At 38.6% G+C, this 57,671-nt stretch carries 43 protein-coding genes and 1 pseudogene (1 of these 44 running past the window's edge); 25 read left to right on the forward strand and 19 right to left on the reverse strand.

Annotated elements, in window-relative coordinates; all coding sequences use genetic code 11:
- Positions 1–202: 202 nt before the first annotated feature.
- Positions 203–349, forward strand: a complete 147-nt coding sequence (locus tag ACT29I_RS10825; protein ID WP_444793415.1) for a hypothetical protein — start codon at positions 203–205, stop codon at positions 347–349.
- Positions 350–584: 235 nt separating this feature from the next.
- On the opposite strand, the gene ACT29I_RS10830 is transcribed toward ACT29I_RS10825, so the two are convergent.
- The 4 genes and pseudogenes from ACT29I_RS10830 to ACT29I_RS10845 all read right to left on the reverse strand — a co-directional run bounded on the left by ACT29I_RS10830 (position 585) and on the right by ACT29I_RS10845 (position 3,987).
- On the reverse strand, positions 585–1,976 hold the full coding sequence (locus ACT29I_RS10830) for a T9SS type A sorting domain-containing protein (protein WP_444793416.1): 1,392 nt from the start codon (positions 1,974–1,976) through the stop codon (positions 585–587).
- Positions 1,977–2,149: 173 nt separating this feature from the next.
- The gene (locus tag ACT29I_RS10835; RefSeq protein WP_444793417.1) at positions 2,150–2,407 is read right to left on the reverse strand and encodes a putative peptidoglycan-binding domain-containing protein; all 258 of its coding nucleotides are present in this window, start codon (positions 2,405–2,407) and stop codon (positions 2,150–2,152) included.
- A 121-nt stretch (positions 2,408–2,528) separates the two neighbouring features.
- A pseudogene (locus ACT29I_RS10840) lies at positions 2,529–3,149 on the reverse strand (IS91 family transposase); the annotation flags it as partial.
- Positions 3,136–3,987 (reverse strand): tyrosine-type recombinase/integrase, encoded by an 852-nt coding sequence (locus tag ACT29I_RS10845; protein ID WP_444793418.1) that lies wholly within the window; start codon positions 3,985–3,987, stop codon positions 3,136–3,138. The pseudogene ACT29I_RS10840 and the gene ACT29I_RS10845, both read right to left, overlap by 14 nt.
- Before the next feature lie 300 nt (positions 3,988–4,287).
- On the opposite strand from ACT29I_RS10845, the gene ACT29I_RS10850 reads away from it, so the two are divergent.
- The 10 genes from ACT29I_RS10850 to ACT29I_RS10895 all read left to right on the forward strand — a co-directional run bounded on the left by ACT29I_RS10850 (position 4,288) and on the right by ACT29I_RS10895 (position 19,371).
- Positions 4,288–5,079, forward strand: coding sequence for a hypothetical protein (locus ACT29I_RS10850; RefSeq protein WP_444793419.1), 792 nt, complete (start codon positions 4,288–4,290; stop codon positions 5,077–5,079).
- A gap of 219 nt (positions 5,080–5,298) precedes the next feature.
- Complete coding sequence (locus ACT29I_RS10855; protein ID WP_444793420.1) at positions 5,299–7,239, forward strand: alpha-L-fucosidase; 1,941 nt, start codon at positions 5,299–5,301, stop codon at positions 7,237–7,239.
- Positions 7,240–7,708: 469 nt separating this feature from the next.
- Positions 7,709–9,208 carry a DUF3500 domain-containing protein gene (locus ACT29I_RS10860; protein ID WP_444793421.1) on the forward strand — a complete coding sequence of 500 codons (1,500 nt, stop codon included), beginning with the start codon at positions 7,709–7,711 and terminating at the stop codon, positions 9,206–9,208.
- An 842-nt stretch (positions 9,209–10,050) separates the two neighbouring features.
- On the forward strand, positions 10,051–11,400 hold the full coding sequence (locus ACT29I_RS10865; protein WP_444793422.1) for a transglycosylase SLT domain-containing protein: 1,350 nt from the start codon (positions 10,051–10,053) through the stop codon (positions 11,398–11,400).
- A 602-nt stretch (positions 11,401–12,002) separates the two neighbouring features.
- On the forward strand, positions 12,003–12,908 hold the full coding sequence (locus ACT29I_RS10870) for a sugar phosphate isomerase/epimerase family protein (protein WP_444793423.1): 906 nt from the start codon (positions 12,003–12,005) through the stop codon (positions 12,906–12,908).
- Between the two features lie 98 nt (positions 12,909–13,006).
- Positions 13,007–15,322, forward strand: a complete 2,316-nt coding sequence (locus tag ACT29I_RS10875; protein WP_444793424.1) for a chondroitinase-B domain-containing protein — start codon at positions 13,007–13,009, stop codon at positions 15,320–15,322.
- A 497-nt stretch (positions 15,323–15,819) separates the two neighbouring features.
- Positions 15,820–16,680 (forward strand): hypothetical protein, encoded by an 861-nt coding sequence (locus tag ACT29I_RS10880; protein ID WP_430935632.1) that lies wholly within the window; start codon positions 15,820–15,822, stop codon positions 16,678–16,680.
- A gap of 221 nt (positions 16,681–16,901) precedes the next feature.
- Positions 16,902–17,774 (forward strand): hypothetical protein, encoded by an 873-nt coding sequence (locus ACT29I_RS10885; protein ID WP_444793425.1) that lies wholly within the window; start codon positions 16,902–16,904, stop codon positions 17,772–17,774.
- A 246-nt stretch (positions 17,775–18,020) separates the two neighbouring features.
- The gene (locus ACT29I_RS10890; RefSeq protein ID WP_444793426.1) at positions 18,021–18,299 is read left to right on the forward strand and encodes a hypothetical protein; all 279 of its coding nucleotides are present in this window, start codon (positions 18,021–18,023) and stop codon (positions 18,297–18,299) included.
- 67 nt (positions 18,300–18,366) lie between these two features.
- Positions 18,367–19,371, forward strand: coding sequence for a sugar kinase (locus ACT29I_RS10895; RefSeq protein ID WP_444793427.1), 1,005 nt, complete (start codon positions 18,367–18,369; stop codon positions 19,369–19,371).
- Positions 19,372–19,406: 35 nt separating this feature from the next.
- On the opposite strand, the gene ACT29I_RS10900 is transcribed toward ACT29I_RS10895, so the two are convergent.
- The 3 genes from ACT29I_RS10900 to ACT29I_RS10910 all read right to left on the reverse strand — a co-directional run bounded on the left by ACT29I_RS10900 (position 19,407) and on the right by ACT29I_RS10910 (position 24,568).
- The gene (locus ACT29I_RS10900) at positions 19,407–22,019 is read right to left on the reverse strand and encodes a DUF5916 domain-containing protein (RefSeq protein ID WP_444793428.1); all 2,613 of its coding nucleotides are present in this window, start codon (positions 22,017–22,019) and stop codon (positions 19,407–19,409) included.
- Between the two features lie 298 nt (positions 22,020–22,317).
- Positions 22,318–22,893 (reverse strand): outer membrane beta-barrel protein, encoded by a 576-nt coding sequence (locus ACT29I_RS10905; protein ID WP_430935622.1) that lies wholly within the window; start codon positions 22,891–22,893, stop codon positions 22,318–22,320.
- 94 nt (positions 22,894–22,987) lie between these two features.
- The gene (locus ACT29I_RS10910; RefSeq protein ID WP_430935620.1) at positions 22,988–24,568 is read right to left on the reverse strand and encodes an ArnT family glycosyltransferase; all 1,581 of its coding nucleotides are present in this window, start codon (positions 24,566–24,568) and stop codon (positions 22,988–22,990) included.
- Positions 24,569–24,866: 298 nt separating this feature from the next.
- On the opposite strand from ACT29I_RS10910, the gene panB reads away from it, so the two are divergent.
- Together panB and ACT29I_RS10920 are read left to right on the forward strand one after the other, a co-directional pair.
- On the forward strand, positions 24,867–25,685 hold the full coding sequence (panB, locus tag ACT29I_RS10915; RefSeq protein WP_430935618.1) for a 3-methyl-2-oxobutanoate hydroxymethyltransferase: 819 nt from the start codon (positions 24,867–24,869) through the stop codon (positions 25,683–25,685).
- Between the two features lie 76 nt (positions 25,686–25,761).
- Positions 25,762–26,439 (forward strand): RluA family pseudouridine synthase, encoded by a 678-nt coding sequence (locus tag ACT29I_RS10920; RefSeq protein WP_430935616.1) that lies wholly within the window; start codon positions 25,762–25,764, stop codon positions 26,437–26,439.
- 89 nt (positions 26,440–26,528) lie between these two features.
- Here ACT29I_RS10920 and ACT29I_RS10925 read toward each other — a convergent pair whose 3' ends face one another.
- Positions 26,529–27,011, reverse strand: coding sequence for a cytidine deaminase (locus tag ACT29I_RS10925; protein WP_430935614.1), 483 nt, complete (start codon positions 27,009–27,011; stop codon positions 26,529–26,531).
- Positions 27,012–27,195: 184 nt separating this feature from the next.
- Here ACT29I_RS10925 and ACT29I_RS10930 point away from each other — a divergent pair, with 184 nt between their 5' ends.
- Positions 27,196–28,143 carry a glucosaminidase domain-containing protein gene (locus ACT29I_RS10930; protein ID WP_430935612.1) on the forward strand — a complete coding sequence of 316 codons (948 nt, stop codon included), beginning with the start codon at positions 27,196–27,198 and terminating at the stop codon, positions 28,141–28,143.
- Between the two features lie 355 nt (positions 28,144–28,498).
- On the opposite strand, the gene ACT29I_RS10935 is transcribed toward ACT29I_RS10930, so the two are convergent.
- From ACT29I_RS10935 to ACT29I_RS10960, 6 genes are all read right to left on the reverse strand, one after another.
- The gene (locus ACT29I_RS10935) at positions 28,499–29,473 is read right to left on the reverse strand and encodes a T9SS type A sorting domain-containing protein (protein WP_430935610.1); all 975 of its coding nucleotides are present in this window, start codon (positions 29,471–29,473) and stop codon (positions 28,499–28,501) included.
- 11 nt (positions 29,474–29,484) lie between these two features.
- Positions 29,485–30,069 (reverse strand): phage tail protein, encoded by a 585-nt coding sequence (locus ACT29I_RS10940; protein ID WP_430935608.1) that lies wholly within the window; start codon positions 30,067–30,069, stop codon positions 29,485–29,487.
- 50 nt (positions 30,070–30,119) lie between these two features.
- On the reverse strand, positions 30,120–30,704 hold the full coding sequence (locus ACT29I_RS10945) for a phage tail protein (RefSeq protein WP_430935606.1): 585 nt from the start codon (positions 30,702–30,704) through the stop codon (positions 30,120–30,122).
- Between the two features lie 212 nt (positions 30,705–30,916).
- Complete coding sequence (fmt, locus tag ACT29I_RS10950) at positions 30,917–31,894, reverse strand: methionyl-tRNA formyltransferase (protein WP_430935604.1); 978 nt, start codon at positions 31,892–31,894, stop codon at positions 30,917–30,919.
- A gap of 128 nt (positions 31,895–32,022) precedes the next feature.
- The gene (locus ACT29I_RS10955) at positions 32,023–32,211 is read right to left on the reverse strand and encodes a DUF5522 domain-containing protein (protein ID WP_430935602.1); all 189 of its coding nucleotides are present in this window, start codon (positions 32,209–32,211) and stop codon (positions 32,023–32,025) included.
- 65 nt (positions 32,212–32,276) lie between these two features.
- A complete protein-coding gene (locus tag ACT29I_RS10960; RefSeq protein ID WP_430935600.1) occupies positions 32,277–33,263 on the reverse strand; it encodes a dihydroorotate dehydrogenase-like protein in 987 nt (328 codons plus the stop codon).
- Positions 33,264–33,370: 107 nt separating this feature from the next.
- Here ACT29I_RS10960 and ACT29I_RS10965 point away from each other — a divergent pair, with 107 nt between their 5' ends.
- Positions 33,371–34,441, forward strand: coding sequence for an anhydro-N-acetylmuramic acid kinase (locus ACT29I_RS10965; protein WP_444793429.1), 1,071 nt, complete (start codon positions 33,371–33,373; stop codon positions 34,439–34,441).
- Between the two features lie 133 nt (positions 34,442–34,574).
- On the opposite strand, the gene ACT29I_RS10970 is transcribed toward ACT29I_RS10965, so the two are convergent.
- From ACT29I_RS10970 to ACT29I_RS10980, 3 genes are all read right to left on the reverse strand, one after another.
- Positions 34,575–35,813: a bifunctional 3,4-dihydroxy-2-butanone-4-phosphate synthase/GTP cyclohydrolase II gene (locus tag ACT29I_RS10970; RefSeq protein WP_430935596.1), complete on the reverse strand. Its 1,239-nt coding sequence runs from the start codon at positions 35,811–35,813 to the stop codon at positions 34,575–34,577.
- A 130-nt stretch (positions 35,814–35,943) separates the two neighbouring features.
- Positions 35,944–37,467, reverse strand: a complete 1,524-nt coding sequence (locus ACT29I_RS10975; protein WP_430935594.1) for an LptF/LptG family permease — start codon at positions 37,465–37,467, stop codon at positions 35,944–35,946.
- 121 nt (positions 37,468–37,588) lie between these two features.
- On the reverse strand, positions 37,589–37,978 hold the full coding sequence (locus tag ACT29I_RS10980) for an START-like domain-containing protein (protein WP_430935592.1): 390 nt from the start codon (positions 37,976–37,978) through the stop codon (positions 37,589–37,591).
- Positions 37,979–38,431: 453 nt separating this feature from the next.
- Here ACT29I_RS10980 and ACT29I_RS10985 point away from each other — a divergent pair, with 453 nt between their 5' ends.
- The gene (locus ACT29I_RS10985) at positions 38,432–39,226 is read left to right on the forward strand and encodes a phosphatase PAP2 family protein (protein ID WP_444793430.1); all 795 of its coding nucleotides are present in this window, start codon (positions 38,432–38,434) and stop codon (positions 39,224–39,226) included.
- A 356-nt stretch (positions 39,227–39,582) separates the two neighbouring features.
- Positions 39,583–40,743, forward strand: coding sequence for an alkaline phosphatase (locus tag ACT29I_RS10990; RefSeq protein WP_444793431.1), 1,161 nt, complete (start codon positions 39,583–39,585; stop codon positions 40,741–40,743).
- A gap of 122 nt (positions 40,744–40,865) precedes the next feature.
- On the opposite strand, the gene ACT29I_RS10995 is transcribed toward ACT29I_RS10990, so the two are convergent.
- Positions 40,866–41,231, reverse strand: coding sequence for a DUF6249 domain-containing protein (locus ACT29I_RS10995; RefSeq protein ID WP_430935586.1), 366 nt, complete (start codon positions 41,229–41,231; stop codon positions 40,866–40,868).
- A gap of 113 nt (positions 41,232–41,344) precedes the next feature.
- Between ACT29I_RS10995 and recQ the strand changes: the two genes are divergently transcribed.
- Positions 41,345–43,462: a DNA helicase RecQ gene (gene recQ / locus ACT29I_RS11000; RefSeq protein ID WP_444793432.1), complete on the forward strand. Its 2,118-nt coding sequence runs from the start codon at positions 41,345–41,347 to the stop codon at positions 43,460–43,462.
- Positions 43,463–43,485: 23 nt separating this feature from the next.
- Positions 43,486–44,550: a hypothetical protein gene (locus ACT29I_RS11005; RefSeq protein WP_444793433.1), complete on the forward strand. Its 1,065-nt coding sequence runs from the start codon at positions 43,486–43,488 to the stop codon at positions 44,548–44,550.
- Positions 44,551–44,553: 3 nt separating this feature from the next.
- Here ACT29I_RS11005 and ACT29I_RS11010 read toward each other — a convergent pair whose 3' ends face one another.
- Positions 44,554–46,068, reverse strand: a complete 1,515-nt coding sequence (locus ACT29I_RS11010; protein ID WP_444793434.1) for a tetratricopeptide repeat protein — start codon at positions 46,066–46,068, stop codon at positions 44,554–44,556.
- A gap of 266 nt (positions 46,069–46,334) precedes the next feature.
- Between ACT29I_RS11010 and ACT29I_RS11015 the strand changes: the two genes are divergently transcribed.
- From ACT29I_RS11015 to ACT29I_RS11040, 6 genes are all read left to right on the forward strand, one after another.
- Complete coding sequence (locus ACT29I_RS11015; RefSeq protein WP_444793435.1) at positions 46,335–47,483, forward strand: helix-turn-helix domain-containing protein; 1,149 nt, start codon at positions 46,335–46,337, stop codon at positions 47,481–47,483.
- A gap of 936 nt (positions 47,484–48,419) precedes the next feature.
- Positions 48,420–50,321 carry a 4Fe-4S binding protein gene (locus ACT29I_RS11020; protein ID WP_444793436.1) on the forward strand — a complete coding sequence of 634 codons (1,902 nt, stop codon included), beginning with the start codon at positions 48,420–48,422 and terminating at the stop codon, positions 50,319–50,321.
- A 367-nt stretch (positions 50,322–50,688) separates the two neighbouring features.
- Positions 50,689–51,897 carry a T9SS type A sorting domain-containing protein gene (locus tag ACT29I_RS11025; RefSeq protein ID WP_444793437.1) on the forward strand — a complete coding sequence of 403 codons (1,209 nt, stop codon included), beginning with the start codon at positions 50,689–50,691 and terminating at the stop codon, positions 51,895–51,897.
- Between the two features lie 252 nt (positions 51,898–52,149).
- Complete coding sequence (locus tag ACT29I_RS11030) at positions 52,150–55,260, forward strand: SusC/RagA family TonB-linked outer membrane protein (RefSeq protein ID WP_444793438.1); 3,111 nt, start codon at positions 52,150–52,152, stop codon at positions 55,258–55,260.
- Between the two features lie 37 nt (positions 55,261–55,297).
- Positions 55,298–56,770, forward strand: coding sequence for a RagB/SusD family nutrient uptake outer membrane protein (locus ACT29I_RS11035; RefSeq protein ID WP_444793439.1), 1,473 nt, complete (start codon positions 55,298–55,300; stop codon positions 56,768–56,770).
- Positions 56,757–57,671 carry the 5' portion of a hypothetical protein gene (locus tag ACT29I_RS11040; protein ID WP_430936088.1) on the forward strand. Its footprint extends 576 nt past the window's final position, so 915 of the gene's 1,491 nt are visible here — the first part of the coding sequence; it begins with the start codon at positions 56,757–56,759; its stop codon lies off the right edge, out of view. Before ACT29I_RS11035 ends, ACT29I_RS11040 begins: the two co-directional genes overlap by 14 nt.

The following is a 57,671-nucleotide window of genomic DNA, read 5'->3' on the forward strand; positions in this document are numbered from 1 at the left end:
TAAACTTCCTCATTGGGGAAGTCCGTCTGTGTATGTGTTTTTGTACCAATAGGTTCCCTTAAGTTAACGGCTATGGATTACTTTCGGGAGCATCGTTATGGTGAGTTGAGTTGAAGCAGCGGAGTGTCTTGTTTTGAAACAATTTCAATGTGTAATAGATTTTCTAATGCATATTGCGGGTTCAAATTTAAAAATAAAGGAAATGAGACCAGTAGAAGGAAAAATTAATGGAGACATACTTTTAGATACAGGTCGTGCTTTACCTGTAAAAGTGGTTCTTGAGTCATATTATATGAAGTTTGACTGGATACTAACTTGGGGAACTACATTGCACAATTACCTTAAATAATGTAATACGCATAGCGGTTTAGGTATTTTTCCTAACCGCTATTTGTGTTTAAATAACTCTCTACTAAAAGGTAACAGACTTTCGCACCATACGGTGCGCTACATAAAACCAAAGACACTATACATTTGTATCAGAGTTTTTCACTCAGTAAAATATAAATAATTAAAATAGTGTATTAAATGCTATATAGCGAAAATATGTCTTTTTCATCGTGTTAGATTTATAATATTATGGTCTATTTTTTGAATACTTTTCCTACTGAAATATTAGATTTAAAATCCGAAATTTCAACAATATAAAAACCACTTTGTAGGCTAGAAAGATTAATTTCTAAGTTTGATTTTCTATTTATAATTTCTTCGTAAACGATTGTTCTTTGGATATTATATACTTTTATTCTAATTGAATTATTATCCTTCATACGAATATGTAATATATCATTAACTGGATTTGGATAACATTCTAAGATTTGATTTGAATTTTTTGTTAAAATATTAGTTGTATTGCCAACATATTTAATTAGGTGACCATCAATATTCTCAAACCAAGAAATACCTGCTTCGCTTGGCAATACAAGGTCTTCATCGCCATCATTATCTAAATCCCCAAATGACATACGCTCATGTTCTCCTTCCCATTCTGTAGAAATCACTTCTTTTTGAGGCCATACAGATGCCTGATAATTATATAGAACGTCCACTTTACTTTTACCTTTCTCTTGTCTAACAATATCTACATATCCATTTTTATCAACATCAAATAACAAGATATCTCCACCAATATCCACTCCATCTCTATCTAAAACGAATATTGATCCTGAACCATATGATGGGCCTTGGTAGTACCATAAACCACCTGTTGCATCCGAACTAAAACCAAGTACATCCATTGAGTTATCGCCATGATAATCTGCAATCTCAATATCTTCCCATATGCTATGATGATTAATAGTATAAGAGGCTAAATATGAAATTAAGTCAAAAGAACCAGCGCCATCATTGGAAAGAATTCTTGCTCCATCATTATATACACCTGAGCCACCAACTGCAATATCCGTGTCGCCATCATTATCTATATCTTTTGCATCTATAACTCCACCGTAATCAGTAGATAGGATCACTTCAGAAAAGTCAATATTTGAATTATTAAAATACATTCTAGTTCCCGTATTATTATCTCCAACACCTATAATATCAATAAACCCATCATTATTAAAGTCGGCGACTTTTGACATTGTGAAATCATATTCCTCTAATAATATTATTTTATTAAAAGCATTATTATGGTTCTGTTGATATATTACAAGACTACCATCGTTCCATCCATTTTCACAAATAATATAATCTAAGTCCCCGTCAGCGTCATAATCAACCATATTAAAATATTCAATTCTATAAGAAATATCACTATTAATTATCAAATGCTTGCTGTTGAACATTTTTCCTTCATCATTTTCTAACCAATATATACCTGATTCTTCAGGTGTGAAAGATGTCAATGCAGCAACTATATCTAAATCACCATCATTGTCATAATCGTATGTATAACTGCATACATAATGATCTTGTCCTAGAAGATTATAACCAGTAAAAATTAGAATTAAAGAACAAAAGTAAATCTTTTTCATAACCAAGGGTATTAAGTTAAAAAAATGAACTATTTTTTTATTGTTGCGCTAAGTTAAAACACTTGTGCTCAAAAGTCAATAGTTAACATATAAGTAATGAGGTACATAGATGCCAAAAAAAAAGTATGTATAGAAACTGAATAGCGAAACTAACACTCAATTTTTAAGATACTTTATAAAGTGAACTTAATCGCATATACCCTCTTCAACCACCCCTTCGTAAACTTATGATTTTGCCATCTTTGAGCAATAGTATGGTAATAATCCATTCGAGCTGATTTAATCGGGTTGAATAGCAATTCTGGAGGACAAGAGTTGATGGCCTTTATTGTGTTTTTTCCAATGATTCCATCCAATTTTAGGTCACAATCAAAAAAGCGATTCAATGCTTTCTGAATACCACAACGTAAGCATTCGCGCTCGCACGTCAATGAGGTTTAATTAATTTTGTTAATGTGAGACTTTACAACAATGCGTAGAATCCATGAACAATTCTCGTTATTCTAAGATTTTTTCCAATTGTGCGGTAAAAGATCAGCTATACCGCCCAGCTTTCCTCAAGCCCTGTTTTAAGCTATCCAGGAATGCGGCCTTAAAAGAAGCGCTGAGTTTCTGTACGCAATACAGGTAATCTACATACTTGCCCATGTGCTTCCATTGGCCTTGTAACGAATATCCGACAGCGGGAACAATGCAATGTATGTGGGGGTGCAATGATAAATTCTGTCCCCAGGTATGCAGTACCGCCACAGCTCCCGTTTCGCACCCAAAGTTTGTGTAGCCAAAAGTACGCAAGGTTTTCCATACCGAGCGGAACAATAGTTTATAATACAGCCTATCGTTCCACAAACAAATATCGTTTAGGCAATGCGGGGCCGTAAACACAATATGGTAGTGTTTCACGGGCAAAGTTTCACCCAGGAGCTTATCTATCCACAAGGCTTGTTTTGTGGATTGGCACTTTGGACAATGCCTGTCGCCACAGCTATTGTAACGATAGTGCACAACACCACATGTGCCACAGGCATATTCATTCCATCCCAGTTGGGCGGTACGGCACGAAACAATGTTGTTTAGTGCCTTTGCTTGCATGGGAGAGATTGCCTGCTGGCCCATTAACCGCTTGCCAAACTTGCGTACCACATCGGCCAGCTCATACTTAACGTCTTCCATAGAGCGTATCTAGTGGGCTGTGTGCATTTGTGCGTTCAAACTGGGCAGTGTGCAGATAAATCATGGTGATAGTGATTTCGGCGTGCCCCAGCAAATCTTTAAGTGTTACAATATCTACACCTTCTTCCAGTAAATGTGTGGCATAGGTATGCTTTAAAGAATGAAGGTTTACCTTTTTTTGAATGGAAGTTTTCTTTAGGTTTTCTCTGAAAATCCACGATAAACCACGCATGCTATATTTGGTTCCCGGTTGTTTCCCGTTGAAAAGCCACCCGTAAGGATTCTCGGCAGCCATATATTTTTTTAACCCAATAGCTATGGTTGGCGAAAGAGGCACAATCCGGTCTTTTTTATACTTGCTCTGTCGGATATGGATGGTTTGGCGTTCAAAATCCACATCTCCTATTTTGAGGTTTATCACTTCCTGTCCGCGCAGCCCGGCCGAATAAATAAGTGTCAGAACGGTGCGCTGTTTCAAGAGCGAGGGGGTGCGGAACAGCTCTTTGAGTTCGGACCGGTTAAGGATTACAGGTAGTTTGGTGTCCCGTTTCAATTCGGGCAATGCAATGGCCTTTTTGTTCATCCCAAGTAAACGGTAATAATAGCGCAGGCCATACACCATGTGCTTAAAACTGCTGCGGGAAGGTGATTTGGGATCACGTGCCAGGGCAACAAGGTATTCGTTGATTTCGTCCTCGCATATTTCTTCGGGCAAGGCCTTAAAATGAATAACAAACAACGCTAACCTTCTATCATAATTTTGCAATGTACTCTTGCTTTGTCCGCGCAGTTCAACCTGGATTTCAAGTTTCTTTAAAACCTCTTTGAATTCAGGCATATAGGTAATTTACTTTTCTAAAATTGTAAGTGATGTTTTCTTTCTCATAACAGTATTTTTTTATGTGAATAATAATTACTGTTATACGGATTGTAAAGAAAGGTGGTTAATTGCTATATTGCGTAGCTAGCCCGCGAGGGTTTTAGTTCAACAAAGTACATATTGCAGGGCGGGGGTCAGTGGTACGCCAACTGTGGATTCTCGTTTCGCAGTTCCGTATCCTTCGGACAGGAACGCTCTCCGAAATCCGCTCCGCAACATGTACCAACCGTTGTGCTTCATACAAAGAGAGATTCGTACATGAATAGAGATTGGATTAAAAATATGAAAGAAACAGGGAGACTGAAATTAAGTTTCTGGCAGACCGTGAATCATTATTTCATAGTTGCATTCATCCTATTGATTCCAATTTTCACCTTGATAAGTGTGTTTGAAATTTATGTAACAAAGACTTATGATGGTGTTCGGAGTGCGGATGAATTATTAAGATTCTCGTTACCATGGATAATTCCTGCGATTGCTTTTTTCTTTATTCAGAAATTCCGACTGAGATTTAAGAAAATTACGATTGACTATACTGACGAGGAATTTAAAGAAACGGTTGAAAGGACTGCAAAAGAACTGGAATGGACAATTGAAAAAAACAACAAAACATATTTAAGAGCAAATAGACCATGGAACTGGACTGGAAGTTGGGGCGAAATGATTACAATAATCAGATTAAAGGACGGATTTTTAACCAACAGTATTTGTGACCCAGATAAATGGTCTTCTGTTGCCTCATTTGGCTGGAATCGTAAGAATATTCGGACTTTTATTAAAAATCTCAATGATGTTAAAAATAATATTCCAGTTCAAGTGATTGAGGAAATACAAGAAAATGAATGGTCTTTAAAACGGATTGGGATTAGACTTTTAATGTATCCACTTTCTGCGATAATAATTACAGCTGGACTAATTGCGATTTACAGTTCAACAATTCGTGGAATGATTGCAGGAATTGCAGTAATTTCATTTGTTTCGATTTGGATTTATGCAGACATTAAAATGATAATAAAACAGAAAAAAGCACGAAAGCACTATAATGTATGAAAAACATAAGTGGGTCAGTGGTTTACGGCAGTTCGGTGCATTTTATCAGCTCCGCCAAATCTGCGATTTGACGGTTTGTTTTAAAACTATAAATTTGTGTCGAATCGCGCATTTGGCTCAGTGCAACTGGACAGGAAGACAGGCCGCAATCGGCAACTATTCATAGCAAAAACGTTAGCATTTATTATATAAACCATATATATAGAGAGAATCATTCATATGAAAAACAATTTAAAATCAACCTTAAAGACTGTAATTTACATTGCCATAGTTATGGTATTTGTTCAATGTAATAGTGTAGAAAAGACGGATAAACAAACGAGTCATACCTCAATTATTCCGCCCTTACCTCGCTTGCAGATGGATATAGCAGCGGGTAGCCCTGATTTACAATGGTGGCGTGATGCAAAAACAACCCGTGAACAACGTTTGGAAGATTGGCGCGATGCACGATTTGGTTGTTTTATTCATTGGAACGCCTCTTCATTGCTTGGAAGTAGCTGGAAAGGGAAAAATTATGGTGGTTATGCAGAGCACATACAGCGAATGGCTAAAATACCTTGTGATGAATACCGGCGTGATGTTGTTGGTAATTTTAATCCCACCGGGTTTAATGCCGATGAGTGGGCAGCTACTATTCGAAAAGCTGGAATGCGATATGTAATTATCACGGCTAAACATCACGATGGCTTTGCTATGTTCGATTCGGATGTCAGCGATTTTACCATTCTAAAAGCTACTCCTTTTGGTCGCGACCCCATGGCAGAACTAAAGGCTGCCTGCGATAAAAATGGACTGAAATTTGGATTTTATTACTCGCATGCATTCGACTGGGGAGAACCAAACGGGCCGGGTAATGATTGGGATTATGAAAATCCGGGTGGTGACAAACATTTATTTGCATCAAGAAACACGAAATGGTTTGATGTGCATCCGGAGATTGCCCCTCGAATTCGTAAATATGTTGATGAAAAATCGATACCGCAAGTTCGGGAACTTATAGGTAAGTACGATCCTGATTTTATATGGTTCGACACCCCACATAAGCTACCCCCCGAAGAAAATCTTCGTATAATGAAAGCTGCACGTGCCGCCAAACCAAACATAGTTATCAATAGTCGTGGTGTGCAGCCTTATACTGGTATGCCTGGTCATTTTGGCGACTATGAAAGCACCAGTGATCGCGCAGTTGATTTTCCGACAAATGATGGTGATTGGGAAACCATTCCTACAACCAATGAATCGTATGGTTATAGTGCAACGGATCGCAGCCATAAAACACCTGAATATCTTGTTCGCGTTTTGGTAAAAGCGGTAGCAAGAGGTGGAAATATGCTTCTCAATATTGGACCTAAAGGAGACGGTATAATTGATGACGCCGATATTAAAATACTGGATGGCATTGGCAAATGGATGGATGTTAACGAAGCTAGTATTCGTGGCACAGTACGTACAACACTTCCGGTACAAGCATGGGGCGAATCTACACGAAAGAAAAATACATTTTACTTACATGTCTTCGATTGGCCTACTGACGGAGTTCTACAATTAGGAGGCTTTTTAGGTAAGGTGAATAAAGCATATCTTCTATCTGATAAAAATCAAACTGCTATAACCCATAAACGTACTGATGATATGACTGTACAATTTGAGGTTTCAGCGAAAGCTCCGGATGAAGCAAGCAGCGTCATTGTGGTCGAGGTGGATGATGCTGAGCATGTCGATTCACATCGCCTGATCTCAACAACCCAGAACAATATGCTTCGTGCTTTTGATGGAATGGCTGTTGACGGTGAATTTAAATATGGAAATGGTAAAGTAACGAATAGCGGTGTTTCTGGCTGGACCCAAGATGGTCAATCTATGACATGGCCGGTATATCTTTCTAAAGCCGGTAAATTTAAGGTCATTGCCGAATATAAACCTTACAAGCATTCAAATAAATTTATTGTTGAGGCTGGCACTGCAACACTATCGGATACAACAGTATCGGACTCAAGAAGATCCAGGGATATAGATTATATTAAGCATGAACTTGGTAACATCAACCTTTCATCAGGGAATCAGATAATTAAGATATACGCTGACAGCATCCCTGATGGGGATCTTATGGAATTACGTGCATTGCATTTAATACCATTGTTTCAGGGAAAGGATTAAAAAAGGGGGTGCTTTTACTAAGAGTAAATTGTTGTAAATATTGATTTTTCAAGACATAAACAAAGGCTAACACTTAGCTTCCAATAAAGCGTTGCTTGCATACGCTTTAGATTGGAGGGTTTGTTGAACTAAACAATCTCTCGAAAACAGATGATAAAATTATTAATTTTTATATAGTGGTTTCAATCGCTTTTTTTGAGCGGAAATAGCTGTAAGGTGTTGTTCCGCATTTGTTTATACGGTGCAAATAAATCGTGCTTTTTTTAAGTCAAAAAAAATGAATCGTTGCAGGTTACGAAGAAATATCTACCAACTAAGCTTAATTTAATTGTAGAGTATCCGACTATGTTCTATTGCTATCATCAAAACGGGTGTTAGATTGATTAAAAAAGCAATTTTTAAACAAAACTAATAACTGACTGTTCCATAGGAGGTAATGTTGCCTTTAGACAGCATAAAACAAAATTCTATGAACAGAATATTTTTCATTATTAGCCTTTTAATTCTTTGGGGCTGCCAGCAGAAAAATAAGAATATCGCCACAATCACCTTTCAAATTGACATGTCTGAAGTTATTGACGATATTACTGATCCTGAAACCATTGGAATAGTTGGTTCTGGACCGCTGGAATGGAGAAGGATAGCCATGCAGGATATTGGAGAAGGCGTTTACTCCGTTACCTTTGAATGGCCAGCGGAAAATCCTGACACCATGATCTATACTTTCATGCATAGTTACGATATATTTGATGATTCTAATATTGGCGTTGCGGCTTATAGAACCCTAATTGTGACCCCGGGAATAAAGAATTTACCTATTGTGAAATGGGGTGAGGTTAAAGCAAACACAGGACTAGCGACACCCTCTCCCATGCTTAAAGTAGAACAGTCTGACACAGAAGCTGAAAAAAAAGCCTTAAGTGTGCCCTTCTATGGGGTGACCACTGATGGAAATCTAATCCCTGATTTGTATTCGATAAATGCAACTGGAATAAGCACAGCTGGAATAAAAAAAGCCGTCGAGGATTTTCTGAATTCATTAAGTATCGAGCAAAGAGAAATGTGCACCTTTCCAATTGATAACAAGGAATGGCGAAGATGGTCAAACATTGATTCTTATAAACGAAAGGGCATTGGTTTACCTGATCTCACAGAAAAACAAAAAGAACTTGCATTCAGGATCCTTGAAGAAAGCCTGAGTACAAAAGGGTTTCAGAAAACCCAGGATATTATGAAAATGGAAGGTTACTTAGCACAGTTAGCCAATGAGTTTGAGATGTTGGGATCTGACCGGTACTGGTTTACATTTATGGGTATTCCTTCAGATACTCAACCCTGGGGCTGGCAAATTGATGGTCACCATTTGGTGATCAACTATTTTATTCTGGGAGATCAGATCGTAATGACACCTACATTTATGGGTTCGGAACCAAATTATATAGCTGAAGGAGAAGACGCAGGCACCAGGACCTTTGAAAATGAAGAAAAACTTGGTTTAACATTCTATCATTCACTCGAGAATGAGCAGCGAAAAACAGCAACTTTGTTAGACAGAAAAGATTATAACTACAATCAGGCCGCTTCGTTCGATGACAATGCAATTGTTCCATATTCCGGCCTAAATGTTACAGCCCTGAATGTAACTCAAATGAATATGCTGGAAGAGCTCATCAGCGAATATGTAGGAAACATGAAAGAAGGTCATGATAAAGTGAGAATGGATGAAATTTTGGAACATATGGATCATACCTATTTTGCCTGGATTGGAGGTAGCGATAAAAATGATGCATTTTATTATCGCATACAAAGTCCTGTTGTGCTGATTGAATTCGATCATCAAATACCCGTCTTTCTGCCAGGGAGCAAACCCAGTAAAAAGCATGTTCACACCATTGTAAGAACACCCAATGGCAACGATTACGGGAAAGATCTGCTCAGACAACATCTCAAAGAAGACCATCATCATTAAAATGAACACACCTCATAACAAATAAATAATGGGCATAGGCTGTCAGCACAAATTCGGGGGGTTAGTGCTTTTAATAAGTTCGCCGAAGCTAAGGCTTTGGCTAGTGAAAGGAATAAATGTATAACCAAAACCTTAGCTTCGGCAAAGTGGGATTTTGGAGGTTTGGTTTTTCCAATCAGCCAACGCCCCTTTATTATGAACGTTGGTGTGCCACGAAGCTGTGGTAATCCAGTAGGTGCAAATCCTACCTAAATAATTTTCTTAAAGATCATTGCTATGTTCGGCATAATTCAAGCAAACTTGATTCTGCTCTCTCTTATCGCAATAATGTACTGTTCAGATATTGGGCTGCCGACAGTTATGTCCGTGAGGATTGTCGCTGAAGCCCGGTATGTTCAAATGACCAAGCCGTAATGCGCAAGTGTGAACCCAAGATAGCTTCGAGAAGTGTATCTGTAGACGGGGAGAGTTTCGACGGTCTCGAACCCTGTAATGTTGTATGGATTAATAGCAATGTGAAATACAACGGTCTACCGGAGTCATAGGGATGGCGTGGTCATAGATGGGTTATTACGGAATAACGTAATAAAATAAAACGGCACGGGGCTGTTGCATATGAGGGAAAACTTCACGGCCTGTCCACGAACATCGGGATACGGTTTGATGCAGGGGGCGCTGATAGTTTGTATATTATTGTTACATTTAGTGGTATTAAGAGGGTAAGCTTTCAGGCTCTACTCTGCACATTTATTATGAAAGCAAAAATGAAGCAACTTGTAATTATAATTTTAACAATCACTTTTCTCTATGGGTGTAATTCCAATTCTAGAAAAAAGAAAGAGGTGAGGGCGACAAGAACCATCTCCAGAGATTTAACGGAAATACAAAGGGATGGCACACTAAGAGTATTTATAAGCTACAGCAGCACGAGTTATTTTCTTTATAGAGGCCAGCCAATGGGCTTTGAATATGAACTGCTTGAAAGATTGGCTAAAGACCTTGACCTTGAATTAGATTTAGTGCTTGTAAACAATATGGATAGCATTTTTCAGCATATCAATACAGGGAAAGCTGATATGATTGCTCATGGCATGACCATTACAACAGACAGAAAACAAAAAGTAGCTTTTACAAAATATTTATATCTTACCTCGCAAGTTTTGGTACAAAAAAAACCAGACAATTGGCGAAAAATGAGATGGGCAAATCTGCAAAGATATTTGATTCACGATGCCATTGACCTAATTGGTGATACCGTATCTGTTCGAGAAAACTCTTCCTATATTAAAAGATTGAATAATCTGTCTAAAGAATTAGGAGGCACAATTTATATAGATACACTTCCCGGCACTTTAAGTACGGAGGAAATAATAAAAAAAGTAGCCGATGGTGAAATAAAATATACGGTGGCTGATAAAAACCTGGCACAGGTAAGTTCTGCATATTATCCTGTCTTGGATATAAGTGTTCCTCTAAGTTTGTCTCAGCGTATTGCCTGGGTAGTCAGTAAAAACTCGACTGAATTGTTAACAGCATTAAACCAATGGATTGATAAAGAAAAAAAAGAGGTTGATTACTACGTAATTTATGACAGGTATTTTAACGATAAACGGGATTTCAAACGGCGCATCAAGAGTGATTTTATGAGTCTAAACGGAAATCAAATATGCAAATACGATGAATTGATAAAAAAGCACGCTGAAAAATTAAGATGGGATTGGCGCCTGCTAGCATCATTGATATTTCAGGAGTCACGTTTTAATAGCAATGCAACGTCATGGGCAGGGGCACAAGGACTAATGCAAATAATGCCACGAACAGCCAAGAGCTTAGGTGTAACTAATCCACGCAATCCTCAGCAGAGCATAGAAGCGGGCACAACATATTTGAAACAAATTTACGATAAATTTGACGAAGTAAGCGATTCGGTGCAACGTATCAAATTTACATTGGCTTCCTATAATTGTGGCTATTATCATATTATGGATGCACGGTTTTTGGCCAAACAGGAAAATCTAAACCCCAATGTATGGGATGATAATGTAGAAAAAATGGTCATGGCACTTTCTTATCCTACAAATTATAATAAACCCGGTATTAATTATGGATATGTAAGGGGGATCGAGCCTGTAACTTACGTTGGGCAAATTTTTCAACGATATGAGCATTACGTAAATTTTATAAAAAAATAGAAATTACTAAATACTAACAATTAAGGCTTTCGTTAACGGTAGTGCCCGTATCTCGATTGAAGGAGGTGTTGGGCTTAAACCGGCCACAAGGATATAATGCCACTTTCTATGGTGTAATCGATAGGGTTTACAGTATTCTTTGGTCGACTATATTGTTGGTGTAGAAGATGCAGATATCATATGGTACGGTAAATACCGCATGGAAGTATTTTACCGGCAACGGTTCGGTATTTCTGGCATTTAACCACGGAAAAGTGAGTAGTATCCTTTTTTATATAATTAATCGTGGATTAATTTCTTTTCGCTAAAAATATCACATAGGTTTCAATAATTCTAAAATAAATATTATCTTGCAAACTGGTCGACCAAATAATGGTAAACCAACGGTGGATATGTGCCCTGTCGCCCAAAAGTGAAATAATACCACGTACAAAGGCGATAGCCACAGGCTCATTTTTATTCCTGCTAGGTGTATTTTAGAAGAGAAACAGATAGATCCTTGTCTAAATTATGATACTCAAATTTACTAAAGTTGTGTTCTAATTCGCTATATTTAAGCTATGTATATTTCCAGAAGAAACTTTATAAAAAATGTGGGAGCTATGGCCATTATAGCGCCATGGATACCATCGCCTATCAACGCATTAAACTTAAAGCGAGCGGATGGACCTTTAAAAGTAAACATATTTTCCAAGCACTTACAGTTTTTAAACGTAAGGGATGCTGGCCAAATTGCAGCAGAACTGGGATTTGATGGATTAGACCTAACCGTCCGGCCCAAAGGCCATATTTTGCCGGAAAATGTAAAATCAGACCTGCCAGCTGCTATTCGGGATATACAACATTCCGGATCCACTTGTGAAATGATTACCACAGCGATTACTGATGTAAATAACGCTAATGATTTGGAAATAATAAAAGTAGCGGCTAATCATGGGGTACGGTTTTATCGCAGTAATTGGTTTAAATATCACAAAGAAAAACCAATGCAGGACTCGATCCGTATCTACCGGCAAAAGATCAGGGAGCTTGGTGAGGCCAATAAGAAATATGATATTATCGGTTGCTATCAAAACCATGCAGGAACGTCTATCGGTTCCTCTTATTGGGAAATAAAACAATTGCTGGAAACCGTGGATCCAATTTATTTTGGAACCCAATATGATATCCGACACGCCATGGCAGAGGGTGGCTTATCATGGTCAAATGGTGTTAAGCTGTTAAAGGACCATATAAAAACTATCGTACTTAAAGATTTCAAATGGGAAAAAGTTAAGGGCCATTGGGAAATGGTGAATGTGCCAATCGGTGAGGGTATGGTAGATTTCAACACTTATTTTACACTTTTGAAAAGCTATGGTTTGAAACCGCCGGTATCGTTGCACCTTGAGTACCCGCTGGGCGGCGCAGAAAAAGGGCGATACGAAATTAACGTAGATCAAAAGATTGTTTTTGATGCCATGAAGAAAGATCTGGCTGCAGTTCGGCAATTATGGAAAGAAGCTTAAGCACATTGCTTTTCAAGGCATTAAATTTTTTTTACATCGAAGCTATATTTTAAATTCCGTCTAATACCCATCTTTATAAACCAACTATTACGAATAATATGAAGCACATACTACTATTACTTGCTGCATTCGCCATCCTTATCAGTTGCCAACAAACAGAGTCCAATAAAAAGGTATTGGTTTCAAATGCTGATGAGTTGAACGAGGCTATCTCAAATGCCCTGCCAGGAACCGAAATCATAATGGCTAATGGCAAATGGAATGATGTTCAGATTAGGTTCGTCGGAAACGGAACTAAAAGTCAGCCCGTTACGCTCCGGGCCGAAACTCCGGGTGAGATGATCATCCAGGGCAAATCTGATTTGAAGTTGGGCGGGGAATATCTGGTGGTGGAAGGACTTTATTTTACCCGTGGATCTTCCCCATCCGGTTCTGTTATCCAGTTCTTTATCAATAATGATACGCTTGCCAATAACAGCCGGGTCACCAATTGCGTGATCAAGGATTTTAACAAAGCCCAGCGGAACATGACGGATTATTGGGTGTTGTTCAAGGGGCGATACAACCAGCTCGATCACTGCTATTTGGCAGGAAAATCGAATAAAGGCCCGACTATTAGAATCAATTTATCGGGTACTCAAAGCGTTAAAAATTACCACAAAATCAACAATAATTATTTTGGTCCAAGGCCTCCGAAAGGTGGGCCTAGTGCCGAAACGATCCAGCTTGGTAGTAGTGGAAATTCCATGACGCCAAGCCATACCATAGTCGAGAACAACTTTTTCGATCGATGCAACGGCGAAGTAGAGGTCATTTCCAGCAAATCCAACTTCAATAAATTTAGAAACAATGTTTTCTATAAAAGCCAGGGATCACTGGTAACGCGGCATGGAAATTACTGTAAGGTGGATGGCAATTGTTTTATAGGTGATGACGATTCTCCTCAGGTGGGGGGCGTTCGCCTGATCGGGACCGGGCACTGGGTAACCAATAACTATTTCTACAATCTCCGAGGCGGGATATTCAGAGCCCCGCTTGCGCTTATGAACGGAATTCGACGACCGGCTGTAAACAGGTATTTTCAAGTAACCGACGTGGTGGTTGCCTACAATACCTGGGTCAACTGCAAATCGCCATGGCAGTTTGGTGTAGGATCAAATGTGGATCAAAAGGATGTACTTCCTCCTTCCGAAATCAGATCCGAAACACCTATTCGGACACTTATTGCCAATAACGTTATTTACAATGATGAAGGGGATCAGATGCCCATCCTTCGTTACGATTCCATAGATGGGATAGATTTTCGAAGCAACGTGATCAACAACCAGGGAGTCGCCTTCAAAGGAGTTGAAGGACTTGAAGAAAAGGAATTCACACTAAACAAAGTGGAAGAAAATATCTGGGTTCCTGCGTCGGGCCTTAGTGATGTAGAAGTACATTATGGATTTGAGTTTGATCAAATCACCAGGGATATGTTAGGGAATTCCCGGACAGAAAACAATTCAATTGGGGCCATCAACGGAGCCGTCATACGGAAAACCAATATAATGAAACCATCGCGGTACGGCCCTAAATGGTACGACCGAACACCCCTTGTGCCAGATTCAAAAATCCATTCGGTAAGTACCTCGAAGGAGTTGGCCGAGGCAGTGGTGAATGCGAGTGAAGGCGATATTATTGAATTATCATCGGAGCGATATGAAATAAGTTCTTCAATGAAAATCAACAAAAAGCTCACGCTACAATCGGCTGACTCTGTGCGCAAATCGACGATTTCATATATCGGAGAGGCTGAAACTCCCGCCTTCGAAATGAACCCGAAAGGCCAGCTGATTTTAAAATCCGTCATTCTCAGGGGATCAGGTCGTAATTACGCATTTGCCAGCCTGAAAGAAAATATGTCCAGCCATTACAATCTGACAGTAAAAGATACGGAAGTAGAAAACTTTGATTATGTGCTCAAAGCATACAAGTACTCATTTTCTGAGTATATCAAGTTTAATTTTGCAGTCATAAAAAACTGTAACAACGGACTGGAGCTTTCCAGTGAAGATGACGATAAAGGCGATTATAATGCTGAAAACATTTATATCGTCAATAGCCATTTTGAGGGTGTCGACCAAAATGTTGTCGACTATTATCGAGGAGGGTATGATGAATCTACTGTTGGAGGAAACCTGGTGATTACGGGTAGTACATTTACAAAAAGTGGAGGAAGAGAGAAGAATGGTATATTAATCAACACTTTTGGTATCGTTAATGTGGATCTTTCCGGAAACACATTTAGGAATAACAAAGTGAAACTAGTGGCGAGGCTTTGGGGCGCCAAGAATAATTCACATGCGGACAATGTTATCGAGAACTCGGGAAACCTGGTTGTGGAACAAAACCTTCCGCTCAAGTTGATGTACTAGGAATTATGAAAGGCGTATTTCCAGGTCACAAGTAGGCATTACCTGACTAATGAACATTATTCATTGTTTAAAGTACCGGTGAATATCCTGTATTCTGCGATGGCACTTTATAGCTTGGTATTTTAATTGCGTAATAACCTGCCAGCCGGCAGCCCCATGTCAATAAGTTAAGCTTTTTGTTATTTGCAATTATTATAAACCTGGCAATAATAGGTAGTTCAACCCGCAATATGCATTAGAAATTCTATTACACATTGAAATTACTTTAAAATACGACACTTCGTTGCATCACTTCAACTCACCAGAACGATGCTCCGAAAGTAATCGGGACAAGTTATGCCTCGTTTCAGTAATGCCTTGTTTTATTGTATTTGCAATGCGCATGACGAACCTCCAATACATAATCCGGGTTCAAATACTTGAGAGAGGAAGAAGCAAAGGGATCAATTGTGCATCAGCACAGCGTTAGCAATTATTTGTAATTTATTAATTTAGTTATGGTTTCATCAATATCAATTCGCGTCAGGGCTATACGGATTGTAGCCGCCTTATTCATAATTGGTTTATTGGCCACCGTTTCCTGTGACCAAGTCAGAAGTCCCTGGATTAAAATAGATGATTTTGAGTCGCCAGACCCAATGGCAAACTGGACGTTGATGGATACCCAAAACGAGACCAATCCCAAAGTTGAAAACCCGCAAGTCACTGAAGTTCGCCGCAATGATGGAGAAACAAATAATTATCTCATTAAGAAACCAGCTGCCGAGGGGATAGTTGGAAATAGAAAAGCAATTAGCTATAGAAAACTACCTGTCTCAATAAATGTTGGCGAGACTTACACCTTCTATGTAAGGTTGAATGTTGAATATTTCCCAAACAATCATGTGTTTGGCTTAAGCAACATGGAACCTGAGGGGATCGTAAAACACGCCTACAATGCAATGGAACCCAGCCTGCGGGTAACTGATAGGTATGACCCGAACATAGCGTATAAAAACGATGGCACGCTGCTGGTTCGTAAGGATTCGTGGTACGATAAAATTTACAACCACCATGCTGACAGGTCAGCCAAGCCGATGGAAACCGATATTTGGTATGAGGTTTGGTGTGTTGTTAATAACGGTAAAAAATCGGATGGCGGTCAGAGCTATGACGTGTACATCCGAGGTGGCGAAGAGTTTCCGGAGCAGCAAAAAGTATATGTTGGTGCTGACTTTCGAATGAAACGAGAGCTGCCTATCATCTACTTCCAGGCTACCTGCAACACAGGTCCCGTAGATAAGCCGTATGGAAATGGCGGTTTGAGATACGATGATTTGTACATGGCCAAAGGAGTCGTCCTGACCAAACCGTATTAATTAACTAATCCTTTGAAATGAGCCTTGCAGGGATCAGCAACAGAAGGAGTTTGTCCGAATAGGGCTAAAACAAGCGGTTGGCATTTGTACCACTCGAAGAAAACATGTCTTCGGCATACCATCTGGTCGTTGGAAATGATGTGATTGAAATTCGGCGACACATTGGGTTTATATTAATATCTTAGCAAAGTATTATACAAGAAAAAATAATAGTCCAAATCATGAATATATTAAAGTTTTCACGAAAGAAAGTTATAGGGATTTATTTCGCCTTGGGTATCATTGTCATGTCATATTGTTCATGCGCGAGATCATCTGAAATTGTGGTTCGGGATTTACAGATGCAAATACCGTCGGGCATGCATACATTTACCGAAGAACTGCTGATAGGTGAAATTGCGGATACAAAGATTGAACACGTGGCCTATGTGGGGCCAACAGAGCAAACCATCACACTGTCGGACAAGAATGTAACCATGTTCTTGTTTATAAAAGGTAATGGAACCCTCCATGCGGATTCGATGACATATGGCCTGGTGCCGGAATCCATTGCGATTCCTTTTGACGAGATCAGCAATTTACAGTTTGAGGTTCCTGCAGGGGAAGAACTGCATTTTGTGCGGTTTACCAAAAAATTATCTGATCAAGATATCGAAGATATGAACAATTTCCCGGAGGAAAACAAATATAATCTCTTTTTTACCCGATTTGCTGATTGCGAGTCCTATACCGAGAAGATAAAGAGTCCGAATACGATCAGTCGAACAGTACTGCCTGCCGATATTGTTCCCCGCGTTGCGTTAGGAACCGTAGAGGCGCCGGGACCCGATGAAGTAGGGGCCCACAAACATGCCATGCTCGACCAGTTGTTTTTGGGTTTAACCGATAATGATTTTGTTGTACATGCCGATGGAGCCTCCGCTCAGCTTAAAGAGTATGCTTTGTTACATATTCCAATTGGATCGAGCCATTGGGTAAGTGTCGAAGAAAACAAAAAGATGTATTATATGTGGATGGATTTTTTCCTGACAAAAGAGGGACAGGAATGGCTTAAGACACATAAGCCGGTGAGTACGGATAAAAATGATTATTAGCAAGAAGAAAATAAAAAATGGGTATAGTTGTCCTTTTTTTTGCCATTTCCAGTAACCATTCATAATTGATATTTCAGGTAAATGCCTTAGATTGGGAAAATTACATTGATGCGCAGTGGCATTACTCCAACAATGAGTGGATTGGGACAATTACTGCCAAAGCTGGTTTTGTGATGACCAGACATACCTATAAGGTTTTTTGTTGGAGGTGGAGTGTAGTGACGGAAAGCTAAAAGATCGATTCTTATGATCGTTATCTTATCTTTTACCTATGATTTTGCGCCCCAACAAAAGTGCTGCAGTATTCGATTTATTTATAAAAAGCATCGTTTAAAAACAGGTTTTTCGTTTGATATTCTATCTTTAATTGGCTATATTAGAATTGGCTGTGGACTTATGATACTTTTTAAAATTTCGATGGATTCTTCCCAAATGAATGCGCATCGATTGGCAAGTTTTGAATGGGTTGTGTTTCAATATCGAAACAGAGGGTTCGGAAATGGCAAAGTATGTATCGGTGCCTAAAGTAAGGGAACTTATCTTAATTGATGGATGAAAACAACCGACTCAACCAAAAATAAAACGTAATAGTATGGCTAAGAAAGTGATAACATTTGGTGAAGTAATGATGCGTTTGTCACCACCGGGTTATTTAAAATTTTCGCAAGCTACTTCTTTCGAACTTGTTTATGGAGGTGGTGAGGCGAATGTGGCAATTTCGTGTGCCTATTTAGGCATGAAAGCAGCCCATGTAACCCGTTTCCCGGATAATGCGCTTGGAAGAGCGGCCACTCAATTTTTACGGAAGCATTGGTTAAGTACCGCACACGTGTTTTATGGCGAGAACATGATGGGCATATATTTTCTGGAAAAAGGTGCCGTGCATAGACCCAGTGAAGTAATTTATGGAAGGGAGGGGTCTGCATTTTCGTTGATACAGCCGTCGATGGTGGATTGGGAACATGTCCTTAAAGACGCCGATTGGTTCCATTGGACAGGTATCACCCCGGCCATTTCGGAAGGGGCTGCGATGTGCTGCCTGGATGCCATTAAAACAGCAAACAGATTGGGAATAACGGTTTCAGGGGATATTAATTCGCGCAGCAATATGTGGAAGTATGGGAAAACCATGCAAGAGGTTATGCCGGAGTTGGTGCAAAATTGTGATATTGTGATTACCAGCAGTCGTGGTATACGCAGTATGTTTGGGCTCGGTCAACCGGAGGATAAATTTCGGGTTTCAGCCAAGAACTTAATGGATACTTTTCCGAGAATAAATAAAGTCGTGGGTAAAACCAGAAAATCCTTAAGTGCTTCCCACCAACAAATACAGGGTAAAATGTGGAACGGACAGGAGTATATCAAAACCGAAATGTTGGACATAACACATGTGATAGATCGCGTTGGTACCGGTGATGCCTTTGCCTCTGGTTTGATCTACGGGTTGTTGCACTATGATGATGATATGCAAGCTTTGAATTTTGCTTCAGCTGCCTGCGCACTAAAACATACGGTTCCCGGAGATGTAAATATGGTGTCTCTGGAAAACGTGTTGAGTTTAATGGAAGGGGACACTTCGGGATCAATAAGAAGGTAGCGTTTGAGGATGGAAATGGGAAATAACACTGGGTATCATATAGAAAACCAATAACTAAATTTAATCATAAACACATCACTTGGCCTGGCTGCAAACAGATTAAGCAGCGAGTCATGAATTTTTGGTTTTCTGATGTTTTCATTTCTTGTTTGCTCGTGCGACCATACCAAATAAAATACCGAACCCAGCTTGTATTCCCAGCGAAATATAAGATTGGATCGAAACTGCGCAAAGGAAAAATCCGGGTTGTCCATGGTAAACGTCTCCGCGTTCGTCTCGTTAAAAGTATACACCTCCTTACCGGTATCATAGGCGTATTCGTTGGTCTTATAATGATGAAATCTTTCTGAACGGTTTTTCGATCCGGCATTGTTCACTCTTTTAAAATCTGTATAAGCACCTATCGAATAATACGGACTGCCGTAATACTGGATAGATAGTTCGGGGCTTAAATAATACTCTATACGTAAAGTTGTTAATAATATATCTCTATCCATAGTCGCGGCCATGTAAAGTACATTATCTCCCAGCTCAATATCTTCAATGTACTGATAGTTCTCAAAATTCTTTTCGTAATCGAAATCCAGACCTATGTAGAGTTGATTGACGGGGTGATAATTTATACCTCCGCCAAAATGATAGTATTTGGTTGGAAAACCGAATGAATGCCAGTAACCGGAATTTACAAAATATGAAAAATCTTTAGCGCTGTTCGATTCAACCTCAACCTCAGCACCAGCATAGCTGTCCTTCAAAAGGGCCGGGCCGCCCCTGAGTACCCTGGTATCGAACGATGGCAACACCAGTTCACCCTTGAACTCGGTATTATACAAATTTTGAAACTGGACATTAGCTTCCAGTCCAACCCTGTTATCCATAATTTCACCTCCAAAACTACTATTTATTCTGTTATCAATCTCAAACTCATATTTCCTGAGAAAACCAGAAGATTCGATGCTTTCATAATTTATCCAGGCTTGTTGTTCCACCTTATCGGACACACGGACGAAACCAATGTCGTTTATATTAAATTGTGGCGACCAAAAACTCGACTTAAAGCCATATTTTAACTGACCTCCTTGTTTGCCAATTCTTATTGTAGCCCCTGTTCCGCTTAGGTTTGTGCGCAGGGTATCGTACGTTAGGTGTTCCGCATCCGGTCGTTGAAACCGGTGCAAATGAGATTCCTGCAAATCTTTGATAGATGCTTGACTCCCCGAGATATGACTTCCGGTTAGTTTTACGGTAAAAAAGTAATTCTTGTCCTGCCAATATTTTGTAAAATCAATACCTCCCGATGTAGCGTTATCCGTGAAGTTGTTTTTCAACACTTGCTCATCATTATTTCGGACCACGGAGTTAAAGCTTATCCCATAAATGGTATTCGCGTTATTAAGCTCTTTTTTTATACGGCCGGCAAAATAATTTGTCAGGGGTTCTAATGTTACTGTTCTTGCCCCCTCGTCGGAATAAATTTTCCCAAACTCTTTTCCAGTAACACTGTTCATCAGGCCAACTAACAAACCGTTTGAGGTTCTTCCGCTTAGTTTGGCTGACCCTAATATGGTAGTGTTCTCAGGTAAATCGGAATATTCCCCTTCTTGGGTATCCGGTTTATACCCTGGCAGGCTTCCCACACGTCTTGTATAAAAAAAGCGGTCCTGGTCAATATTGAAATCAAAGATATCCCTTCCTTCCAGGAAAAACGGTCGTTTCTCGTCAAATCGGGTCTCGTAAGCTGTAAGGTTTAACTCGGATGGATCAGCTTCAACCTGACCGAAATCCGGGTTTATGGTTGCGTCAAGAGTAAAGTTCGAAGAAATACCGATTTTGGCATCCAAGCCCCCATTTAACCCTGTGTGCCATTTACCGATATAAGGATTCTGCTGGTCACCTTTGTAATCCAATTTAACCGACGCATAAGGGAGAAGCTCCACCTGGCGCGATGACCTGATACGCTCAATGCCATTAAGTTCACCAAATAAATATACCATAGCGGAGGCATCCTGGGGGATCAACTGCCAATGGCTCTCTTCCTGTTCGCGATCAATCCAGCGCCACACATGCATGCCCCAAATTTTCCGGTTGCCTTTGTTATATCGCAACTGGCTAAATGGGATTTGTATTTCGGCTGTCCACCCCGAGTCCGCTAAAGAGGTAGCCGCATCCCAAATTGCGTTCCAGTTCAGGTCTTGGCTTTTATCGCCGTAATGTTTCAAATCTATTTTCTGGCCGGCCGCCGTCACATTAAATTCAAAAGCCGTACGCTGGTCGTAGTAACTGTCAAAGGCTATACCTACCGCATCCCCCGAAAACTTGTCCCTTCTATCCAGTATACGTCTTATCTTGTCCGGTTCGGTATCCATGCATTTTATGGCCACATAAATATAATCGCGGTCATAAAGTACCTTTATGTAGGTTTCCTGGGATGGATCACCCCCTGAATTGGGGAATTGCTGCGTAAAATCACCATCCCAAACACCCTGGTTCCAGCATTCGTCGTCAAGCTTGCCATCAATTCTGGGTGCATGGTCAATCCGATGGGTTGTGTATTGTCGTTTTTTATTTTCTTCTCTATTAGCCGGGTAAAGAAGTAAACATATCAATAACTGAAAAGAAATGAAAAGTAACTTCAAGTTGAATTGCATAAGTCATTGACTAAATATTTGAAAATAGAATTGGACATTTGCTCATTCAGTCACTTTATCATCTTTGGCAGTTATTGATTGCGAATCGCATTTTTTCTGGTTAAACTGCCCTTCTAAAGAAACCCATACCAGACAATAATACCGGTATTTATCACTACATAACAACCTTCAGAACTCATCCCCAAAAATAATAAGCTAAAAGTTATAAAAATATTTTCGAATCTACACTATAGTATCAAGATCATCATGTTATGCCAGTTAATATAACTACGGGATATCTTTAAATTAACTTTCGTGCTTACAACCTCCAGTTTACACCAACGCTAAAGTAACTTACCCCAAAGCCAAGTTCGGCGAAGGCGCCAATATTCTTGTTGAAACCATATCGGATGCCCGCAAACAGATCGGTAGCCAACGTGGTATCATTATCTTTCACGTTGTTTTGTGTGTTGGGATTTGTGTATTTGGCCCTTTCGAACTTTAGTCCCAGAAAAGCACCGCCATAAACATCAATATTTCTCCATTCCTGACTTCCGGTCAAATCCACCATGTCAAAATGATAGACAGCTCTTGGACCAATTAAAGTTTGGCTATAGTCAACCGAAAAGGATGTGTTTAGAATACTGTTGTTGTATTCGCCACCGGCCATAGACAGTAATCCGCCAACGCCAATATAACCCATGCCAATTTTGTCGCTTAACCCATATTCATAGTGGATTGTAATAGCGGGGGACTGGGAAGTGTACATGTTGTCATTCATAGAAGGGACGCCAACAGCAATGCCAATGTCTTGTTGTTCAAAAGTTAATGGTTGGGCATTAATGGATATTGTAATTAAAAAGAAAGTAACTACTGAAATAATAATTGTCTTCATGATTTAATAATTAAAGTGTGTGTTGTTTAAATTCCAAGTTTTGCATAAAAATAAACGACCTAAATTAAAATTTATACATTTTTTAATGTGATTTTTATTCCTCTGTAACTTTATAAACTTTAATAGTATCAATTGGAGTGTGTAAAAGACACCATACAGGGTTTCTATTGCCAGAGGCATATAAGCCAGCATTGCTCACGTAAAAGAAAGTTTCTATTCCTGGCTGCTCATAGTATGCCAGAACAAGTTTTTTGGGAATAGAATCGGGAAGGGGGTATCTAGTCACCTGCGATGGGTAAATCAGATAATCGCCAGGTTTTAGTTTCGAATAATTAGCATCAAATTGTTTCAGTTTATTTTTATTGGCATACCATTGCCAACCCCAATGACCGGTATAGTATATGTTTTTATGCATAGGTAGTTGAAGTTTATTTTGTACAACTCGATAAAAATTAGCGAAATGCCAATCGGAAATACCAAGAGCAAGACCTAAAGCTACAGATGTTATAATTGAGATGTATTTGATGGCCTTTCCCGCATGTGTGAATAATGGATCCCCGAGAATAAGAAGGAAAGGTAATAGCAATAATATATGTCGCGTTGCCATAAAAGGAGCAAAAAGTACTAAAAACGTGCAGATGCTAATTGCATAGATAAATATGTCAGGATGAGGCGAGAGAACAGAGTTCTTATTTCTTGTTTTAATAAGCATTAATAAACGGCTATAGATAGGAGACAATGCTATCAGGCCATTTATACCAAAAAGAACCACTAAAACTATTTTTTGAAGTTGATATTTTATAGGAGAGTACAAAGACCATAGGATCCATACCAATCCGATTGCAATTACCGCATATAATTTATTGTCTGTATTTTTGAATGGCTTATAAGCTGAAATAAAAGCCAAGGAAAAAGGAGATATTGCACCGATGCATATCAAAAAAGAAGTTACTATTTTAGGATGAAAAGAATTGGCAGGTCGGTCTAGAATATGAACAGAACCATAATCGAAGTAATTAAAAAACGACCAGGTTAAAATAACAGATATAGGAATAAGAAATGCCAGAAGGTACTTATAGTCTTTTCGCAAGATTATTATTAAACCTAATGCGCCAAGAAAAGGTAATGTACTATATTTAATCATTATCCCTAAAGATAGAAGTATAGCACTGAACCAATAGTAATGTTTTTTATCTGGGTTTAGGGCTACTAAAGAATAGTAACAACTAAATAATATCAAGGACAAAATAGGAATGTCAGTCATTACATTCTGGTTCACGATTAAGGGAGTTGAAAGTCCAAATAATACGAGTAGGTAGTGTTTGTTTTTTACATTTAATGAGTTTATAATTTTGTTAAATGCTATTAAGCTAATTAAGACGAAAATAGACATTAGGATATGTAAACTTATTTCGGAGAAACCGAATATGTTGGTATAGATGGCTAACAAATAAAAAAATAAAGGGGGTTGATTAAAAGAATATAATGGACTTGAAGTTCCATACCAATTGATTAAGCCATGCATTGCTTTCTCGTGGTTTTGTTGAATAAGTTGAGCAGCTTCTAAATGAAAGGTATCATCGATATGGAAAGCTTTATTTATATTAAAAGCAGTTAGAACTATAAATATAAATATCAGTAGTAAAACACTGGTGTTTTTTTTATACGAAAACATAAAACTAAAGTAATAAAATCAATTTAGAACGGCAGAATCAACAAATGAACCCATTTTGAAAATAAAACCAAGGTATAAACTTACAATTTGCATATTCAATGGCAACATTACAACGAGTTTGTATGATATTTTAGTCTTAATAAGTAATAGAATTCTTTTTTTTAAAGGGTATAAAATTACCTTTTAAACGACGCAAAATACAATTTATTTATTTTAAGCGTAACTGTTTTCAAATTTCTTGCCAAGTGCAGCCAACAATTTATTAACTTTGCCGCGTCAAACACAAAAATCATTAATCATGTCGGTAGCGATGAATCGCCAAAGAAAGGTGACCACTCACGTGTTGAGTGAAATGAAGCACAATAAAGAAAAAATTGCCATGTTGACAGCCTATGACTTTTCATTGGCTAAAATTGTTGATCAGGCAGGAGTTGATGTTATTCTGGTGGGTGATTCAGCTTCGAATGTGATGGCTGGATGGGAGACTACATTGCCAATAACGTTAGATCAGATGATATATCATGGCGCTTCAGTAGTTCGTGGTGTAAACAGAGCATTGGTGGTAGTAGATATGCCTTTTGGTACCTATCAGGGTAATTCAAAGGAGGCCTTGTCGTCGGCTATTCGAATTATGAAGGAAACGGCAGCTGACACCGTTAAGTTGGAAGGTGGAGCCGAAGTGGTTGAATGTATCTCAAGAATATTGTCCGCTGGTATTCCTGTGATGGGCCATCTTGGATTGACACCACAATCTATTCATAAATTTGGCACTTATACCGTAAGAGCCAAACAGGAAGAAGAAGCTAAAAAACTGATTGAAGATGCACATTTGCTGCAAGAGGCCGGTTGTTATGCTATTGTGTTGGAGAAAATACCTGCGGATTTGGCCAGGAGGGTGGCAGATGAGCTGACGATTCCAATAATTGGTATTGGAGCGGGTAGTGGAGTAGATGGCCAAGTACTGGTATTACATGATATGCTGGGCATCAACCAGGAGTTTTCACCACGATTTTTGCGCAGATACCATAACTTGTTTGCCGAGATCAGCGGAGCTGTAGGTAACTATATAGAGGACGTTAAATCCGTAGACTTCCCCAACGAACGGGAACAATATTAATTACAGTCATCAGCAAATGGTTATCAGTGAACAATGAAACTGCTAACTGCTAACTGCTAACTGCTAACTGAAAAAAATGGAAATACTTTTTGAAGACAATCATATTATTGCCGTTAATAAATCGAACGCTGAAATAGTTCAGGGTGATAAAACCGGCGACGAGGCCTTATCGGATAAGGTGAAGGCCTATGTTAAAAATAAATACAATAAACCAGGTGATGTATATTTGGGTGTGGTGCACCGTATCGACCGTCCGGTAAGTGGTGTAGTGCTTTTTGCCCGTACCAGCAAAGCGGCAACCCGTTTAAGTAAGATGTTTCTTGAAAAACAGATTAAGAAAACCTATTGGGCCATTGTTAAAAACCTGCCGGAACAAGATTCGGGAAAGTTGACCCATCATTTGATCAAGAATCAGGAGAAAAACCGTTCCAGTGCCTATGATACGCCTCGTAAGAATTCTAAAGAAGCGGTGTTAAATTATAAACTGATTTCCAGTTCGGCCAATTATCATATGTTGGAAATTGATTTGGAAACAGGGAGGCATCATCAAATCCGTTGTCAACTGGCAAAGATCGGTTGTCCCATAAAAGGCGATTTAAAATATGGTGCGCCTCGCTCCAACAAGGGTGGAGGCATTAATCTTCATGCCCGAAGAATAGAATTCGAACACCCCGTAAAAAAAGAGCTTGTGGTTATTGAAGCTCCCGTCCCCAAAGAAGATCCGCTTTGGCGGGAATTTGAGAATGTTGTTTAACAGTTATCAGTCTCCGGTTCAAAGTCATTCGCTATTGGGTATCATTTACCAGCTACGACAGTCAACAGCAGACTAAAAACTACCTACTGTTATTCCAAATCTTTCCCGTTAAAATATAAAGGCATCATATCTTTGGCAGAATCCACTACCCATATTTCAGAACTGCTATCTAAAATGGTCTTAATGCTGTTGTGGAAACGGGTTTCGGTTTCTAACATCACTTGGCGGCATGAACCGCAGGGGGAGAGAGGGGTGGATACCAGATTCCCTTTTTTTATGGCAGTCACGGCCATGGATTTTACGGCCACATCGGGGTATTGGGCATTCGCCCAAAAAATAGCCGTTCGTTCGGCACAAATACCTGATGGATAGGCTGCGTTTTCTTGGTTGTTGCCGGTGACAACTTCTCCATTTTCGAGCAATAGAGCTGCACCTACTTTAAAGTTTGAATAAGGAGAATATGAATTTTCAGCTGCCTCTCTGGCTTTGTTTAAAAGTTCAATTTCTTCGTCGGGGAGTTCTTGAATATTGTTGTATTGCTTAATTTTTGTAACGATTTTTAAAAGCTTCATATTTTTCTATTTGTTTCAAAAGTAGTATTAATGCAACATAATCACAATTTTACGTTTTAATTATTGGAATGATTGTTGAAATCGGTAATAACAGATTTGGGATAATTCAACTGAATAAAGAAAGTCTTGAAACTGAATCATCAATTTTTTTATATTTGTCGTTAACTCACAATTAAAGATTACAATGAAAAATATGCTTCGTTTGTCACTATTCATAGTGTTCTTTGCAAGTTCGGTAGTTCTATTAGCACAAAGCAAAAGTCGTGTACAATATATCCAAGAATATCACGAACTGGCCATAAAAGAAATGAACCGTGTGGGAATTCCCGCCAGTATAACCTTGGCACAAGGGATGCTGGAGTCGGGAAACGGTAATTCCACTTTGGCCCGTAAATCCAATAATCACTTTGGCATCAAATGCCATAACGATTGGAGCGGCAGAAAAGTTTACCACGATGACGACCGCAAAGGGGAGTGTTTTAGAAAGTACAAAAACGTTTATCAGTCCTATATCGACCATTCTGATTTTTTAACGGGGAAAAAACGTTATGCTTCGTTGTTCGACTTAAAAACTACCGATTACAAAGGCTGGGCAAAAGGACTTAAAAAGGCAGGATACGCCACCGACCCCAAATATGCGCACCGATTAATCGATATTATTGAGGAAAACGACCTGCACCAATTTGATAAGGGGGGGACATTTGTGCGGAACTGGGGTGGTAGCGACAAATCCATTTTAAAGACTTCATCGGACGATGATTTTACCATAGATGCCTTCGGTGCTCATCAGGTTAAACTTAATAATGGTGTTAAATATGTGACCGTACAGGATGGGGACACTTTTGAAAAAATAAGTCGTGAATTTGGGTTGAAAAGCTGGGAGTTATACACCTATAACGACCTGCCGGAAGATGCACATATTTCGGAGTTCAAATATATTTATGTGCAACCTAAACGAAACAAAGCTCATCGAAAACATAGTTTTCATAAAGTTAAAGAGGGCGAAACGTTGCAATACATCTCCAATAAATATGGTGTGAAGTTAAACCGACTTAATCGTTATAACGAACTGTCGGAGGGGGATAAAATAGAAACAGGACAGTATATTCAGCTTAGAAAACGAAAAAAATAGCGCTGCAAAAAATCACCAACCGGGGGATTTCGTTTTTCAAACATTATTCCCAGCGCACACCTGTATTTTTCCCAAAGGAAACCTTACGCATGGTTCCCATTAGAAAATGTAAGGTTGAGGGAAGGCCATAAAACAAAAAATGTAAATTGTAGCTAATAAGCCTAAACATAAATGCAAAAGATATTTGAGTATTCTGAATATCTTTTGCTTTTATGTTTAGCGTGTATTCTATATGTCAACTTTATACATTGAAACCATAATATGTATACCTCTTAATCTGAATTTAGCTGTTAAAGCCATTCATAAAATAGCATTAAAAGGTTCTACTGCCATAAAATACCCTATCCTCATATCTTTAATGCTGTATAATCAGCTTTTTAGAAAGGTCGCTACGAGGATTTTGAAGTTTTAAGATATACATACCATTGGGTAAATCCGCTATATTTATTCTGTAATCTCCCCGATAGGCCGGATAAATAAATTGTTTTACCTGCATACCGGTACTATTATAGATAAATCCTTGCAAATCCGTATTGGTAATCACTTTCAATGTTAAATCAGTGGAAGCAGGGAGAGGGTATATCCCCATGTCCTCAATGGAAATTAGTTCAGCTACAGTAGGTTCGTCAACCGTAAAACTGCAAGGAAATGGATCCTGTGCAAAAGGAGTCGAATTGTCGGTGTCCCAATTTTCAACGTTATTAATCACTACCAGTAACTCCTCTTTGGTTCCCATTGTTTTTGCACAAGTGTACATGGCGTTGTCATTTTCCACAAAAGAAAAACCATGATAAACATGAACAGCATCTACACCTATGGTCAGGTTAGGAGGTAAATCGGAAGTAGAATTAGAGTAAGAATGTTCGTCAAATGAATCCTGGGGTTTATCTATCCAGTTCTGATTATAATTTATCCCTGCAATAAATCTGGGATTGGATTTCTCACCCTGATAAGCCAGTATCTGGTCTCCCGCTACCGACAAGGTCATTTTATCACCGGTAATTACACCATTGGAGGCTTCAGGTAACTGAACCCCATTGTAGGTTTTAACCCGGATTACTTCCCCTGCCAATACTTCCGATGAGGCAGTCCAGGTAAAATGACTTTCGGGATATTCACTGTTAAATTCTCCGGTGGCTGTCCAGCCGTTGTCTGTAAAGTTTATTTTGGTATCTGTAACTACATTATTGAGCAGAACAAAAGAAAAATCATCCGTGCTACCATCGCTGTTTATCGCGATAAACGCGATATCTCCTTCTTCCAGGATTGTTTGAGTATGGCTAACCATTGTGATTAGAAAGGTCACCATTATAAAAAATATTTTTTTCATAGCTTACCATTTTAGTTTCGGGAAGGGTAAATACCAGTTAATGCGATGATATAATTCACCGTAATATAGGGCTGCACATTATTCACAGCCTGGTTTGCGCCCGTATTCCCAATTGATACGTTTGGAGCGCCCCCATTGGCATTTTGATTGGTAGAGTACATATTCTCTCCCGAAACCGCCGGATATGTACCTGTCGGGTCATCCGAATTGGCTTCATCATCATATACGTGATTAACAATGGATACACTATGAGAATGGGACGGGAGCTGCGTTATGTTAAGGGTGTTGTTTTCTGTGCCGCTCTTTTCTCCCAATACTCTCCGGCTTAATCCCGGACCCTGACCAGGGTGCATTGGCACTCTGCTGCGCAGGTCGGGCAAAGCAAAGGTAGTTCTTCCATCTCCTCCGTAGGTGGTTCCTAAGATAGAGAACAGTGCGCTATTATTGGCTATTGATAACAACTGACCATCACAAAAGGCCCAGCCTCTTGGTTCGTAATTTCCGGCAAACATCCTTACCTCTCCAATAAAAGGTTCCTGTGCCATAATACCAGTCGAAGTAATTAATAAGCATACAATAAGTATATGTTTTTTCATGTTCTTAAGCTTTTAATTGAAAAATGTTTTTAAGTACAATGGAGAATCTCCTAGTTTCGTGGGGGAAATAAGCCATATAAACATATGATGTAATTAATACAGGTATAGGGTTGCATATTGTTGATGGCTTGATTGCCACCGGTATTTCCGATCTGAACAACAGGGCCGGCCGCTTCTGCATTATGATGTGTAGAATACATGTTCTCACCCGACATAGCCGGATATTTCCCGGTAGGATCATCGGAATCGGCTTCCATGTTGTAAACCGGGTTAGTTACGGCAAGGGCATGCGTATGGTTTGGCATTTGGTTCACCGTCAGTGTCTCGGTTTCTGTTCCTCCTTTTTGTCCTAGTGTCCTGGGGGATAGTCCGGGGCCATTCCCTTCATGCACTGCCAGGCGACCTCTTAAATCGGGTAAGGCAAAAGTGGTTCTTCCATCGCCTCCATACGTGGTTCCTAAAATGGAGAACAAAGACTGGTTTTGATTAATAAGTAAAAGTTGTCCATCGCACAAGGCCCAGTTCCTGGGTGCAAAATTACCGGCGAACATTTTTATTTCACCCAAATAACCTTCCTGCGCGTAAGCGCATGTAGCGAAAACAAAAAGTGTAACTAGTGTAAAAAGCTTTCTCATAACAAATTGGTTTTTGTAATTAATCGATATCTTCTAATAAGATAACATCCTATAAACCATTTTGTCAATTTTTATTAGCCTCTAATCAAGATTCTTTTTATGAATGCATTAAAAATGATGACGAGCAATTTAAAATAAATCATAGTATAATAGCCTAAGAAATTACGAATTAAGGAGTTGTTCGGGCATAAGCACAATAATATCTTGAGTTGTCAGAAAGCAATCTGGCAATGATCCAATTCTTTAAATCCGTTTAAAAACTCTTTAGCTGTCATGCGCTTTTTGCCGGCTAATTGAAGTATATGTATTTTTAAGGTTCCTCCATTGCCCGAAATCTCGATGGTGGATTTTCCATCGGTAATGATGGTGCCAATTGGTTTCAGGTTGTCTTCCTTAATTTCAGTTTCAAATATCTTAAGGCCGAGTTTTTTGCCATTTGTGTTTATAATTTCCGTCCAGGCGGCAGGGTAGGGGCTGAGTCCTCTTATTTTGTTGTGTACTTGCTCCAAAGGTTGTGACCAATCAATTTTACAGTCCTCTTTAAATATTTTGGGTGCCGGATTTAACACTGTGTTCTTGCCAATCAGGTCATCCTGTGTTTTAGTTTCAACGGTGCCTTTACGAATTTTGTCAACCGTTTCCAATACCAGCTCAGCCCCCAGTACCATCATCTTATCGTGAACCGATCCTGCTGTGTCTTCGTCAGTTATGGGCATCTTTTTTTGGTCGATGATATTGCCGGTATCAATTTCGTGCTGAAGGAAGAAGGTAGTTACACCTGTTTCCTTGTCGCCATTCATTACCGCCCAGTTGATAGGGGCGGCACCACGGTACTGTGGTAATAACGACCCGTGAAGATTGAATGTGCCCAAACGTGGCATATTCCATACTACTTCCGGCAGCATCCTAAAGGCCACAATTACTTGTAAATCGGCTTTTAAAGCCCGCAGCTCCTCCAGGAAGGATTCCGCTCTCAGTTTTTCTGGCTGTAATACGGGTATGTTATGCTGCATCGCATAGTCCTTGACCGGTGAAGTTTTGATCTTCTGCCCTCTTCCTGCCGGTTTATCAGGTACCGTGATGACACCTACCACATTATATTGGTTCTCCACAAGAATCCTCAGGCTTTCAACCGCAAATTCGGGGGTGCCCATAAAAACGATACGTAAATCTTCTTTATTTATTGACATGTTCTGATTTGGTTTTTAGCTATTGATGATTGGCTGTTAGTAGTTTGCTGTATTAGTTGTTCCTTGTTGAATACCAGAGGCATTCATCTTTTATGCATTCATCGTTCCGACTTTATACCTATCTACATTTACTCCAACGAAGTATTTCCTTTTTGATGTTTGGGGTGATAAGGACAGTACTTGCATCCGTTACCGCAGCAATAACCCCGTTCTGACAGATATTTTTTTGTCATTATCCTAAAACCGCGTGGGTCCATCATAAAATCCACACCTTCCTTTAAAGGCTTTTGCGGATAGTAGTCATCGATATAATCCATTCTCTGTTTTTTGCAAAGATAGAAAAATAGATAAAAGCCACGATCCATTGGCTCATTGCCAACGATTATTTCTCCGAAAAATGTTTCATGAACTGAATTCTAAGGTATCCGGCTGGGTTTATTGCTTTTGACTGACTAAGCATTCCTTTTATTTGTTCAATTGTGCTAAAATCCTTTTTCATCATCCAGGTTTTTAAGTCGTTTAGCATTAACTGGATATGCGCAAAACCGTTTTTGTAGAGTGTAGAAGCAACCTGAACGGTTGAAGCTCCGGCCAGGAGCATTTTTATTAAGGTATTGCCATCGTGAATGCCCGTTGATGCGGATAAATCGCACTCTACACGATCGCTCATAATGGCAATCCATCTCAGCGGCATAATATAATCCGTTGGAGAGCTGAATTTATTGGCCGGGACAATGTCAAAGGAGTCAATATCAATATCGGGAGAATAAAACCTGTTGAAAAGGACGATACCATCCACACCTGCGTTGGAAAATCGAGTGAGCATCGCTGCCAGATTAGAGAAGTAATTACTTATTTTAATGGAGATAGGTATAGAGACTTCCTTTTTAACCGCATTAATGATCTCGAAATATACTTTTTCGTTTTCAGCACTTGTCGATTCAGGATCCGAAGGTAAGATGGATATGTTAAGTTCCAGTCCATCGGCACCGGCATCTTCAAGAGACTTAGCGAAGTAAGGCCAATTGTGAGCAGTGAGGCAATTGATACTGGCAATAACCGGTATTTGTGTGTTTTGCTTGCAATCCGTAATAAGCTTTAAATATTGGGTTAACGTATCTTCCACATCATACGACTCATAAAACTCCATGGTTTCGGGATACAAATAATTTTCTGAGTGCATCTTGTTTAACTCATGCTCCATTTCAGTAACAATCTCCTCTTCAAACAATGATTTCAACACTACGGCTCCGGCACCATGCTTTTCTAGTTCGATAATGTCATGTAACGAATTGGTTAATCCCGAAGCAGCGGCTATTATAGGGCTTTTGAGTTTAAGTCCCATATAAGAGGTAGATAAATCTAGCATAATAGTATATTTGAATAGTTTAATAAGATATCCTAATTTAAACATTATTTTATAGATGAAGCAAGATTAAAGTCATCTATTTGAATTCGTAAATCGTTTTATAGTTTATGGACAATAAAAACACATATAAGGCAGTTGGATTAATGAGTGGAACTTCGCTTGATGGTTTGGATTTGGTTTTAAGTGAATTTGTGCGTTCCCGGAATGTATGGGATTTTAAGATTCTAAAGGGGAAAACGGTTGAATATTCCGGAAAGATGAAAGAGGATTTGTCCCGTGCGCAGCGTTTAAGCGCATACGACTTTGTTGAACTGCACCGACGGTATGGCCAATATATGGGGCAAGAAGTGGCCAAATTTGTTTCCGATGAGATAGGGATCGATTTTGTGGCATCGCATGGGCATACGGTTTTTCACGAACCCGGGAAAAATGTTACATTCCAGATTGGTTGTGGAGCTCAGATTGCGGCAGGGAGCGGTTTAAATGTTGTTTCCGATTTTAGAACCCTGGATATCGCGTTTGGGGGACAAGGTGCTCCTTTGGTTCCCATGGGCGATAGACTTTTGTTTGGACATTACGGGGCTTGTGTTAATCTTGGTGGTTTCGCTAACATATCGTACGAAGATAAGGACAACCGTATTGCGTTTGATATTTGTCCGGTTAATATTGTGCTCAACGATTTGGTAAATAATGGGTTCGGACATGCATATGACAAAGGAGGAGAGCTTGGAGCCCAAGGGAAAATGAAAGAAAGTATGTTGGATGAATTAAACAAGCTCAACTATTATCAGGTTTCAGAGCCAAAGTCATTAGCCAGGGAATGGGTGGAGGAGGTTTTTAACCCTGTTTTAAATAAGTATGAACACATTAATGTAAAGGATAAATTGGCGACATGCTACTTTCATTTTGCGCAACAGATAGCCCATGTCCTAAACAAAAATAAGATTGGAAGCGCCCTTTTTACCGGAGGTGGCACGTTCAATACGTATCTGATGAAACTAATTTCCGGTTTTGCGGAAACCGAGCTAGTAATTCCAGACAAACAAGTCGTTGATTTTAAGGAAGCTCTGATTTTTGCATTCCTGGGTGTTTTGAGAATGGAAGAACAAGTAAACTGTTTGTCGTCAGTTACCGGAGCTCGCCAAGATAATATTGGAGGAAGTGTGTTTATCCTTTAAACCCGGATTATATTAGAGGTACGTATTTTGTTTTGTAAAACTTTCTGATTTATATCTCATAAAAAAAGACAAGGTTCTCGATTGGAGAAGCTTGTCTTTTTTTAATTCGTTTAAATCGCCTTAGCGGTTGTAACTATATTTTTTTTTCGTACTTGAAAAATTCCAGGTTATGTCCCATTTTTTCCTTTTTGGTTTTCATATAAAACTCGTTATAAGGATTGGGTTTTACTTCAATGGGTATGTTTTCAACTACTTCAAGCCCGTAACCTTGCAGTCCAATACGCTTAATCGGGTTGTTGCTCATCAATCTCATTTTGCACACGCCCAGTTCCCTTAATATTTGTGCGCCAACACCATAGTCTCTTTCGTCGGCTTCAAATCCCAGTTCAACATTTGCATCAACGGTATCCATGCCTTCTTCCTGAAGTTTGTAGGCTTTTATCTTGTTCATTAAGCCTATTCCTCGTCCTTCCTGGTTCATATATACGATAACACCTTTCCCTTCGCTCTCAATGGCTTCCATAGCTTTGTGCAACTGCTCACCGCATTCACATCGTTTCGAATGGAAAATATCTCCTGTAGCACACGAGGAGTGTACTCGAACTAAAATTGGTTCGTCAGCTTCCCATTCTCCTTTTATCAAGGCCATATGTTCCAGTCCGTTGGATTTTTGTTTAAAGGGTATAAATTGGAAGTCGCCGTATTCAGTGGGCATATTTACCTGAACACCTTTTATGACCAAACTTTCTTTTTTAAGTCTATAGGCAATCAGATCCTTAATGGTAATCAGTTTCAGATTAAATTTTTTGGCTATCTCCACAAGTTCGGGAAGTCGGGCCATGGTGCCGTCCTCGTTCATTATCTCCACCAAAACGGCAACAGGCGAAAGGCCTGCCAACCTGGCAAGATCCACTGCCGCTTCGGTATGTCCAGCTCTTCGCAGAACTCCTCTTTCTTTGGCTTTTAAAGGGAATATGTGTCCGGGTCTACCCAGGTCTTCAGGCTGAGTTTTTTTGTCGCACAGGGCTAAAATGGTTTTGGCTCTATCCGATGCGGAGATGCCCGTTGTACACCCATGTCCGTTAAGATCAACCGAAACAGTGAAAGGAGTAGCATGAAGTGCGGTATTTTTGCCTACCATCAACTCCAAATCCAGTTCTTGGCAACGTTTTTCCGTAATTGGGGTACAAATCAAACCCCGGCCATGTGTTGCCATAAAGTTTACCTTTTCAGGTGTCATCAACTCGCCGGCGGCAATAAAATCTCCCTCATTCTCTCTGTCTTCATCGTCGATAACAATGATAAGCTCTCCTTTTTTGATGGCATCAATGGCCTCTTCAATCGTGTTTAATTGATATGTTTTATCGCTCATGGCAACAATAATATTTTATAGTATAGTGTTTTTTAGGCTCGCAAAGGTAATTAAATATTTTACGCTCAACAATGAAATAACTCACTCCCTTTTACCCAAATTATTATCCGGGATTGTTGAAGGGCGCGTCTTAGTTGATTCCGGCCTTCTTCTTTTTGAAACGTGAAAACAACTTTTGGAAAAAGATAGTGTAAGCATCTGCGTTTAAAATAGCTGAATCCGAGGCTGCTTTGTAGGTTAGGAAAACACCAATAGGAAACAAAACAACCGATGATAACCACATTCCCATATGTGGCGGCCATACTTCTTCTTTGCTTACTTTTAAACCGAAAGTGTCGATGATGTAATAAATAATAAAAAACACCACGGAGATCACTACCGGCATTCCGAGTCCGCCTTTGCGAATGATAGCACCCAACGGGGCACCGATAAAAAAGAAAATAAAGCAGGCAAACGACAGGGTAAACTTTCGGTGCCACTCTATTTTGTGACGAACCAGGTGGTAGTCTACTTTATCAATATTGATCAATTGCTCGTCTATTTGTCCTTTGGTGTCGCGGGCCCGCCTTAGCGCATTTTCAAGTGTCATCACCTTCTTCTGTGCGTCAAAGCTCTCAAATACACTGTCTATATTCGCAATCGCAAACTCGTCTATTTTTCTTTCCCTAAATGTTTCCATCAACGTTGAATCCATTTTAGCTTTTTCTTCAATGGCTTGCCTTGCTTTCCGGTTCATCGATTTGTTTTGGCTAAAGTAATTACTTTGTACGCGAGGTTTTAACTTTTCAATAATACTATCCCTTTCTTGTTGCAGCGTATCGGAGTCGTTGGCCAATTGTTTAAGGTTTTTCATCCTGTTATGATTCTTGAAAAGACCTTCGTCATATCGGTTAAAGTCCATTCCTTGCATGGGAATAAGAGCTACTTGCTTTTTAAAATAGTCCACTCTGAACTGTTGCCGGTCCTTTTTTCGGATGCTTCTTTTTTGGCGGTCTGCCTTTTCATCATACGTTACGCCGTCCCAAAGTGTCAGTTTTAACGATTTCTTATCGCTTGAAAACTCCAACATTCCAGAATCTGCAATAGTCACATTGCTGTTTTTGGCAAGCTTGTTTCTATGGTCGTAAATCATAATGTCGTATAGCATCTCATCCGTCTTCGACTTCTTTTCTATTTTAATGCTGAAATCCGTAAGTCCGTTGTAAAATACTTTTTCTTTAATGTCAAACTCCGGGCTAGCTTGCCGGACCGACCATAAAAGGCTATATAGCTTTAGGTTGGCTACGGGTAACACGTTGTTAGAGAATTTGAAAGCACCTAAGCATACAATAACGGTCAAGATGACTAATGGTGCCATTATACGTGGCAACGAAATGCCTGCCGATTTAAGTGCCGTTAGCTCATAGTTTTCGCCTAAATTCCCAAACGACATTAACGAAGCTAAAAGTATGGCAAGCGGCAGGGCCATTGGTACCACCTGAAGAGAAGCATAGAATATGAGTTCTGCAAGCACGTTAAGTTCTAATCCTTTGCCTACCAAATCATCAACATATCGCCACAAAAATTGCATCACCAATATAAAAAGCGAAATAAAAAAGGTCATGACGAGTGGGCTCAAATAGCTTTTTAAGATGAATATATGCAGTCGCTTCATGTTTCTGTATTACTTTTTTTGCTGTCGGTATGCATGAATAATGCCAAAAAAAATGCATCCTTGGAACCGGCAAATTCCAAGAATGCAAAGTTAATTTAATATTTTAATGTACGCCAAAAAATTAAACAGAGCCTAAGCCATGTTTAAGCTGGTCTATCTGTTGGTTCCATAACTCAACAGAATCTTCCTTTTCGTCATTCTCGATGAAATCGGTTACCACAAGAGCCGTTTCCCCGGTCAATTCATCCACATTGATGCTGAATTCAAAATAGGTGTCTTCCTCTTCGTCATCCAACCAGTGAAACCTAATGTACTTGTTATCCTTCTTAGAAATTAATTTGGCTTCTTGTTCAGATTGATCCCAGATAAAAGTATATTTTTCTCCTTTTACATTTACGTCATCCGCAAACCATTCCGAAAGGCCACTTGGTGTCGACAATCGGTTGAACAAGATGGAAGGTGAAGTTCTAATAATAAATTCAAGCTCAATTTTTTCTTTTAGTTCTGCCATTGCAAAAAATTATTGTATAGGTTTAATGTACCGCGTACAATATAATATATTTAACGCTATTTATGAAACTAGTGTGAAGCTTGATTATTTCCCAAATTAATTTTCACCCTATTTTCCTTGCTCCTGCTTTACGCTTTTTTTGTTGTAGCTTAGGCTTCCAACATAGCGGGACAGGCTATGTCCGGGTAACTTGCCTTGGATAAAGATTATTTATTATCAAAATTCTAGTTCATAGAATTATAGCACTCTTGATACTTACTTTTAATTAAATATAAATGCTGCAAGTCTGTCGTTTCTGTTTTTTTGTAATTGATTTAAATGATATGTAATTGTTCCTGTTTGATCGTACAAGGAAGTTATAATTCAATTACGGCATAAAAAACGTAACTGTCAATAGTAATTGATAATTAATTGGCCGATTCCATTACTTTTGTGGTCAAAAGTACAAAACTGATGCGTTTTAATAATAGAAAAACCCTAAGGTGGGTATTTGCATGTTCAACATGTTCCCTAATTCTGGTTGCAACAACATTTATATTGCCAATAGAGGATATTGCCGTTTTTCAGAATAGTTGGGTCTTTTTTTGGATATTTATAACCAATACAGGCGGAACTATTGGGATTTCACTTTTGCTGCTTATGTTCTCTATTGTACTTGTTTGGAATAAAGAGTTAAATAACAAATTATTAAAAGTTGTTCGATGGTTTCTGCTTTTATCGTTTGTTGTAGGAGGGACTGCATTGGTGAATGAGTTTTTATTAAAAGAACAGCTGAAAATATATCGACCAAGCATTTTATTGCTTGAAAAAGAAATAGGACTAAATGCTGAATTTTTCTATGCACAAGAAAATAAAAGTAGAAGAAGGGAATATTTAAACAGGTACTTATCGGAAAATAATATAACGGAGATTGAAATTGACGGGAAAAAAGTAAATAACAATACCCTAAAAGTATGGATTAAAGAGGCTGGTTATTCTTTTCCTTCAGGTCATTCGGTATCCGCTTTTCTGTTAGCAACTTTGTTAGGATATTTGCTTATAATTCGTTTGACCACCAAATATAAGTGGTGGATTATATTATTGTTTTTTTGGGCTGTAACTATAGCGAGTTCGAGGGTCATTCTCGGTGTTCATAGTCCCGTTGATGTTTTTTTGGGAGCTTTGTGGGGAAGCGTAATAGGATATGCTATAATATTGTCGAATACTTTTAAAAGGTGGTTTTCTGTGGATGAGACCCCTATGAAATAGGGTATAAAAAAAGGACAGATTGAAAAATCTGTCCTTTACCCTTAATTCAGCTAACTAAATCCAAGTTTTATGAAAAATCCCTGTTGCAAATATGTGGAATAATGTGCGATATAATTCGATGTTTTCTGTTAACATTGGTTAAACAATGTTATTTAGTCATCGGGTATTCCTAATTGTTTTGAAAAAAGGTTTGAATGGCTTTTCCATAATTTAACGTTTAATTCAAATTTAGGTGAAGAGTCATTAATCAGATGAACCAAGTGTAATCTGGTGGGTTATTGATGAGGAAAAGTTTTATTAACTTGCCAGGGATTAATAATATTATATAAAAACAAACAAATAACTTATCAAAAGTAATGAAAAATATAGCATTTAGAGTTCTCGCATTGATATGCTTATTGCCTTTGGCTAACGTATATGCGCAAGAGAATTATAAGGAGAAGGATTCAAAATATACGTATCAGAATGAGGGCTTTTATGAGGTTAAGATTTATTCGGAGGACCAATTGAAGTTTAAAAAACACCCCAGAAATATCATCCTGTTAATAGGAGATGGGATGGGGGTATCGCAGGTTTTTTCCGGTATTACCGCCAACAAGGGTAAGCTTCATTTGCAAAATATGAAAGCCATAGGTTTTGCAAAAACACAAAGCTCATCCCATTATATTACCGATTCTGCCGCAGGTGGTACGGCTTTGTCATGCGGGAAAAAAACATATAATGGTGCCATTGGTGTTGACCCAGATAAAAATCCATTGGAAACTATTTTGGAAATTGCGGAAAAGAATGATAAAGCAACAGGGTTGGTTTCCACTTCAGCGATCACACATGCTACACCGGCATCTTTTATTGCCCATCAGCCGCAACGGAATATGTACGAAGAGATTGCTGCAGATTTCCTTAAAACCGATATTGATGTGTTTATTGGAGGTGGCGAAACATTTTTTAAAGAGCGTAAAGATGGTAGGGATTTAACTAATGAATTGAAAGGCAATGGGTACAAGGTATTTAATAATTTGAAGGATGCCAAATCAACAAAGTCCGGCAAATTAGCGGTACTTACCGCACCGGAACACAACGAAAAGTTCTCGCAAAGAGGGGCAATGCTGCAGGAGGCAACGGATAAATCATTGGAGATTTTGTCGCAGGATAAAGATGGTTTCTTTTTGATGGTGGAAGGCTCTCAGATTGATTGGGGTGGACATCAGAACAACACTTCGTATGTGGTTGGGGAAATGTTGGATTTTGACAAGATGATTGGCGATGTCCTTGAATTTGCGGTGAAGGACAGGGAGACACTGGTGATTGTAACCGCTGATCACGAAACCGGGGGCATTGCTTTGTTGGACAGCGATATTGCAAAAGGTTTTGTTAAGGCAGGTTTTGCTACTGGAGGTCATACCGGGGTAATGGTTCCGGTTTTTGCGTTTGGTCCGGGGGCACAGGAATTTATGGGTATCTACGAAAACACGGCCATCTTCGATAAGATGTTGAAATTGTTCCGATTCAAAAATTAAAAAAAAACTAAGGATGGCATCTTTATAAGTGCACTATATATAAAGATGCTATCCTTAGTTTTCACCATCTTAAATGGTATTATTACCCCGAAATTGTTATTGTAAAAGGACGTTTTTCGGGTTTACAATATCTTCTTTTCCTTTTTGTTTTTCTCGTCAAGCTTATTTTGCAATAAGTAATAGGCCAATAAGCTAATTCCGCCCAGGATAAATACCGGAGACAGATAAGCTACCGCTTCTTCCATATTGGTGTTGTGGGCCAGATAGTCTCCAACCAATAATCCCAGTCCAACACCTATAAATAATATTCCAAATTTTAAAGCTTGACTTATCAAAGGTTTTTTATCTCCCTCATTAAATATCGATGCTTCTTTTCCTGCCGCAATAAGCGAGGTTCTCTCTATTCTTCTGTTCTTGTAATAAGAAGTCATTATTATCATTGTAAAAATACAAATGAATAACACGATGGGTACTAATATTCCTTCCATGATATATGTAATATTGAGTTGCTTTTTTGTTTCTATTATTTTAGACTACCACTTTAAATTATCGGTTACAACTTTTTTGAAAAAAGGTTATTAAAATTGAATACTTTTGTGCAATGGCAATAGAACAAGCAAAAGAAATACTTAAAAGTGTTTTTGGTTACGGTAGTTTTCGGCCCATGCAGCAAAAGGTAATTGAGGCGGCTCTAAATAAAAAGGACTGTTTGGTTTTGATGCCCACCGGTGGAGGTAAGTCAATATGTTTTCAAATACCGGCGCTTACATTACCCGGTGTAACCATAGTTGTGTCTCCACTTATCGCGTTAATGAAAGACCAGGTTGAAGCCTTAAAAGTGAATGGGGTTGGTGCAGAATTCTTAAATAGTTCATTGTCGGAGGAGGAGCAATCAGGAATCATTAATAAGCTGCAGGAAGGAAAAATTAAACTGCTCTATGTTTCTCCGGAAAAAATGAATTCGGAGCGTTTTTATTATACGATGCTGCAAATAGATATCAATCTGATAGCGATTGATGAAGCGCATTGTATTTCGTCGTGGGGACACGATTTTAGACCGGATTATAAAAAGCTGGGATATTTAAAAAAGCAATTTAAGGATGTGCCGATAATGGCCCTGACAGCCACAGCTGATCCGTTGACACAGAGTGACATAGCAATACAGCTAAAGCTTAATAAACCGAAGGTATTCAAAGATTCGTTTAGTAGGCCTAATATTTTTATTGAAGCGCGACCTGCCTATAAACGTAAGGAAGTGATTTTAGATTTTGTTCAAGGTCGAGAAGATGAATCAGGCATAGTGTATTGTTTGAGTAAGAAAAATACTGAGGATTTGTCCCGGTTTTTGCGGAAAAATGGCATAGCTTCAGGTTTTTACCATGCCGGGATGGAGGCTTCGGTCAGAAACAGAGTACAAAATGATTTTATTAATGACAGGATCAAGGTGGTTTGTGCAACCATAGCCTTTGGAATGGGTATTGATAAATCGAATGTGCGTTGGGTGATTCATCATAATCTGCCCAAGAATATTGAAGGTTATTACCAGGAAATTGGTCGAAGTGGGCGTGATGGTATGCCAGCTCATGCTTTGCTGTTTTATGGCATACAGGATTATAAAATTCTTTCAGGCTTCAATGATGAATCGGAACGTAAAGTAGTATTAAATGCCCGATTGGATAGGATGATGCATTTTGCGGAATCCAACCATTGCAGAAGAAAGCTATTACTCAATTATTTTGGAGAATGGACCACAGAAAACTGCGGGGAATGTGATAATTGTAAGGGTAATCCCATCTTGTTTAATGGTACTATATTGGCCCAAAAGGCTTTGTCGGCAGTGGCCCGTCTACAGGGAAAAATTCCCAAAGAATTGTTGGCTCAGGTTATGACGGGAAACAGAACACCAGATATTGTTGCCGGAAAATTCGATGCTATTAAAACCTTTGGTGCCGGAGCTGATACTTCAGAGGATGATTGGAATCGGGTTGTTAATCAGTTGATAAGTCTAGGATATATAAAAGTAGAATACCAATTGGGTAGTATTCTTACACTGACTCCCTTGAGTAAGCAGGTACTTTTTGAGGGAGCAAGCATCATGTTGCATAAGTTGGATGAGAAAATTAAAAGGGCAAAACCTGCGGAGACAGTTAAGCGAGTTGCTCCATCAAAATCATTTAATCAGGAAAAAGGATTATTTGAACGGTTGCGACAGTTAAGACGAAAGATGGCTGTGGAGCAGGGTGTTCCTCCGTATATTTTATTTTCAGATGCTACTTTGGCTGAGATGGTGGAAAACAGGCCAACCAATGAGTGGGAAATGAAAGAAATTTCGGGAGTTGGAAATACCAAATGGGACAGGTATGGGCAGGTATTCGTAGATGAAATTAAAGGTTATTTAAATGATACAGGCAATAAACCAAAACCAGCATATCTCAAATCATTTGAATTATATCAGCAAGGCCTTTCCCCTGAAATGATTGCTGCTCAAACGGGGAATAATGTTATCACTGTATATTCTCATTTAGCCATCTTATACGAAAAAGGAGAACCGGTTGATATTGCGCAATACGTAATGCCTTACGAATTGGTAGAAGTTGAGAAAACCTTAAAGCATCTTCCCAATGCTAGCTTACAAGAGGTTTATGAAGCAACCCAAAAACAAATCCCTCATCATGTCATTCGACTGGCAATGACTTTGTTAAAGGTAAATAAGCAATAATTTTATAACCAAATATTCCAATTATGATTCAACAATACAAAGTCTATATTGATCCCAGTTCAAAAATTCTTTATTCTTCATATTACATTAAAGGTCTATACGATTGTTTTGGAAAAAAGCATGTTACATTCTCGAGTAAACCATTTATAGGATTGAAAAAAAGGAAAGATAACGAGTTGTTTGATCATTTCATGGCTTTTGTAATTGCATGGGGTGGAACAGAATATAAGTTTATTGTAGACTTTTGGGATAAAACTTTAATAGATGAGTACGCTTACCATTGGTGCGACGCTTATGCCAAAATAAATGTATCAAAAGAATCCGTTTTTGAAAAGGATAAATTAGTGCCAATTCCACCTGGGTTTGGGATTAAAATCTGGAACAAGAAGGATAGTTTAATTCATTGTTTGAAAAACTATTTTATCAGTAAAAGAGACCCGCATATTAAGTTTAGCCGGCATTGGGAAGACTATATGGATCAATATGAAAGGCCTGCCATAAAGGCCTACGAAAACAATGATAGTGACATCTTAAATAAGAAACCATATATATTTATGATTGGGAGATTGTGGCCACATGTGAACTGCATAAAAACCACAAACCCTTTGCGAAGGGAGTTTATTAGGGTTTGTAAAAAATTAGATGTTGAATTTGAAGGAGGATTGTTTGCAAATAGTAACCATCCGGAATATGAGGCATATAAGGATGTTTCGTTTACATCAAAAGTGGATGTGCAAACATACGTTCGTAATACCAAAAAATCAATTTTAGTTTTTAATACGCCTGCTGTTCATGATTGTCACGGCTGGAAATTAGCGGAATATTTTGCAATGGGGAAAGCCATTGTTACCACAAAATTGTCCAATTATATTCCACTTGACAATGATGCTGCCTTGCCTATTCATGAAGTCAGTACTGTTGATAATATAGAATCGGATGTAAAACTGTTAATTGAAGATGCAGCGTATAGAAATGATTTAAAGAATAGAGCAAGAAAATATTATAACAATGTAGCTAAGCCCAGCAAAGTAATCGAGGTTTTGGTTAAAAAGGTAATTCCAGGCTTTCAACATTATGCACGATCTTAACCTTTATTCCGTCACTTTAATAATGGGCTTTTCCAGGGTGACATCAAAAGCAAAGTCTTTGTCGTCCATCTCTCCAGCCGTAGAGAATTTAACTTTTTGATTCAGGTATCCTTCTGCAGCCACTAAAAATACATAGTCAGTGTCTGGTTTTAGCTTGACCTTAAAGGTGCCATCCGAAGGTGTATTGATTTTCATCGTAGTACCATCACTACCAATCAGTCTTAAATAGGCCCCTGCAACAATTTCCTGATTGACATTGGTTATGGTTCCGTTAAGCGTAAAATGCAGTTTGGGTAAAACAAAGCTATACAGGTTATCAATTCCTTTTGAACTACCTCGTGATGAAGAAAAAATACCTTCTTCTAGTTTACCCTTAAAAACAATTCCGAAATCGTCGGAGTTACTATTTACCGGACTTCCCATATTGCTTACGATCCATTCTTTTTCTTCATCAGGAACAGCTTTGAAAATGTCCTGGCCGCCAAAACCTATGTGTGTGTCGGAGCTAAAATATAAAATTCCATCTTCCCTAACATAAGGGAACATCTCGTCTCCTTTGGTGTTAATGGCCGAACCCAGATTCTCAGGTTCTCCCCATGCACCGTCCTTTGTCTTGTGTGTTCTCCAAATATCCTTGCCTCCATAGCCACCTTCCCTGTCGCTCGCAAAATATAATGTTTCACCTGCCGGATCTATCGCCGGATGGGCAACCACCATACTGTCTTCGCCGATTACAATGACCTCTGGTTCTGCCCATTTTCCGCCACTGCGGGTACAATAGACTATCTCGGCACCTATGGGTTGCTCATTGTCAAACCGGCAGCGAGTATAGTATAATGTTTTCCCATCCGGACTAACATTGGGGGCACCGTCGTCATAGGCGGGGTTGTTGATCGGTTCTTCAAAGGCTTCCGGATCGGTCCATTCACCTTTGCTGTTAATTTTTGAGTAGTAAATAGATGATGTTCCCTGGCCTGTAATCCTGTTTTTTTTTCTTTTTTTAGCTTCTGTACGCATGGAGGAAAATATTACATAATCATAGGATTTACCCGCATATGCCGGTGAAAAATCACTGAATTTACTATTTAGGTCTTTAATTTTTTCAACGATATAGCGGTTGTCTTTGGGTTCTTTTTGCATCATCATGCACGAAGCCAGTCCTTTTTGCGCCCGAATATCTGCAGGTACCTTTTCAAGGTATGCCTCATATTCGGGAATAGCTTTTTCCAGTTTTCCTGCCTTGCGATAACACTCGGCCATATAAAGCTGGGCTTCCCTAACCGGATATTGATACCTGACAGCTTTGGAATAGGCAGAGGCCGCTTTGGTGGGTTTGTTTGTTATGCGGTAGCATTCGCCCATAAAGTAGGAGTATTCTCCCTTATTGTATTTGTTTTTTTCACCGGAATAGGCGCGTTTGTACAATTCTGCAGCTTTCGTATATTCTCCAATCTCAAAAGCTTTTTGAGCCTGAGTGATTTTTTTACCTCCGGAACAGCCTATGACTAGAACGGACATGATTATTGTAATATATACTATCTGGTATGTTGATTTTCTCATGTAGCTAAATGGTAATAAGCTGTAAAAATAGCTTAAAATAGTTTGCAATAAAAACGTAAAATACAATGGTTTATTTTGTGTATGCCACTTGTATTAAAATGAATGGATAGGCAAAGACGTAAACGAACTGATAATTAAAACTATATTTAAAATATTTTATCATTTGGTATGCTGTGTATCTAATTCAAGAAAACTATATTTGCACAGGATCGAAGTGCTAGTTCATGTCGTATATTTATATAGTTTGTTTTACGCTTATACTTTTCTTTTCATTTTCTCTGATCTCAAAGGCTAAAAAGACCTTATCGGAAAAGATATTTGTGGGTTGGATTTTTCTTTTAGCAATAACGGAATTGTCATTTTTTATCAATGCGCTTGGAATGGCAGGGGATTATTCCTTGTTGTTTTCGTTGGTATGTGATTCTCATGTGTTGCATGGAGGTTTCTATTATTTTTATGTGCAAAGCTTTACCGATAAGCAATTTAGGATGAAGGGAATTCATGTTTTTCATTTGCTTCCTTTTGCATTGATGTTTGGTTTAAAGTACTATTTTAATGAGGTACTCGGTGTGATGGATTGTTACGGTGTTGGATGTATACATGCTGGCAATAGATATATCGATCTGCTTACCTTCCTTAAGTTTGGAATATTGGGCGCCTATCTTTTTGCAGGGTGGCATCTGGTTCATGACCGGGTTCATCATAACCGTGGCGAAGATCGGCTGGAAAAAATACGATCAAACTGGATTGATAATATTACCGTCGGTATATTTATCATATATTCGTTTTCTGCTTCCTATAAGGTATTGGACAGATTGGAATTTAATTTCCTGGGCAGCGCCATCAATGCCATCAATATTATGGTTACCTTTTTTATTCTGATTTTTTTATATATGGGCAATAGCTATGCCTATATTTTTGTTTCCCCGTATCAAGGGAAGGGCATTGACCTGGATGCTGTTTCAAAAAATAAAGATGAACAGGCGAATGAAATGGCTGAGGAAGAGCCTGTAAAAGTTGATGTGGTGGATCTTGATCGGAAGTTTAACCTGATAGAGGCATATCTTAAAAGGGAGAAGCCTTACTTGAAAGGGCAAATGACCATCCGTCAACTCTCCGATAACATTGGTATTCCACAAAACGAAATATCTTATATCATTCAGCAAAAAACAGATAAGTATTATTGTGACTATATGAATGCTTTTCGTGTGGAAGCACTGAAAGAAAAATTAGATAGTCCTAAGTTGAACGAATTTACAGTCCTTTCGCTAGGTTTAGAATGTGGCTTTGCTTCAAAAACCAGTCTGAATAGAATATTTAAACAGCATACCAGTGTTACCCCTTCCGAATATCGTTCCAATAAGAATGCTTAGGCATGTGCATTGCAACTAGTGGATAATCCCGTTTGAACCGGACTGCCTGCTCCATATACCTGTTATATTCGTTTTCTTAAAGTTTAATAACTAGCCCTTGATTTCAGTCGCGGAATAAACGAGTTAAAAATTATGGCTTTAGCTTAAACCCGGATTATGTACTGGGGGTTCGTCATGAGCATTGCAAGTACGATAAAACAAGGCATTACTGAAACGAGGCATCACTTGTCCCGATTACTTTCGGGGGCATCGTTCTGGTGAGTTGAAGTGATGCAGCGAAGTGTCTGGTTTTAAAGTAATTTCAATGTGTAATAGAATTTCTAATGCATATTGCGGGTTAAACAAAGGAATAGGTTAGGTTTAGGTTAAAGTCATCTGTAATCACATAACTTTTCCCGATGCTAAAGCAGGGGTAGGTTAATTAACCAATCATAAGGTTTGGTTTTTCTCCTGCCTTAGAAAAGGAATTCAATATAAAATTGTAAACAATATATGGTGGTGTCTCATAATGGGGGGTGTGCTTTAAAAAGAGTTGAATAATAAAAGTAGCGCCTTCATTTGTTAGGGTGTTGAAATTTTAACGGTTTTTTTAATTGGGTTTGCCCCTTTGTAATAATTATTAACTTATAAAATATATTCTTTTCATGTTTCTTTACAGGGGAACGAGATAATTAGTTCAATTTAGAAAGGTTATTAATTAAAAGTATTAAAAATTTAAACTGCACATAATTAGAGTATTAAAGAGTGCCAAAATTTTTTGGTACCTCGCAAACGGGTACCAGTTGACATTTTTGGGGCGATGCGAGTTTATTTATTGCACAATTTTATCATCGAAAAATAACCTGCCACCAATACTGCCTTAAACTATACTAAAAACTTATTTTAATATATACCGAAGATGCCTTTTGTATTTATTAAACAAACGAAACGATTACAATGAAGAAATTTTTTACCAGAAATGGTATTCGCTCTCTTATTCAGATGAGTATTTTAGGGATTACAATTTATTGGTTGATCAAAGTGTTGATGAATCCTGAATTATTTGTGGATTTTGAGAAGTATTGTCCTATGGGAGGGATTCAGTCGTTGTTTACCTTTTTAGAAAATGGAGCACTAGCCTGCACTATGTCGGGCATGCAGCTGATATTAGGTGTTGCTTTGTTGGTTTGTGTGCTGCTGTTTAGTAAGCTTTTTTGTAGCTTTATTTGTCCACTCGGAACCGTTTCTGAATGGTTTGGGAAATTAGGGCGCAAGCTGAAAATTCAGTTTACCATCAATGATACCTGGGATAAGGTGCTAAGGATATTTAAATACGCTTTATTAAGTATTACTTTCTATTATACATTGTCGTCCAACGAACTTTTCTGTAAGGCCTACGATCCGTTTTTTGCCATTGTTTCGCGGTTTGGACACGATGTAATTCCATGGCTGGCCATTGCAGCTATAGCTATATTGGCAATAGGTTCCATTATAATTCCTATGTTCTGGTGCAGGTATGTGTGCCCACTCGGTGCTATCTCTACCTTGTTTAAGCATATTTATGTGGTTATCGCATTGGTGGTTATTTATTTGGTGATTTACCTGCTGAAAATTGAGGTTTCCTGGATATATCTGCTGATCATCCTATTTATAGCAGGCTATTTCTTCGAAGCCATTTTGCCCGAACGCAGTAAAAGCATTCAAATGATGAAGATTACCAGGAATACAGACTCTTGTATCGACTGTAATCTGTGTTCTAAAAAGTGTCCGCAAGGCATTGATGTGGCTTCACTTGAAGTGGTGAATCATTCCGATTGTAACCTTTGTGGAGATTGTGTGGGGAGCTGTCCGGTTAGCAATACCTTATTAATAAACAATAAAAACAGTTTCCGTTGGATGCCTATTTTAGCCTTGGCGGTGTTTGTCTTGGGCGGTATTTACCTGGGCAGCAAACTGGAACTGCCTACCGTAGATATTAAGTGGGGGACAGAAGAGGAAGTGGCAAAAAGCGAGTATGTTGAGTACTCGGGTCTCAAAAATGTGAAATGTTACGGAAGTAGCATGTCCTTTGTGGGGCAGATGAAAACCGTAAAAGGAACAACAGGAGCAGCTACCTATACAAACTCACATACGGTAAAAGTTTGGTACGATACTACCGCAACTACCGGAGCAGAGGTGAAAAAGGCCTTGTTTAGTCCGGTTAGGGTGCATGTAAAGGATGGTGTCGATTCACTAAAATATGCCATCGTAGATGCCAAAGTATATAATTTCTTCGACCAGATGGATGTTTTTTATCTCGACCAGATTGTACGCAGCGACGGTAATATACTGTCCTTTGAATCATCGTTTGGCGAACCTGTTAATATCAGATTCTATGCCGATTACAATATTAATACAGATTCGTTACGAAAAAGTATTGAACGTAAATACATTACCCTAAAAAGTGGTGGAAAAGAATACCAGCAGAGCATTAATTTCAAAGTGTCTGAAGCCAATAGAACCAAAGAGTATGTTACCGGAATAGACTTGAAACGAGGTATGTTTATGCCGTATAAACGGACTTGCAATAATTATAAGTCGTACCCGAAAGATCAGATAGTTTCCTTTGAAATGACCTTTGATACTTATCCGCGTAATGAGCAGATGATGCAATATGTAATCAACTCGGTGGCGAAAAAAGATACGGCCGTTGTGGGTATGGTAACTTATTACAAATCGGAACCGACACTGCGCGTGTATTTTGTTAAAGATAAAACAGACCCTCAAGAGGTGGCAAATCTAATTACAGCTGAAAAGCTCACTATCACCTACGACAACGGAGTTGTGGAAGAAATGGATAACCCATATACCTATAGATAAACAATATAAGCAGGTTTATAGCTGGCTACCCAAACAAACCTTTCCCTATTATTAGTGATTGTTGGTAGTTGACTATAAATCTAGCTTTGTTCCCCAAAGGGGAATTAGTAAACAATAATATTAATCTTTAAATTTTTTTACAATGAAAAACCTTTACATGACATTGGTTGCACTGATGGTTGCTTCCTTAAGTTTTGGACAGATTGAACTGGTTAAGGATATTTGTCAAGGAACAAACAGTAGTAGTCCATAGGAAATCTATGTTTTTGGTGACAACCTATTTTTTAAAGCAGATGCATATTATGATGTAAATGCAGATGGTGTTTATACTGGCGAAGGAGAGTATGACTATGGTATCGAACTCTGGATGTCAGATGGAAGTCCTACAGGGACAACAGAATTAGTTAAAGATATTTTGCCTGGAGATGGTACATCATCAGTTTTTGATTTTTTTGCATTGAATAATAATCTGTATTTCTCTGCTAGAAACGAAAATACATATCCAGCAACAGTAATGTATACTACGGATGGTACAGAAGAAAATACCGTTCCAACAGGAGTAACCCATGCCGCTTTGAATCCTTTGCAGTATGGCGATCTTATTTACTATGTTGCATCGAATAATCTTTATTCATACGATGGATCAACTTCAACATTAATTGATGCCACAGTTACAGTTGGAGGAGGAATATTTACTGTATTTAAAGATAAATTATTCCTTTATATGAAAACAGCTGACGCTACCACAGGAAGCGAATTGTACAGTTACGATGTTACAAATGGTTTTGTGCCTATCAAGGATGTAGACGAAGGAACAGGAAGTTCGAGTATCAGCTATTTTGCTGTTGTTGGTGATAAGCTATACTTCGAGGCTGACAATTACCTTTGGGAGACTGATGGAACTACTGATGGAACGGTTGCTGTTTCTTCTGCTTCGACAATTGGAGGTGTAAAATACTTATACGCCTGGAATGGTAAATTATATTTCGAGGGAGATGATGGTTCAAAAGACCAACTTTGGGTATTTGATCCAACAGGTGAAGGTTCCGTTACAAATATTAGTATGTTAAAAGATGATTTAGATGCAGATGTAGATCATAATCCAATTCACTTTGCTGCAATTGGTGATTACTTGTATTATGCTGCGGATGATGCTGATGCATCTAGTACTGATGATCTTTTATACCGTACTGATGGAACAAATATTGAATTAGTAGAGAGTACGATTACTAAAATTGATGACATCGTTGTTATGAATGACGTGCTTTATTTTGAAGGATATGCAGCTGCTAAAGGTAACGAATTGTATAAATTTGATCCATTAACCTTAGATGTTGCTGACGCAGCTTATGCTTCAAGCTTATCTATCTACCCTAATCCAACAGAAGGAACAATCAATATTGCCGGTTTAGAGTCTGTAGATACGGAGTATGTGGTATTTGATATTTCAGGTAGAACGGTTCAGGCGGGTGTTGTTGCCGGACAAAGTATTGATTTGGATGTTGAAGCTGGTATTTATATGTTGCAATTGGTTGATAACGGAATCAAATTAGTACATAAGATTCAAGTAAAATAATAATTGTGATACTAACGTCATTGCGAAGGGAACGAAGCAATCTATTAAATGGAACAGAAGGCCACGCTAACCTCGCAATGACGATTAATTTATAGATTTATAGGTTTTGTGAGATTCTTGATTAAACTGATACCTCATAACTAAATTAGCCACCACCTATCCTTTATTATACTCCTCCATTGTCATCAAAATAAATTGATGTTTATTTTTATATAGGTCTAAATAATTGAAGTATATAAAAATATATATGAATTGAATAAAGAAATAGAGGAGAACGAAACGAACAAAAACAAATCAATGAAGTCGATTTTTTATATACTGATATCCACACTTCTATTATTATCAAGTAATCTATTTGCACAAGGGCGGGTAGTTACCGGTAAGGTAACCGATGCCAGCGATGGCTCGCCTTTACCCGGCGTAAATATTATACTGCTGCCATCACAAAAGGGAACCATTACCGATTTTGATGGTAACTTCAAACTTATGATCAGGGAACAGGATGAGGATAGCGAAGAAATATTGGTCTCGTTTATTGGTATGAAAACCATCAAGGTACCTTTTACCAAACAAAGTAGCTTTCATTTTAAAATGGAGGAAGAAGTTAACGAATTGGAGCAGGTAGTAGTAACGTCATCATATGGAACTAAAAAACTAAAAGAAGATGTGGTAGGAAGCATAACCACCATACAAGCAAAAGATATTCAGGTGGATCAGGCATTTGAAAGTGTAGACAAGATGCTGGAAGGGCAGATTGCAGGAGTTATCATGGAAGCCGGGTCGTCGCCATTAGATCCGGTGTCAATTGATATTCGAGGGCAGGGAACTTTAACCAATAATACTACTTTGGGTACTTCGTCGCAACCGCTAATTATTATTGATGGGGTGATCATGACAGAAGAAACCGGGATGGATAGTCAATATTTTGACGGGGGTGGCGTTTTTTCCGAAGATTTTTTAAATCCATTAGCTCAAATTGCACCAGAGGACATAGAGTCCATTAACGTACTTAAGGATGCAGCTGCTGTGGGAATATATGGGGCGGATGGTGCTAATGGTGTAATTCTTATTACCACGAAAGGAGGTAGAAAAGGAAAGCTACGATTTAATGCATCCACACAGCAAGGTTATCAGGAAGCAGTAAACCGCATAAAATACTTAAGCGGAGAACAATATACTGACCTACGAAATGAATATCTAAGAAATACGGGTCAAGACGAAATTGCATACAATGGCGTTAACACGGATTGGTTTGATTTACTAAACAGAAATGGTTCTTATCAAAAATACGCCATGTCGGTGAGTGGTGGTTCCGAATTGTTCACGTTCAGGGCTGGGGTTAATTATCTTAAAATAAACGAACCGCAAAATGGCAATAACTCCAACCAATATAAGTTAAGTTCCAAGTTAAATTATCGAGACGATAAATTACAATTGACTTTGTCCTTAAATCCCAGTATTATCCAAAAGGAAAATCCTAACATTTACTATTCATATGCGTTTGCTCCCAATATTGCTCCGTACAACGAAGATGGAACCTTTGGCGAAATTGGAGTGCAAGGTATGGCAAACCCGCTGGCTGCGTTGGAACAAAACATAAACGAAAGTGATACCTATGGGATAATGAGTAGTTTTGATGCCATATATAACATTACCGAGGACTGGAACTTGTTTACCTCTTTTGGTATTGATTATAAAGACAAGGAACAGGATAGATATTTCTCTGGTGCGAATGAAAGCGGACGTTACAGTGGGACCTTTGAAGTAGACGGAATTGAATACCCCAGATGGGGACGTAGGGTTATTAATCAGCGACAATCTACATCGTGGAGTTGGAAGGGAAATACATCCTTTAAGAAACAGATTACAGAAAGCCACTATTTCGATATCATGGCGGGAGCTGAGTTATACGAGAGTAAGGCTGACCTGCAATACCATTCTGGGGCGGGATTTGTTAACCCGGATATTATCAACCCGGTTTCTGCAGCAGTACAGGATGATGATCCTGAAACTGAAAAGGATGAAACGAACAGTAACCAAAACGATGGTTCAGATATCAATAATAATTCCAGGGTTTCGTTATACTCTCAGATTAATTATAACTTTAAGAAAAAGTACTATCTACTAGTTAATCTAAGAAGGGATCAAAGTTCTGTTTTTGGAGATAATACTGATGTGGCCTTTAATGGAGGAGCCGGTGTAAGTTGGGCTATCTCAAAAGAATCATTTTTAAATGATGTTAAATGGATCGATTTCTTAAAAATTAGAGCCAGTTTTGGATCAACCGGTAACTCTAGGATTGGGTCGTATAGCTCAAAGGGTTTGTATTACTTATCGACTTCTTTTGGGTACAACAGGTTACATTATGCCCGACCAGATGATGCACCGAATGACGAATTGGGTTGGGAGAAGAATTTCAAGTATGATTTGGGAATTGATTTTAACTTCTTAAAACGATTTACATTTACAGCCGAATATTTCTACGATGATATTCAAAATATGATATCTAGTAGAGATGTGCCATCAGAAACAGGGTATAATTCAACTCAAATAAACGGTACCAATATGGCAAACCAAGGGCTTGAGTTTGCTCTTTCCAGTAAAATAATAAACGCTCCTGGTTTTAAATGGGACATGAGAGTGAATTTATCGACATTGAAAAATGAAATCACTTCGCTGAAAAATTTCGGGGATGATTATTCTTTGTCAAGTACAGCCACTTCAATTAGACAAGGCTATAGTACTTCAACTATTTGGGGAATTAAATGGGTAGGTATTGACCCTGCTACAGGACGTGATTTGCTCGAAAAGGATGGGGAGATATACGATGCAGCAACTTATAACAATATTTTCTCTGCAGTAGACTGGGTGCCTATAGGAAATAGACAACCTGATTTTTATGGAGGGTTTTCCACATCTTTTTCATACCGAAACAACTTAAAGTTGAGCGTTAGGGGATCGTACAAATATGGGGTGGATAAGATGGTGGATGATGAGTTGATTGCTAAATATAACATTACAGTAAACCGGAATTTAAGTGTTAATGCATACGACTATTGGAAACAACCAGGTGACATTGCAACACAGCCGGCTGTTACCAGCGATAATCCCCCTATATCTAACTATAACAAATATGTTTATGATGCTTCACACTTTAAAATCAATAATATAAGCTTATCTTATATTTTACCAGTTGCTAAAATGAACATCTTCCTTGATAATTTGGTAGTTAATTTTGATGTTTCTAATGTTGCTACTTTTTATAAAGATAAAAGCCCCTATGGGAAGAATGGTATAAAAGAATTCTATTATTTATATCCTCAGGCACGTACCTGGTCATTAGGTATTAAGGCAAGTTTTTAGTGATTAAAATATTTTCAATTTGAATAAAGAAGAAACGATGCGAAATATATTAGTATATCTTACAGCTATATTGTTATTGTCAGTAAGTTGCAGTGATTTTCTGGAGCAGGAACCAGGAACTCAAACATCTACTGAGGAATTGTTTTCAACCTATGAGGGGTTTCAACTGGCATTAAATGGATGTTATTATGACCTTGAAGATATTTCTACTTTTAGGCAGCATGCCATCTACGCCGATTTATTGGGTGGCAACATTGTTTTTACGCCTTCCCATACATCTTCCAGTAAAGGGGAAATAGATGTTCCATATTCCGTTGAAAATGTATACTCTTTTCAGGATAAAGAAGAGAGTAGTGACTTGTCATCGTTGTATGATGGAGCTTATGAAATAATCAATGCGAGTAACGAAATATTGGAACATTTGGATCAATTAACAGAGGTGGGTGATGACGTAAAAAGACAACTTAAGGCCGAGACATTATGCATAAGGGCGTTATGTCATTTTTACCTGGTCAGAATGTATTCGCAGAACTTTTCTTATACCCCTGATGCTTCTCATTTAGGCATTGTTTGTAACGAAAGAACTCAACAGGTTGGCGTAGATTACCCTGCACGAAAAACAGCGGTAGAGAGTTATAGTTTTGTTTTAAATGACCTTGAGGATGCGATTGATAATTTTACAGAAATTAGCTTACTGAGCGGACCTTCATATTCATATTTTAATAACATCTCGTGTAAGGCTTTGTTAGCAAGGGTAGCCTTATATGCCAACGAATATCAAATGGCTGTTGACTATTGTAGCGATGTTATTCTGAACAGTGGGATTTCATTGATGAGCAAAGAGGAGTATGACAATCAATGGAAAGAAGACAATGCTCCTGTTTCGGAAATTATATTTGAGTTTTCGGCAGTACAAAGCGAGGATGGTACTTATCAAACTACGAATACTATGGCTGGAGCCTACGGTTTTTTTAGTACAAGCGATTATCAGGAATACTCAAGTTCAGGAGATTTGTTGAGTCTGTTTGAAGCAGGAGATGTGAGAGGGGATTCCATGTTTTTAGAAGTTGATTTGCCAACTGTAATCCCCAATCAAACCGATTTGGAGGATCTGCCATATTACTTCACACATAAATTCCAGGATAACCCTGGAAATCCTTTGATGCGATTAAGCGAGCTTTATTTGATTAGAGCCGAAGCTTATGCACGGTTGGATGAGCAGGGAAATGCATTAAGCGATTTAAATACAATAAGGGATAGGGCAGGGGCGACACCTGCTTTAATTACCGACGATTTATTAGATGAAATATTTTTGGAACGAAGACGTGAGCTTTGCTTCGAAGGACATTTGTTGTTCGATATAGCTCGTTTTCATAAGAATGTTGATCGTAACGATGGTTGTATTGCCAATACTTGCCATCTTGATTATCCGTCTAATTATTTTGTGTTACCTATTCCCAGAGGAAATACTTATTTAAATTCAAATTTGGTTCAAAATGAAGGTTACTAAAGTATTATTCATATTAATTATTGCTATTACATTTTTAAGGTGTGATTCCGATGATATTACGGGGGAAATGACCTATAATGGTTCCCCTTTTGTGCGCTTTTTCCTGCTGACAAATAGTAACAATGAACCGTTTGAGGCAGGAGATGTAAAAGATAATAGTGAAACAGCATTGGAGGAGTATACGCATGAATCCATTAAACCGCTGAAAATTCCTGTTGTCTTAACTTATCCCGGTTTAGACAAAGAAATAACGGTTGAATACTCTAGTGATGTAACTGGTAATTTTGATGGTTTAAACGTCAGTCCGGCAAACTTATCTTTTGGTCCGGATAACTTTACAGATACAATTACTGTAAATTTTAACAAACGATGGAATGCGGATGATGACATTAAAATTGACTTTGTTTTGGTGGACACTAGTGATGAAAATGTAAACCTGGGACATCTAAATAGCGAATTGAAAAATAAGAACCTAGCTTTAAGCCTAGGTACGGTTAATACAAGTGTTTCGTTTTCTGATAATCGCAAGGAAATAGATGGGTTGGTGGGTGAACGGATAGAATTTGAGATATTGTTCAATAAGGGGTTTTTACCAGAGGAAGTAGAATCATTACAGTTGTTCGATCAGATTAAAGAGTTTGATTATGTTTTGGAACGTGAGTTGGACCTTGTGAACTTTTCGAAAATTAAATACATATTAACATTAAATGAAAATATAAATGATGATGATGTTGAATATACCACCAAGTTAAAATTGGTTGAAGAATCCTTGTATCAGTCTTCGGGTAATTCCAGTTTCTGGATAGTGAAACCTATAAAAATACCGAGAGATAAAAAAGTGTTTACCGCATCTAATTTTTATAACCTTAGCGATCCTTATTATAGAACTTACGGCGAAAAC

The organism is Saccharicrinis sp. GN24d3, from assembly GCF_052400645.1.
Classification (GTDB): domain Bacteria; phylum Bacteroidota; class Bacteroidia; order Bacteroidales; family Marinilabiliaceae; genus Saccharicrinis.

What these genes read in the sequence shown, in the direction of transcription:
- ACT29I_RS10955 (WP_430935602.1), bottom strand. Translation starts at nt 32,211, where the DNA reads ATGGATTATATCGATGACTACTATCCGCAAAAGCCTTTAAAGGAAGGT.
- ACT29I_RS10890 (WP_444793426.1), top strand. Translation starts at nt 18,021, where the DNA reads ATGATCGTTATCTTATCTTTTACCTATGATTTTGCGCCCCAACAAAAG.
- ACT29I_RS10845 (WP_444793418.1), bottom strand. Translation starts at nt 3,987, where the DNA reads ATGCCTGAATTCAAAGAGGTTTTAAAGAAACTTGAAATCCAGGTTGAA.
- ACT29I_RS10960 (WP_430935600.1), bottom strand. Translation starts at nt 33,263, where the DNA reads ATGCTAGATTTATCTACCTCTTATATGGGACTTAAACTCAAAAGCCCT.
- ACT29I_RS11005 (WP_444793433.1), top strand. Translation starts at nt 43,486, where the DNA reads ATGATTCAACAATACAAAGTCTATATTGATCCCAGTTCAAAAATTCTT.
- ACT29I_RS11015 (WP_444793435.1), top strand. Translation starts at nt 46,335, where the DNA reads ATGTCGTATATTTATATAGTTTGTTTTACGCTTATACTTTTCTTTTCA.
- ACT29I_RS10910 (WP_430935620.1), bottom strand. Translation starts at nt 24,568, where the DNA reads ATGTTTTCGTATAAAAAAAACACCAGTGTTTTACTACTGATATTTATA.
- ACT29I_RS10975 (WP_430935594.1), bottom strand. Translation starts at nt 37,467, where the DNA reads ATGAAGCGACTGCATATATTCATCTTAAAAAGCTATTTGAGCCCACTC.
- ACT29I_RS11025 (WP_444793437.1), top strand. Translation starts at nt 50,689, where the DNA reads ATGTCAGATGGAAGTCCTACAGGGACAACAGAATTAGTTAAAGATATT.
- ACT29I_RS10885 (WP_444793425.1), top strand. Translation starts at nt 16,902, where the DNA reads ATGAATATATTAAAGTTTTCACGAAAGAAAGTTATAGGGATTTATTTC.
- ACT29I_RS10880 (WP_430935632.1), top strand. Translation starts at nt 15,820, where the DNA reads ATGGTTTCATCAATATCAATTCGCGTCAGGGCTATACGGATTGTAGCC.
- ACT29I_RS10995 (WP_430935586.1), bottom strand. Translation starts at nt 41,231, where the DNA reads ATGGAAGGAATATTAGTACCCATCGTGTTATTCATTTGTATTTTTACA.
- ACT29I_RS10935 (WP_430935610.1), bottom strand. Translation starts at nt 29,473, where the DNA reads ATGAAAAAAATATTTTTTATAATGGTGACCTTTCTAATCACAATGGTT.
- ACT29I_RS11035 (WP_444793439.1), top strand. Translation starts at nt 55,298, where the DNA reads ATGCGAAATATATTAGTATATCTTACAGCTATATTGTTATTGTCAGTA.
- ACT29I_RS10920 (WP_430935616.1), top strand. Translation starts at nt 25,762, where the DNA reads ATGGAAATACTTTTTGAAGACAATCATATTATTGCCGTTAATAAATCG.
- ACT29I_RS10925 (WP_430935614.1), bottom strand. Translation starts at nt 27,011, where the DNA reads ATGAAGCTTTTAAAAATCGTTACAAAAATTAAGCAATACAACAATATT.
- ACT29I_RS10870 (WP_444793423.1), top strand. Translation starts at nt 12,003, where the DNA reads ATGGCCATTATAGCGCCATGGATACCATCGCCTATCAACGCATTAAAC.
- recQ (WP_444793432.1), top strand. Translation starts at nt 41,345, where the DNA reads ATGGCAATAGAACAAGCAAAAGAAATACTTAAAAGTGTTTTTGGTTAC.
- ACT29I_RS10855 (WP_444793420.1), top strand. Translation starts at nt 5,299, where the DNA reads ATGAAAAACAATTTAAAATCAACCTTAAAGACTGTAATTTACATTGCC.
- ACT29I_RS10930 (WP_430935612.1), top strand. Translation starts at nt 27,196, where the DNA reads ATGAAAAATATGCTTCGTTTGTCACTATTCATAGTGTTCTTTGCAAGT.
- ACT29I_RS10970 (WP_430935596.1), bottom strand. Translation starts at nt 35,813, where the DNA reads ATGAGCGATAAAACATATCAATTAAACACGATTGAAGAGGCCATTGAT.
- ACT29I_RS10875 (WP_444793424.1), top strand. Translation starts at nt 13,007, where the DNA reads ATGAAGCACATACTACTATTACTTGCTGCATTCGCCATCCTTATCAGT.
- ACT29I_RS10860 (WP_444793421.1), top strand. Translation starts at nt 7,709, where the DNA reads ATGAACAGAATATTTTTCATTATTAGCCTTTTAATTCTTTGGGGCTGC.
- ACT29I_RS10985 (WP_444793430.1), top strand. Translation starts at nt 38,432, where the DNA reads ATGCGTTTTAATAATAGAAAAACCCTAAGGTGGGTATTTGCATGTTCA.
- ACT29I_RS10895 (WP_444793427.1), top strand. Translation starts at nt 18,367, where the DNA reads ATGGCTAAGAAAGTGATAACATTTGGTGAAGTAATGATGCGTTTGTCA.
- ACT29I_RS11010 (WP_444793434.1), bottom strand. Translation starts at nt 46,068, where the DNA reads ATGTCCGTTCTAGTCATAGGCTGTTCCGGAGGTAAAAAAATCACTCAG.
- ACT29I_RS10825 (WP_444793415.1), top strand. Translation starts at nt 203, where the DNA reads ATGAGACCAGTAGAAGGAAAAATTAATGGAGACATACTTTTAGATACA.
- panB (WP_430935618.1), top strand. Translation starts at nt 24,867, where the DNA reads ATGTCGGTAGCGATGAATCGCCAAAGAAAGGTGACCACTCACGTGTTG.
- ACT29I_RS10830 (WP_444793416.1), bottom strand. Translation starts at nt 1,976, where the DNA reads ATGAAAAAGATTTACTTTTGTTCTTTAATTCTAATTTTTACTGGTTAT.
- ACT29I_RS10990 (WP_444793431.1), top strand. Translation starts at nt 39,583, where the DNA reads ATGAAAAATATAGCATTTAGAGTTCTCGCATTGATATGCTTATTGCCT.
- ACT29I_RS10945 (WP_430935606.1), bottom strand. Translation starts at nt 30,704, where the DNA reads ATGAGAAAGCTTTTTACACTAGTTACACTTTTTGTTTTCGCTACATGC.
- fmt (WP_430935604.1), bottom strand. Translation starts at nt 31,894, where the DNA reads ATGTCAATAAATAAAGAAGATTTACGTATCGTTTTTATGGGCACCCCC.
- ACT29I_RS10965 (WP_444793429.1), top strand. Translation starts at nt 33,371, where the DNA reads ATGGACAATAAAAACACATATAAGGCAGTTGGATTAATGAGTGGAACT.
- ACT29I_RS10980 (WP_430935592.1), bottom strand. Translation starts at nt 37,978, where the DNA reads ATGGCAGAACTAAAAGAAAAAATTGAGCTTGAATTTATTATTAGAACT.
- ACT29I_RS10940 (WP_430935608.1), bottom strand. Translation starts at nt 30,069, where the DNA reads ATGAAAAAACATATACTTATTGTATGCTTATTAATTACTTCGACTGGT.
- ACT29I_RS10900 (WP_444793428.1), bottom strand. Translation starts at nt 22,019, where the DNA reads ATGCAATTCAACTTGAAGTTACTTTTCATTTCTTTTCAGTTATTGATA.
- ACT29I_RS10905 (WP_430935622.1), bottom strand. Translation starts at nt 22,893, where the DNA reads ATGAAGACAATTATTATTTCAGTAGTTACTTTCTTTTTAATTACAATA.
- ACT29I_RS11020 (WP_444793436.1), top strand. Translation starts at nt 48,420, where the DNA reads ATGAAGAAATTTTTTACCAGAAATGGTATTCGCTCTCTTATTCAGATG.
- ACT29I_RS10850 (WP_444793419.1), top strand. Translation starts at nt 4,288, where the DNA reads ATGAATAGAGATTGGATTAAAAATATGAAAGAAACAGGGAGACTGAAA.